Genomic DNA, 56,776 nt, shown 5'->3' on the forward strand with positions numbered 1-56,776 from the left:
CCCGGCCTGCCTCTGTTGTCCCCCCCCAATCCTCCGTCGGGCCGTCTACCCCACCCACTCTGGGAACGGACACACGGCCCTCAGACGTTGACGGGCGTGGTCACCGACTCATTCACCCGGTGACCACGCGGGTCAGGATCAGCGCACGCGAGCCGCCGCGCGGCGACGCCCGACCATGATCACGAGACCGGCGGCGAGCAGGCCGGCTCCCATGATTGCGAACGGCACGACGTCCGAACCGGTCGAGGCCAGCGCCGCGGAGTCGGTTCCCCGAGCGGCGTCGACCGCGGCCGTTCCGGGCTTGGCAGCTGCGTCAGAGCCGCCGGATGCACCCGATGCACCCGATGCGCCGGTCGAGCCGTCGGCGCTCGCCGAGGCCCCGGCCGAGGTCGCACCGTCGGCGGTGGCACCGGCGCCGGCTGCGCCTTCGCTGCCAGCTGTGCCCTCTGCAGCCGCTGACCCCTCGGCGCTCGCGCCGGGATCCACCGCTGCGGTCACCGTGAGCGGCGTCGACAGCTGTTGCCCATTGGCCAGGGTCACGACGATGCTGTGCTCCCCGGCCTCGGTGTCGGCGGGAATCTCGAGGGGCTTCGAGAAGGTTCCATCTGCTCCCACGGTTGCTTCGCCGAGCGCGACCGGATCGGAGTGCAGCTCCACCGCGAGTTGTGAGTCCGCACTGAAGCCGGTGCCCGAGAGTACGACCTGCGATCCCGCCTCGACCTGCGTTGCATCGAGCTGCAGCTCGGGGCCCGCGGGAATCTCGACGCCGGGCTCGGTCACCCACTTCTCTCCTGTGGCGTACTTCGTGATGGTGACCTCGTCGTACAGATCACCGACGGCCTTGTCAGTCGTCGCGCCCGCGGTCTTCTCCGCAAGATACGAGCGGTAGACCAGCTGATCTTTGCTCACGTCGACGACCTGATAGGTGGTGACTCCCTCGCCGCGCAGCACCTGGGTAGCGCCGTTGCGGGTCCACACGTTGTCTTGCGCGTCGGCAAGATCGTAGTGCTTTGCACCGGAGTTCGAGACGGCGTATACGGGGCCCGTGGTCATCCCCGTGGTTTCTGTCGCATCCGAGTTCTTGAACCCGCGCGCATAGGTGTGGTCGTGGCCCATCATGACGAGGTCGATGTTGTACTTTTCGAACACCGGCACCCACAGATCGCGCAGAATCGGTTCATCGCGCCCGGCGGAGGCCGAGTACACCGGCTGGTGGAACGTCACGACGTTCCACTTTGACGGGCTCTGCTGCAGGATGAAGTCGAGCCACGCGGCCTGATACTTCGTCCACAGCTCAGCGACCTTGCCCGATGGGCACTCCGTGCCGGTGCAGGCGGGCAGCCCGTTCGGCGTCAGAAATGTCGTGTCGCGAGTCGCGTTGAGCGTGATGAAGCGGACGCTCTGGTAGTCGGTGTAATAGACCGTTTCGGCAGCAAACTCTGACCAGTGGTCGAAGTACGCGGCGTACTGACGCGCCACCTCGGTATCGCCCTCGGCGAGTGCGGCGAGCTCCCCGATGGAGTCGCGTCGCGGATTGTTCAGCGGGTATTCGAAATTCGCCTTCCACGAGCTGAGCAGCTTGTCGCCCGAGTACTCGTGGTTGCCCGGCGCCGCCATCACATTGGTCGTCGCTGCGGAGCGCTCCATGCCCGTAAACCAGTTGACCCACTGGGTCTCATTGCTCGCCGAGTCGATGAGGTCGCCGGCGTGCACCGAACCAATGGAGTTCGTCGCGCGTTCTTCAGCCTGCCGCACGACCTCGGGCCAGGTCGTATCCAAGCCGATCTGTGCATCGCCGTAGTAGATGAACTGGAAGTCGGACTCCTGCGGGTCAGCTGTCTCAAACGTGAACCACTCACTCCAGCTGCCGGGAAGGCCGACGCGGTAGCGGTACTCGGTCGCCGGGGCGAGACCCCCGACGGTCGCCGAAAAGTGCTGTTTCGGGTTGCCGTTGACGACGCCAGCTGCATAGGCATCGACCACCTGGGCGCCGCCGCCCGCGACCGGCGCGATCTCAACCTGGCCGGTGCTGTGCGAGGGATCGCCAGCCTGCCACGAGAACGACTGCGACGTCTCCGGGGTCTCGGTCGGGGTGAGGATCACGCGGCTCGGCGGAGCGCCGACCACCTCACCGGGTTCGCCTGCGGCATTCAGCGTCAGCGATGACATGTCGAAGTACGCGTCTGAGGAGGTGTCACGATCCTGGTACAGCGCAACGGCGACCGTGTTTGTGCCGTCGTGCAGTAGATCTCCATTCGCCGAGAACGAGCTGGTGAGCGGATCACCGTTGCTTGATCCGGCGTATTCCAGATTGGTGGTCTCCGTAATGCGTGCGTCTTCGTAGCTCGCGACCTTCTGGCCGTTCACCCAGACGACGAGGGCGTCGTCGTAGCTGACGGTGCTTGAGAGCGACGCCACCTGTTCGGCGACCCCGGCTTCGAGGTCGAACGTCGTGCGGAAGAAGTACGTCGGAACGGTCGGCGCAGCCGTGTCATCGATGTAGTGGCGGAGCTTCGTCGCGGGAGTCAGCGGGCCTACGGGCGCAAGCTTGTTGCTCTTCACGCCGAAGCCGCTCGGCGCGGTCTGCCAGGTGGAATCGTCGTATTCCGGTGTCGTCCAGACTCGCAGCGCCGCGTCACCGCGCGCCGGATCGGTGTTGTCGTCGAGGTACTTCCACGTGGTGCCGGTGCTGATGAGCGGCGCCGCGGGAACCGCGGGCGCTTCCGGGGCGGCGGAAGCGGCGGTGGGAATGACCACCCCACCCCCGATGAGGGCTGCGAGAGCGAGCGCAAACGCGCCCCGCTTCGTGGGTCTTGCGAGCGTCGCTGATCTCGCTGGGTGTGACTCGGGCATGGCTGTCCTTCACATCGTTCGATACGCCCCTCCGATTGACGGGGCCGCACCCATCCCAACAGGCGCGAGTGGCCGCGCGAACGCGGGCGCGTAGCGAGGTCGTGACCGAGGCGTAGCCGTCAGGTGTCCGACAGGTGCGAGGCGTTGTCGGCGTTGCGCCGTTCGACGACAGGCTCTTCGTGGAGCGTGCTGCAACATAGCCTTTGGCTCCTCCCCGTAAATTCGGCAGGCGGCATAGACAAGCATCACCGGCTTCGCGTTTCTTCTAAGAAAGTTGGGGCAGTCTCCATCATTGGGTACTGTGGAATAGATCGCGAGAATGGGGGGGACATTGAAAGGAAAATCAGTGAATACTTGGTTCTGCTCTATTGTTTTCACGGATCGATCCAGCACATTGTGGGCGGAGATGGCATCGTGAGTAATGCCATCTCGTTCAGCTCGGCCTTGTCCACTCGCACGTCGCCACGCTGCATGGGGCGGCCGACTCGTCCAACAGTTCGTCGAGCATCTCCCCCAACTCGGGCCTCCCGGAGCTCTCGGGCATCGATGCTGCGTTCACGAGCGTGAGCTCGAGCCTCGGGCTGCTTGTGGCTGGATATCGCAGCTCTCTCGCTGCTTCTGCCGGCGGAATGACAGAGTCGCTAGCGACCCTCATCGAGGTCGAGCAAGACATTGTCGCGTCACTGTCGAAGATCATCGGAGCGCTGCGATGAGCGGGTTCTTCGAATCTCGGCTAGAGGCGATCGCGAACGCCCCCAGGTATGGCGACGACCTGGCACACGCATCCACGAAGGCAATGTTTGAGGATGCCGCAAACGCATGGACTAAAGCCGCGGCAGATCCCGGATTCACCGGCAAAACAGGTGACGCGGCCTCTGCGAGTTTCGCCCGCAGCGCGTCAGCGATCAAGGAACACATCGACCAGATCGCGCTCCTACCGTCGGTCATCAGTGATGCGAACGCGGCCTTAGACGAGGCGTGGAATATCCTCGACGCGCTCCCCGACACTGGGCCTGCCGAGAAGGCGCTAGCGACGGCGTTCTCGGATGCCGCGAACGGGGGTTCGATCACGACCGTCGCTCAGGTCGCGACTGCGTACTCTGGGGTGCAAGCCGCGCGGGCAGCACGCGAAGCCGCAGCCCTCACCGGATACACCCGCTTGATCGGCCAGCTCGGACACGTGGAGAGCACGCTTCAGAAAATCCTCGCGGCTCTCGGGTTCTCTGGCACTGACTTCGGTGGCGGAGCTGGCGGCACCAAGAAGCTCTCGCTCGACGAGATCCTGGTGAAGTATCAAATCAAGGATGACCCGAGAGATGGAGGAAAACTTCGCCTCTGGGACCCATACGGTATGCCGCATGTCTGGGCCAAATGGGTCTTTGAAAGGTTTGGCCTGAGCTTCAATACAAGGCTGACTGCCGAAGAGAAAGATCTTCTCGAGCACATGGCGATCTGGGAGCTGAAAGATGCGTACAACCTCCAAAAGACGGCTCAGGGAGTCGCAGAGGAACACTTCCCTGTCGGAACTGGCAGGCCCGGCAACTATGACCAAAATGACGCATTCCGGCACACTTATTGGTCGGCAATCATGACGAAGAAGTTTGGCGCTGAGTGGGCGGAACAATTCACGAGCGCGCACGAGGGGTACCGAAGCAACCCCGGGCCTCCAGAAGCGATGGATCTCTACAACAACGAGTTTGGGCGCAAGATCGCAACCGAGCATCCGTTCGCGAGCGATGAGGAGCTCGCCGTCCTGATCGAAGAAGCGGTCCGCAACGGGGACGTCATCACCATCGACGCCGACAGGAATCTGCAATGGAGCGACTACGAGGGGCCTCACCCCGGACCTGACGATTTTGACGAAGTCGGCGGGACCGACAGCCTTCCCGGACGTGATCGCTCGGACTTCGGCGTCGACGACCGGGCACACCACCCCATTCCAAAATCAGGCACGGGCACGGGATACTACTACTACTGGCGATGATGAAACCTAAAACCCGAGGGCACAATAACCGAGTAGTGGCGACAATCGCCGCCCTTCTCGTTACGCTTACTGCGGCCGGCTGCGCGGATGTTATCGAACACGACGTTGCCAACGGCCGCGCCGGAAAGTTTGACGCTGCACTCCGAGACGCGTGCGCGTCCGGCGAAATCGTGCCAGCCACCTCACTGATCCCAGAAAAGTGGGACCGCATGCTCGTCGTTATGGAGGGAACTTACGGGTACATGGTCAACGACACTCTTGGCTTTCACTACACGCACGATGACAGCTACTTTGGAGCAAGCTACACGGGAATCCTGCTCGACGGCGAGAAGAAAGTGGTGGAGATCGACTACTCATTCGGCACCAACAATCCGCCGGTGGAGATGCCAGCACCTGGACAAATTTTCGACGCGGACACCTTGAGGGTGACCCCTCGTTCTGAGACCCCCGAGTCGATGCAGAAGTGGCTCGAGCGACGTCATCAGGACTGCATACTGCTTTCCCCGGACGATGCAGAGGCCTTCAACTACTGATGGGCGACCAGTAGACCGATCAGGATGTTGTTCGGATATCGGGGGTGTAACGCCTGCCGACGGAGCGTGTCGGGTGTGGCAGCAGTTTTCGTCATGCTTTCCGCGAGCGCGTGTGCAGACATTTCGGCCGCATCCAGCCGGGCCGGTGAACTTGACGCCGCACTTCGTGATGCCTGCGCATCGGGTGAAATTGTGCCAGCCACCTCGCTCATCTCTGAGAAATCGGACCGCATGCTTGTCATGCCTGAGGGAAGCTACGGCTACATGGTCAACGGCGAGCAAAAAGTGGTGGAGTTCAACTACACCTTCAGCGATAACGCCCCACCGGCAGAAATGCCAGCTCACGGACACATTTTTGACACTGAATCGCTTAGTGTCATTCCTCGTTCGAAGACGCCTGAGTCGTTGGAACGCAAGCTTAAGCACCGGGGGCCTGGATTGCATTCTGCTCTCTCCGGATGACCCTGTTGCGTTCATCCACTGATGCAGCCGGAAGAGAGGCTCAAGTCCGCACGGATGTGATGCGTGTTTAGGTGACAGCTTGGTCGGGCAGCGGGTGCGACCTGTTTATTCATGATGGCTTATGGTCTTGCGACGTCGTGACCGAGGCGTAGCCGTCAGGTGTCCGACGGGTGCGAGGCGTTGTAGGCGTCGCTCCGCTCGACGACGTCGTATGTGGTGTGACCGCCGTACTCGTAGATTCGGCCCAGCAGCGGCGCGTCGATCGTCACATCGACGCGCTGGGTGGCGGAGTCGTCGTCGTATTGTTCGCGCAGCCGCACGACCGGCGCCAACCAGCGAGGCAACCCGATTCGCAGACGCCCGAGCCGCGCACCGACCGCACGGCTCGTCAGGATCAGCCCACCGTCGCGCACATCGAGATCGAAGGCGGCCGCGACCCTGCACTGCACCCCAGTTGAATGAGTTCCGCCAATTTCGTCAACGAGTCGGCCATCTCGATTGAGCGACACCGAGTCGCGCATCGTCCACGTGCCCGTTGGCAATTCGAAGCGGCGCATGCTCACCGCGCGACCGTTGACTGTCTGATTCTCGATGGTGAACGGCACGTTTTCGGCCCACCCCGCCCACACGATGCCGGCCCGCTGCAGTGTGCGGAGCACGGGAAACAGTAGCCGACGTACCCAGCGCCGGCTGGTCCCGACCCGCTCGAAGGTCCCGGAGCCCGCGCCGACGCCGCCCAACGGGATCGTCGCGAAGTAGCGCTGCAGCGTCGGGTGGAGGTCGGCTGCCGAGTCGGCGTGAGCCGCGAGTGCACGCGCATAGGGCGAACCGCTAGGGGCGCTGCGCTCGGGCGATTGACTCACGCGTCCACGCTAACAGCGAGGTCATCGGTCCCGTTCCGTAAAATACACACATGCACACTGAGGCTCCCGACTGGCAGCAACGCATCGACGCGGTCTGGAACGACGAGCGACTTTCACCCGAGCAGACGGTCGCGCGGATCGCCGCGCTCGCGGCTGAGCTGCCTGCGACGGATGCCCGCGGACCGTTCGAGCTGGGAGGCGCGTTCGATTCGGCCGGGCACGAGGCGGAGGCGGCCGAGCACTACGCGCGCGCCGTCGAGCTCGGCCTCGCGGGTCGTGCACGCGCCGAGCTCGACATTCAATACGCGTCGACGCTCCGCAATCTCGGCCGCTTCGACGAGGCCGTCGCGATGCTTCAGCACAGCACCGACGACCCCGATCTGGGCGCGTCGCGCAGCGTCTTTCTTGCGCTCGCGCTGCACTCGGCGGGTCGGCCCGGCGAGGCGCTCGCGACCGCGTTGGAGGCGCTCGCACCGACGCTGCCGCGGTATCAGCGCTCGGTGCGCGGGTATGCGGCCGAACTGCGCACAGCAGCGCTGCCCACGGAGCAGTCCGGCGATCCTGCGCTCCCCGCCTCGACCGAATCGGGGGTCTGAGCCCGTGATGCCCGGAGGAAACTCACGCGACGGTGCGCTCGCGCTCGCGCGATCCGGCGCGGCCTCAGTCAGCCGGCTGCTGGGCTGGCAGCGATTGCACGAGCGGGTGAACCGCCCCCTCATGGAGCTCGCCGAAATGCAGCCGGTGACCGCGAACTGGTGGCGTGAGCGCCGCAAGCAGAAGGGCGCGTTCAAGTACCTCGCGCTCGGCGACTCGACCGCGCAGGGCATCGGTGCATCAGTACCCGGTCGCAGCTATGTCGGGCAGCTCGTTGAACGCATTGAGGCGCGCACGGGTGGGCCCGTGAAGGTCGTGAATCTTGCCGTATCGGGAGCGACGACGTCGCTGTGCCTGCGCGATCAGCTGCCGAAGGCGGAGAAGGTGCTGACGCACTCCCCCGATCTGGTGACCATCGCGATCGGCGCGAACGACATCGCGGAGTGGAACCCCGTGCGCTTTCACTGGAACATGACGGAGATTCTGTCGGCCCTGCCGTCGCACACCATCGTCGGGGAGCTGCCGTGCTTCCACCTGCCGTGGAACGACCGCAAGGTGCAGGAGGCCAATCGTATGCTGAGGCTGATCGCCGTCGACCGGGGCCTGCAACTCGTGCCGCTGCACGAGGCGACGCACGCCCGCGGTGTACGGGGCGTGCTGACGGAGTTCGCCGCCGACGCGTTCCACCCGAACGACCGCGGCTACGAAATCTGGGCTGACACGTTCTGGCCCTACGTGGAGGCACGCATCACGGCCCTGGGCCGCTAGGGCCCGCCCGCGGTCGCGCCCAGGAGCGCAAACGTCGAGCCCCTCTTTCGTTGCCGAGTCCCTCCTGGAAAGCGCGTTTCGCGGGAGGGGCTCGGCGCTTATAGAGGGACTCGGCGTTTACAGAGGGGCTCGGCGTGCAGCGCCAGCGCGCATGCAGCGCCAACCAGCGTGCAGCGCCAGCCGGCGCGTTACGGGGTGTCGAGCAGGTCCGTGACGAGCGCGGCGATCTCGCTGCGCTCGGAGCGGGTCAGCGTGACGTGACCAAACAGGCGGTGCCCCTTCAGCTTTTCGATGACCGCCGCAATGCCGTCGTAGCGACCCACCCGCAGGTTGTCACGCTGGGCAACGTCGTGGGTGAGCACGACGCGCGAGTTCTGGCCGATGCGGCTGAGCATCGTGAGCAGCACCCCGCGCTCGAGCGACTGCGCCTCGTCAACGATCACGTAGGCGTCGTGCAGGGAGCGACCCCTGATGTGGGTCAGCGGCAGCACCTCGACGAGGTCGCGTGCAACCACCTCGTCGAGCACGTTCTGCGACACGACCGAACCAAGTGTGTCGAACACCGCTTGTGCCCAGGGGTTCATCTTTTCTTGGTGGTCGCCGGGCAGGTAGCCGAGGTCTTGGCCGCCGACCGCGTACAGCGGCCGGAACACCATCACCTTGCGATGCTGCCGCCGTTCAAGCACCGCTTCGAGCCCCGCAGCGAGCGCGAGCGCCGACTTACCGGTGCCGGCGCTCCCGCCGAGGGAAACGATCCCGATCTTCGGGTCGAGCAACAAATCGATCGCGAGCCGCTGCTCCGCGCTGCGCCCCGTCACGCCGAATACTTCGCGGTCACCGCGCACGACGTGCAGCGATCGATCCCCGTCGACGCGGCCGAGGGCAGATCCGCGCGGCGAGGTCAGCACGAGGCCGGTGCCGAAGGGGAGGCCCTCAGCGCCCTCGACGTCGTCGAGTCGCTCGTCCTCCCACAGCGCGCGCATCTGTTCTTCGTCGAGGTCAACGGTCGCGACTCCCGAGTAGGTGTCGTCGCGAGCGAGCTCGGCACGATACTCCTCGGAGCCGAGCCCGAGCGAGGCCGCCTTCAGCCGCATCGGCAGATCTTTCGAGATCACGGTGACGTCGAGCCCGTCCGAGGCGAGATTCTGCGCCACCGCAAGAATGCGGGTGTCGTTGTCACCGAGCCGCATACCGCTCGGCAGCGCATCCACGCTGCTGTGGTTGAGCTCGACGCGCACGGTTCCGCCTGAGTCGCCTACCGGCACGGGGAAGTCGAGTCGCAGATGCTTGTCGCGCAACTCGTCGAGAATGCGGAGCGCCCGACGGGCGAAGTAGCCGAGTTCGGGATCGTGTCGCTTCTTCTCGAGCTCCATCACCACGACGATGGGCAGCACGACCGAGTGCTCGGCAAATCTGAACAGCGCCGCCGGATCGCTCAGCAAAACAGAGGTATCGAGCACGTACGTGCGCTCGGTCTGAGCGACGGGCGAAGGATCGCTCGCCGACGAGGAAGCAACCGGTTCGGGTGCGACCGGAGAGGGTGTTGCGGAGTGGTAGATCTCAGCCACGATGGCTCCTCTGCACCGGGGCAGGGCCCCGACTCAGCGAGATGGCCAGTGGCTTCGAGGTGGTGACCAACCGGCCTCCTCGATCGGGCACCCTGCCCGATGCGTCACACGCTACGCCGCCAATGCCGGGGCCCGCTCCAAGACACGCGCCCCGGGCGTGAACGACTCGTTACATGTTCGAGAACGGGCCGCATCGCGACCCTGAATCACGCCCGTTTGTGGAACTTCACCAGGGGGCGAAATGTCGCGCGATCGTCAGGTATTCTGATGGCTGCGATACTGCCGCCCGCAACACAAAAGGAGCACCGCTTGCGCACGATCGATTGGGTCGACGGAGCCATCGAACTCATTGATCAGACGCTCCTCCCCCAGCGTGTTGAAGTTCGCCGAACTACCGAGCTTCCCGAGCTGATTGACGACATTCAGCGTCTCGCGGTGCGCGGCGCTCCCGCGCTCGGTGTTGCTGGCGCGTTTGGCGTTGCTCTCATCGCGGCAAGCGTGCAGACGGAACACGGCGATGACGAGCTCGACCGCGACGAAGTCCGCCGTCAGGCGGCGATCTTGCGTGAGGCCCGGCCGACCGCCGTCAACCTGTCGTGGGGTGTCGACCGTGCGCTGACGAAGCTCAACCAGGGCGCCGATGCTGTGCTCGCCGAAGCGCTGCTGATCCGCGATGAAGACATCGCGGCCTGCATCTCGATGGGCTTGCGCGGCGCCGATCTCACCCGCGAGCTCGCGGCAAAAGATCGCGTGAGCGTCATGACGATCTGTAACACCGGCAGCCTCGCCACGGTCGAACGCGGCACGGCGCTCGGCGTGATCCAGACCCTCCTCGAGCAGGGATCGCTTGTCGAGGCGCTGCCGCTCGAGACGCGGCCGCTGCTGCAGGGCGCACGCCTCACCGCGTGGGAACTCCAACGTATGCAAGCGCCGTTCCGGCTGCTCATCGACTCCGCCGGCCCCTTCCTGCTCTCGCGCGGCATCGCCGACGCGGTGTTTATTGGCGCGGACCGAATCGCGGCGAACGGCGACACGGCCAATAAGGTCGGCTCGTTCTCGCTCGCGCTTGCCGCGCAGCACGCCGGTGTTCCGTTTGTCGTCGTCGCCCCCGAATCCACTATCGATATGCGCACGCTGAGTGGTGCCGACATTGAAATCGAGGATCGCGGTGCGGGCGAAGTGGTCGGTTTCGGCGGGATGCGCACGGCACCCGAGGGCATTGACGCGGTCAACCCGGCCTTCGATGTCACGCCCCACGAACTCATCACGGCCATCGTCACCGAGCGCCGGGTGATCCTGCCCAGCCGCGGCGAAACGCTCGCGAGCGTGTCGCTGCAGCCGCTGCGCTCGTAAGCTCTACCCATCCCCTCCCGTTCGAAAGGAACACCCATGTTCTTCACCAAGCGTCGCGTTCGCGCGGCTCTCATTGCGGGTGCGGCCACCGCCGCCCTGCTGCTGACCTCCTGTTCAGGCGGCGGCGACACTGCAGACAAGGCGGCCAGCGACGGCCCCCAGTTCATCTACATCACCAGCGACCCGATCGGCCAGAACGAGTTTCTGAAGTCAGGCAAGGTCGGCATCGAGTCGGTCGCCGAGAGCTTCGACGGCACCTCGAAGACGTTCGAGTCGAAGGATGACGCGACCCGCCGCTCCAACCTTGAGGCAGCTATCGCCGAGGCCCCCGAGGTCGTCGTGATGCTCGGCTTCCAGTTTGGCGACGTCGCCAAGGAGCTCGCCGAGCAGAACCCGCAGCAGAAGTTCGTGCTCATCGACACCTTCGTCGATGGCGCACCAGACAACCTGTACCAGGCCACCTTCCGCGAGCAGGAGCCCTCGTACTTGCTCGGCATCGAGGCCGGCCTGCTGACCGAGGCAAACAAGGTCGGATCGGTTATCTCGGTCGACAACGATCTGCTCAAGAAGTACTCGGACGGCTTCGCCGAGGGTGCCAAGAGCGTGAACAAGGACGTCGACACCGTTGACCCGCAGGTCATCGGCGGCGACAACCCGTTCGCCGACCCGGCGCGCGGCAAGGAGCAGGCACTCGCCTTCGCTGCGAGCGGCGTCGACGAGGTCTTCGCCGTGGGCGCAGCCTCGAACGGCGGCATCATGGAGGCCGCGGCTGAAAAGGGCTTCTCGGCCTACGGCGTGGATGCGAACCAGTGCCCGCTGGCCCCCGGATCCGTCGTCGACGGCACCGTGAAGTCGGTCAATCGCGTGGTCGAGACCGTTGTCGGCGAGATCATGGACGGCAAGACCTCGAAGGACGCGACGAGCTCCTTCGGTCTCAAGGAAGAGGGCATGACGATCGTCAGCCTCACCGATGATGCCGCCGATTCGCAGTGCACTGTCATGGACAACAAGGACGTGCTCGACAAGGTGACCCAGGCCCGCGACGACATCGTCTCCGGCAAGATCAAGGTCACCGACCCGCTCGCGTAACCACCTCAACGCCGGTTGCGGCGAACGCAGCGGAGTCGATTCCCACGCAGTACTCTGGGTCTCGGCTCCCTGCGTTCGCCGGGCCGGCGAGTGTCATTCACCACAAACAGAAGGAATGCGGATGGTCGCCGAAGTCTCGATGCGCGGGATCACCAAGCGCTTCCCCGGCGTACTCGCCGACGATAACGTCGACTTCGAGGTCGAAGCCGGCGAGATCCACGCACTCATGGGCGAAAACGGCGCGGGCAAGTCGATTCTGATGTCGCAGCTCGCAGGCGTGTACCAACCCGACGAGGGCGAGATCTTCATCCGCGGCGAACGACGCACGTTCGCCTCCCCGCTCGACGCCATCGATGCCGGCATCGGCATGGTGTTCCAGTCGTTCAAACTTTTCCCCTCGCTCACGATCGCCGAAAACGTCGTGTTCCGCAGTGAGCCCACGAAGCGCGGTCTCATCGACCGCCAAGCGGCGAACCGCACCGTCGCGGAGATCGCCGAGAAGTACGGCCTGTCGCTTGATCCGACGGCCCGAGTCGATTCTGTGCCCGTCGGCGTGCTGCAGCGCGTCGAGATCGTGAAAGCGCTCTACCGCGAGGCGCGGGTGCTCATTCTTGATGAGCCGACTGCGGTGCTCACCCCGCAAGAGACCGAGCGCCTATTCGATGTGCTGCGAGCCCTCAAGGCCGACGGCCGTACCATCATTCTCATCACCCACAAGCTTGGCGAGGTGATGGCGATTTCGGATCGCGTGACCGTGCTGCGCGATGGACGTAACGTCGCCCAGCTCGTCACCGCGCAGAGCTCTCCCGCTGAAATCACGCGCCACATGACCGGTCGCGACGTCGACCTCACGACCCCCGCCCCCGCCAACGATCCGGGCGACGTCGTACTCGACGTGCGTGGTGTGAGCGTGCCCGGTTCTGGCGAGCGCGACGCGGTCGCCGACGCGAGCATCTTTGTGCGCGCGGGTGAGATTGTCGGGGTCGCCGGTGTCGCGGGCAACGGCCAGGTCGAATTCGCCGAGGCCGTCATTGGCATGCGCAAGACCAGCGCCGGCACGGTCGCGGTCGCGGGTCGGGATCTCAGCGGAGCGTCGATCGCTCAGCGTCGTGACGGCGGTATCGCGTACATCCCCGAGGATCGTCACGCGGTCGGCAGCGCCGGCAGTGCTGACGCGATCGATAATCTCGCGCTCGGCCACCACCGCAGTGCCCCGATTCTCCGCGGCGGGCTGCTCTCGCGCTCGGCAATGCTCGATCACGCGAAGCGACTGATCAACCGGTTCGGCGTGAAGATAGCGGGTCCGACGACGGCCGTTGGTACGCTGTCTGGCGGCAACCTGCAAAAAGTTGTCGTCGCGCGCGAGCTCGACTACGGCTCCCCGCTGCTCATCGCTGAGCAGCCAACGCGCGGTGTCGACATCGGCGCCATCGAGGCGATTCACCGCGAACTGTGCGAGTACCGCGATGGCGGCGGCGCGCTGCTGCTGATCTCCGCGGAACTCAGCGAGATCCTGTCACTGTCAGCTCGCATCGTCGTAATGTTCGAGGGACGTGTCGTTGCCGAGGTGCCGAAGTCGGAGGCAAACGAGGCGCTGCTCGGGCTGTACATGGCAGGGCACGAGCCCGAAGCGCGGCACCGCCCGGGCGCTTTCGACGCGCTGCGTGATGGCGCCAGTGGGAACACCGAGATGGGGGCTGCACGATGAACGCCGCACGCAAGGCCGGTCGCTGGCTCGCGGGGCCTATCCCGGTATCAGTGGTGCTCGCGCTGCTCATCGGCGCCTGCTTTATGCTCATCGCAGGCGTCGACCCCGTGAGCGGCTACGTCGCGATGCTCAACGGCTCGTTTGGCAGCGGCGCGGGGCTCGCGAACACGCTGCAGCGCGCCGTGCCGATCATCGGCATCGGCATCGCGATTGCCATCGCCTTCCGCGCCGGAGTGCTGAACCTGGGCACTGAGGGGCAGGCGGGCCTCGGTGCGCTGACGGGCGGCATCGTCGCTGTGTACGTTCCCGGCCCCGCGATCCTCGTCGTGCCGCTCGCGCTCATTGTCGCCGTTGCCACCGGAGCTGCCTGGGGCCTGATCTCGGCGCTGCTGCAGAATCTTCTCGGGGTGCCGATCCTCCTCTCGACGCTGCTGCTCAACTACCCAGCGCGCTACTTTTCGTCGTGGCTGATTCGTTTCCAGCTGAAGGATCCGAGTACCGATCTCGTGGCCACGAAGCAGCTGCGCCCCGATGTGCAGCTCGGCATGCTCGTGCCGAAAGACTCTGCCTTCGCCGATACCCTGCGGTCGACGTTCGGCCCGACGAGTCCCATTACTGCGGTGCTCACCGGGGTCAACTGGTCGCTCGTCGTGCTCATCATCGTTGTCGCTGGAGCGATCTTCGTGAATCGCCGTACCCGCTACGGCTTCGAGTCCGGGCTGAGTGGGCAGAACGCGGAATTCGTGCGCTACGGCGGCGTCAAGCCCGGCCCGCTGGTCACACGAACGATGGCTCTCTCGGGCGGCCTCGCCGGATTGTTCGGCGTCATGCTCATCATCGGCGCTCCGAGCACCCGGCTCATCGAGGGCTACTTCGTGCAGACGAACTACGCGTTCACCGCGCTGCTCGTGACGCTGCTCGCGCTCTATCGCCCGATTGGCACCGCAATCGCGGGCCTGTTCTTCGCCGCGATCATGGTCGGCAGCGATGCGATGGGCCGCGAGCTGGGGCTCTCGCCGCAGATTGCCGCCGTGATTCAGGCGCTCGTGATTGTGCTGCTCGCGTTCCGCGTCGCGCTGCCGCGGTTCCGCAAGCGCGGCAGCGGGCGGGGCGGGGCGCTGGGTGATGGACCGCCGCTAGACGGCCCGCCGCTCGCTGAGGCAGCGCTCGTGGCGCCGCACGCGCCGGTTCCCGTTGGGGCGACAGCGGCGGCCGAGCCGTCAGCGTCTGCTGCCCCGGCAGCATCTACTGACCCTCGCTCATCCGCGCCCGACACCGAGACGAAGGAGTCGGATCGATGAATATGCTCGATCTCTTCGACCAGGACCTCATCGGCTCCGTGCTGCGGTCGCTGATCCCGATCCTGCTCGCCGCTCTGGGTGGCATGCTCGCCGAGCGCGCCGGCATTTTCAATATCGGCCTTGAGGGCATGATCCTCGTGGGCGCCTTTGCCGGAGTTACCGCATCGTTTTTCACCCACAGCTGGTTGCTCGGCGTCATCGTCGCGATGGTCGCGGGCGCGCTGTTCTCGCTGATTTTGGGCTACGGGGCGGTGTATCGCAAGGGCGACCCGATCGTGCTCGCGGTCGCGATGAACATCCTGGCGGTCGGTATGACGAGCTTCCTGCTCGTCGCAATCTTCAATGTGCAGGGCGTGTTCCAAGACCCGGGCATCGTCGGCATTCCCGTGTGGCGCATCCCGGTGCTCGCGGATATTCCGTGGATCGGTGAGCTGTTCTCGCTCACACCGCTCGGCTACCTCGCGCTGCTGCTCGTGCCCGCGACGTGGATCGTGCTGTTCCGCACCCCGCTGGGCTTGCGCCTGCGCGGTGTCGGCGAACGGCCGCTCGCTGCCGCGACAATGGGCGTCGACCCGCAGCGCTACCAGCTCGGCGCGGTCATCGTGTCGGGCGCGCTCGCCGGTCTCGGCGGCGCCCAACTGGCACTCGGCAACGTCGTACAGTTCACCGAGAATATGTCGGCGGGACGCGGCTGGATCGCGGTGGTCGCCGTCATGCTGGCCCGCGCCCACCCTGTCGGAGTGCTCGGGGCGGCGCTGCTGTTCGGCTTCGCTGACGCCATCGGTTTCCGGCTGCAGTCGTTCGGTCTGCCTCAGCAGCTGACCGACGCCGGTCCGTACGTCGTGACGCTGATCGTGCTCGTGCTGCTCAGCAAGCGGTTCCGCAAGACTCGTGAAGCCGCACTCGCGTGAGCGAACTTACGACGCCGTTTCCTGCTGAAGCCGCGCGCTGGATCGAGCGCCTCAGCCTCGAACCGCTCGAGCACGAGGGCGGAATGTTCCGCCGGATGCACCTCGACGAACACTCGAGTGCCATTTACTACCTGCTTGCCAGCCCTGATTTCTCAGCGTTGCACGCGCTCGCCTCGGTCGAGGTGTATCACTGGTACGCGGGTGACCCGCTTCGGCTGCTGCTGTTGCACCCCGATGGCCGCTCCGAGGAGCTCATCGTCGGCCCCAACGCGGACGCCGGTCAGCTGCCGCAGGCGGTCGTGCCCGGGGGCGTAATGCAGGGGTCGTCGCCGCTCGGCAGCTGGAGTCTCGTCGGCACGACAATGTCACCACCGTTTGAGTGGAACGGATTCGAACTCGGCGAGCGCGGAGACCTGCAGGCCCGCTACCCCGAGGTCGCCGACCGCATAGCGGAACTCACGCGCCCCGTCGCCTGACTGTTGCTGCGAGCGGCAGTTGGCGTGCCGGAGCGAAATGCCCCGTCACCACGAGCAGCACGACAACGACGGCGACCGCGATCCAACCGCACGCGCCGAGCGGCATCGCGAGCGCGGGATCGAGCGGTGCCCCCGCGGCGGCGAGCACCGCGATCATCGCCGCCGAAGCATTCAAGGCACCATGCCCGAAGACGGCTGGCCACACTGACCCGGTGCGGAGTCTCGCCCAGCCGAGTAGTGTGCCCCACGCGATACACCCAATAGTCATCAGGGCGACGCCGCGCCAATCGGTGAGGCCGAAGTTATAGCCGAGCAAGATGATGGGCGAATGCCAGAGCCCCCAGATCGCGCCCGTAATGAGGAGCGCTGGCCACGTGCCGAGCGGCCGCAGCGCCGGCAGCAGCCAACCCCGCCAGCCGATTTCCTCACCGAACGCGAGCACGCTGTTTACCACGGCACCAATGGGCACCATCGCAAATTGCAGCGCGACAAGCACGCCGATCGGCGGCATGCTGGCGCGGGCAATGTCTGCCGTCTCTCCGCCGAGCGCAGCGAGCTGTGCGTCAAGCATCTCTTGGAACCCCGAGAATGTGACGAGATCGAGCCGCGCCCATCCGAAGAGCACCGCAACGCCGATCGACACGATCACGATGACCAGGGGCGCAAAGATCGCCGCGATGATCGACCAGACCACCCGCTTTGCGGGGCGCAACGGCCACATGCCAAGGAACTGCAGGCGTGCGGTCTTCGGTGTCTTCGCGAGGAACAGCGCGGCCAGCGTCGCCACGGCGGGCGTAAACATCATGATTGCGGCGAACAGACCGATCATGCCTGGGAATTCGGGCGCGTTCGTATCCATGCGCCACAGTGGCAACACCGCGACCCACGCGAGCCCGAACGCAATCACGACGAAGATCGCGACGGCGCCCCACGGCACGCGGGAGAGAGTTTGCGGGAGCACCGGGGCGAGAGGGGTGTCCTCGGTCGGAGGCAGCCCAGGCACGGCGGTTTCTCGGTCGCCGATGCCCGTCTGCGACTGGGGTCGCTGTTCGATGGTCATGGCGTCTCCGAAGCACTCTGGTCGGTGCGAGCGTGGTTCGTCTCGCCTGTGGATTGATCTGCCGGGACTTCAGTGGGCGACTGATGGGATGCCGCGGCGAGCACTGCCGCGCCGGTCTCCGCGTCGTCCACTGTCACGGCGAAGACGCGGCCGTCGCGCCGCTGAATCACAATGCCGTCACCCGAGCGCAATACGACACCGAAACGGTCGGGCATCCATCTCAACCCCCAACCGCCGAACTCCCCGAGTGGTGAAATTTGCGCGGCCGTAACGGATTTGATGTCACTTGCTGGCACCGCAAACACTGGCCACCCGAGTTTCGACCGCACCTCAATGCCGGTCGCGTCTGCGCGCACCCGGAAGATGCCGAGCATCAGCATCGCTGCGCTGAGCAGCAGACCAATGCCCACGTTGAGCCACCACAGCGGAACGTTGAGCACCAACATCCAGATTCCGCCTCCGGCTGTGAGCAGTGCGGCGGCGCTCACCACGCCGATGAACACACCAGACGCCCGTACGGTGTGCACCCACACGGCGCGTTCGGAGTGTGCAAGTTCGAGCGGCGCCGCACTATCGATCTCGCCTCGAGCGATGCGCACCCGAGGCTGCGCGAACCACGCCGCGACCGTGACGATGGCCCACGTGGCAAATCCGATGGCGACGAACACGTCGATCCCTGGCACGTCGCGCGCGTCTGAAACGTCGAGCTGCACCGCCATTGACACGAGAAGCAGGCCCTGCAGAAATATCGTCGTACCCAGGCTGAACGCCGCCATGAAGCGCTGCGACCCTGACCAGACGGGCATGGCGCCGCCCGCACCGCCGAAGCGAGCAAACGCCCACATCACGAGGGGAATTCCGATGCCGAGACTTGCAGCGATCACCGGGAACGTCCAGGCAGCACCGAATCCGTCTGGGCCGTCACCGCCCGACCAGTGCGTCGCCGCGGGGTCAGGCATACGCGGAAGCAGCAAGACCATGCTCACCACTGTCGCGCTCGTAACGATCAACGGTACGACCAGCCCAACCCAGAGCGCCGCTCGTCGCGCTTCGCGCAATTTGGCCTGGTCCGCTGACGCGGCCGCTGCGGCTGCGGCTGCGGCTGCGTCAGCGTAGGCGCCTGCGCCTGCGCCTGCGGAGCTGCTGCCAGTGTCGGAGCCCACGGCTCGCAGGTGGCGATCGTCTTGGGAGCTGATCATGCGGCGTCCTCCGCTACCGTAAAGTCTTGAGGCTCGGCGGTTACTAAGGGAACCTCGGTGCGAGAGATAAGGGCCGCGAGCGTGTCTGTCGAGACACCCGCCCGCGCGGCACGAGCGACGAGCGCAGCGACGTCATCCTTCAATTCAGTGATCGCTGCAGCGGCGCCCGTGACGACGGCTCCGCGCCGACGTCGCAGGTCGATCAGCCCCTCGTCGCGAAGCAACTGATAGGCGCGAAGCACGGTGTGTACGTTGATGCCGAGCCCGATGGCAAGGCTGCGGGCTGGCGGAAGCGTGTCACCTGCGTGTAGGTGCCCCGCAATCACCTCCGCCCGAACGCCGTCGGCAATCTGGGCATAGATCGGTCGCTCACTCGCTTCGTTGACTGTGATCAGCATCTCGACACCCTCCCTAATGGTCATTAACCCTACATCAACTAGAACTATAGACACATATCGCCCGTTCTCCGCACGGATACCGGCCACCGAAACCGACCCCAGGGACGGCACCCCCTCGCACTTGCACGCGTCACACCCCTAATGCGTGGGCCACGCGCTCGGCGATCTGTCGATGTCCCCGCAGCACCTCGCCCGCATGGAATCGCATCACGAGGTACCCCTCCGCGCGAGCGCGGTCGAGTCGCCGCAGGTCTCTCAGGTATTGGCGCTGGTCGGTGCGGTGCTGCTCACCGTCATACTCGACGATGAGCTTGAGCTCCTCACACACGAGATCGAACCGCCCGATGAAACCCTCTTCGTCGTAGATCTCGCACTGAAGTTGAAAGTACTTCGCAAGCCCGTAGGCCTCGAGTATCAACCGCAGGAGCGTCTCCATGCGCGATTCAGCGCCGGTGCGCGCGAGCGCGAGCGCTCTGCGCGCTGTGCCAATGCCAACGAGACCGCGGCCTCCGAGGTGCTGCCAGGCCTCGCTAAACGAGTCAGGCGTGCAACCGACAAGACCCCTCCGCGGGAGCACGAGATGATCGATCGCGACGACGAGTTCCCGCAGCGGCAACCGTTCTGCGGCTTGAATGAGCGCGAAGTGGGGAGGCGCAACTGGCAGCCCTCGGCTGTCTGCGATCGGCTCCCACGCGTATCGTGTCGCGTGCCCGACCACGCCGGCTGCTCGACGTGCTCGTCGCGGCCATCGAGTCGTGACGTGCACGGGAAACCGCCCCGACTCGTGGCGGATGGGGCACCCCATCAGCACCAGCGCAGTCTCATGACTAAAGGCTTCGCCGTCGCGCAACAACAGAGCGAACGCCCTCGCCTCGCGCACCGGCTGAGAGTCAGGTGAATCGTGCAGCGCCCAAGATTGCGGTGCCCCAGCCCGCCTGCGAACCCCGTGGAATGGCCGGTCGAAGCGCGAGTGCCTGACGACGTTGGCGCCCATCCCAAGATGTTCGGCTCCGGCCGTGCGAAAGGGCCGGTCGCCCCAATTCGGTGGCAGGGGGTTTCGGGGAGTGGGCATACCTCCAGCTTGCCGATGTCACTCCGGCCGCGCCGAGAGGCGGCCCAAGTTGTGCACAACTAGTTCGAAAAACCCAAGATCCTCACCTGTGAGCGTCCTCACCACTCTCCCCGCCCACGAGCTCCCCATTCTGTCGTCGCAAATGATCCGATCGTGAAGCTGAAGGGATCATTTGCGACGACAGAACGAGGGGCAGCGCGGCGCGGGTGAGCAGGGGCAGGAAGGGGCGAGGGCAGGGGCAGGGAAGTAGAGCCAGACCCCTAGAAGGCCGCGATGCCCGTGAGTTCGCGGCCGATCACGAGCTGGTGCACCTCGTCAGTGCCCTCATAAGTGCGCACGGACTCGAGGTTGGCCATGTGGCGCATCACCGGGAAGTCGGAGGTGATGCCGTCGCCACCGAGAATGGAGCGCGCGGTGCCCGCGATCTTGATGGCTTCGCGCACGTTGTTGAGCTTGCCGACAGAAATCTGGCCGTGAGTGAGATTGCCCGCATCCTTGAGACGCCCGAGGTGCAGCGCGAGCAGCAGCCCCTTTTCGTACTCGAGGAACATATCGGCGAGCTTCGCCTGGATGATCTGCTTGCCACCGATCGGGGCGCCAAACACCTCGCGGGTCTGCGACCGTTCGACGGCGACCTCGAGGCACGAGCGCGCCGCGCCCATGACGCCCCACGCGATACCGAACCGGGCCTCATTGAGGCACTTGAACGGCGACGACAGGCCCTTCGATCCGGGCAGGATCGCGTCGGCGGGAAGGCGCACGTCTTCAAGCACGATCTCCGTCTGCAGCGACGCGCGCATCGAGAGCTTGTTCTCGATTGCGGTGGCCTGGAATCCGGGGGTGTCGGTCGGCACGATGAAGCCGCGCACGATGCCCTCTTCATCCTTCGCCCAGATGACGCCGAGCTGGGCGACGGTGGCGAGGCCGATCCAGCGCTTCTTACCGTTCAGCACCCACTCGTCACCCTCGCGGCGCGCGTGGGTGAGCATCGTGTTGGGGTCGGATCCGCCCTGCGGTTCGGTCAGACCGAAGAACCCGATTGCCTCACCGCGGCCCATCGGCGGCAGCCAGCGCTGCTTCTGCTCTTCCGAGCCGAACTTGTAGATCGCGCCCATCGCGAGCGAACCCTGCACCGAAAGCGCGGTGCGGAAGCCGGAATCGACAGCCTCAAACTCCATCGCGACAAGACCATAGGCGACCGACGATGCGCCGCGCAGGCCGTAGCCGTTCAGGTACATGCCGAAGGCGCCGAACTCGCCCACCTCGGGCAGCAGCTCGACGGGCAGGCGGCGATCTTCAAATGCCTGGTCGATGATCGGCCGAATGCGCGTCTGCGCGAATTCGCGCGCCTTGAGCTGCCACTCGCGCTCCTCCTCGGTCACAAAGTCGGCGACGTCAAACAGCTGGTCGATGGTGGTGGTCATGAGGCTCCTCGAGTGAGACGGGGGTCGTAGGGGGTGAAGTAACCGGGTGAAGTAACCGGGTGAAGTAGCAGGGTGAAGTAGCAGGGTGAAGTTGCGGGATGAAGAAGTAGGAAAAGCGTGAAGCCCTACCGGGGCAGCCAATCGGCCTCCTGGTGCTCGCCGATACCGGGCGGCGGAACCTCGTAGTATGCGGGCGTCGCCGAGAACGAGATCGGTGTCGCCACGGAGCGCACGACCTGCGCGCTGCCGTCGGGGGCCGTAGCGGTCGTGGCCGCGACCGGTGCGAGCCCGAGTGAGTCCGCGAGTTCGAGCGCCTGCGCGATCGAGTTCACGCGGCCGGCGGGAATATTCGCCGCGGTGAAGGCGTCGATCCATTCAGCGGCGGATCGCGTGCGCAACACCCGCTCAAGCGCCGCCCGCAGCTCGACGCGATGCGCCACTCGCTGCGGGTTCGTGGCGAAGCGTTCGTCGGTGACGAGCTCGGAGATTTCGAGCACGTCGCACAGGCGCGAGAACTGGCCGTCGGTGCCGACCGCGAGCGCGATGGCCTGGTCGGCGGCGGCAAACGTCTCGTAGGGCGCGATCGACGGGTGGGCGTTGCCCATGCGACCGGGAGACACTCCGGTTTCGAGGGTGGACGACGCCTGGTTGGCGAGCGCCGACAGCAGCGAACCGAGCAAAGTCACCTTGACGTGCTGACCCCGCCCGGCGACGGGTGATCCTGCGGTATCGCGCGCCCGCAGAGCCGCCTGAATGCCGATGACGGAGTTGAGCCCCGTGAGAATGTCAACGAGTGCGACGCCCACCTTGGTGGGTTCTCCCCCGGCCTCATCCGCCTGGCCTGTGATACTCATCAGCCCGCCGACGGCCTGCACCAGCAGGTCGTAGCCGGGGAGGTCGCGGCCCTCGGTGTCGCCGAACCCTGAAATCGAACAGAAGACGACGCCCGGGTTCTCAGCGGCGACGGCGTCGTAGCCGAGCCCAAACTTCTCCATGGTGCCGGGCTTGAAGTTCTCGATCACGACGTCGGCACTCAGCGCCAGCTCGCGTGCGCGGGCGACGCCTGCGGGGTCGCGCAGGTCGCAAACGACCGAGCGCTTACCGCGGTTCACTCCCGCGAAATACGTGCTCTGTCCGGCTGCATTCACCGGCGGGCTCCACTGCCGCGTGCCGTCGCCCTCTGGGCTCTCGATCTTGATGACGTCGGCGCCGAGGTCCGCCAAGATCATCGTGGCGTGCGGCCCCGCGAGCACGCGGGAAAAATCGGCGACCCGGATCCCGTGCAGCGCCCCGAACGGGGCGCTTCTAGTCTCGCCTGTGTGCTGCGGCTGCGTGTGCTGCGGCTGCCCGGTGCCCGTCATTGGCGCGCTCCTCGTCATTGATCGTGTGTGGCCTGGGAGCGTCACATCTGCTCCGCGACCGCATTGCCAGTACCGCCAGTGTAGGCGGATTCGTGGAGCCGCCTGCTGCACGGCTTGCATATCTGCGACCGGCTCACCTGTGCAAGAATCACTGCATGGTCGCCTTCTCCCAGCTCCTTGCAATTCAGCATTTGCAGCTACGTCTCGTGCAATCCGGTGCGGGCGATCCTGATATCACGTGGGTGTCGAACACCGAGCTGCTCGACCTAGGTGCCTACTTGGAGGGCGGCGAGATCATTCTGACCACGGGCCTCGCGCTCGCACCGGACGATCACCGCTGGCGCGACTTCGTCGCCGGCCTGAATCGCGCACGGGTCGCCGCAATCGGCTTCGGGGTCGGCGTCGTGCACGAGCGCATCCCGCCCCTGCTGGTGCAGGCGGCCAGCACGTACCGGGTCGCTCTGTTTGAGGTGCCGCTGCCCGTGCCGTTTATCGCCGTGAGCAAGGCCGTAGCTGAGTTGCTGCGGGCCGACGAGCTCGGCGCGGCACGCGGCGCACTGCAGGCGCAGCAGCGCCTGCTCGAGGGAGCCCGCGGCGAACAGCAACCGGCGGAGGTGCTCTCGAGTCTCGCCCAGATGACGGGCAAGCATCTCGCGCTGCTCGGATCCGATGGCACGTCGCTCGCGGCAACCGCTGGCTTCGCCGCTGCCGATGCGGCGGCGGCGACTGAACTCATCGATCTCGATTCCGGCGGACGCTACCGGCTGGCCGTAGCGGGCGGGCCGCCGCTCACGCCCGAGGGTCGCTCCATCGTCGCCGCGGGCGCGATGGTCCTCGGCCTCGCCCTCGGCGGCAACCGCGCAGCTGACGGCCGCGAGCGGGAACGCTGGGAACGTCTCACCGCGGCGCTGCTGGCGGGCGCGCCGGCCGCACACGGCATCGGGATCCTCGCCCCCGGTGTGATCATCTCCGAGCGGATGCGCGTGCTCGCGCTGCAGGGCGCGGCCGAAAACCTGGCGGCGTGGCGGCGCGAACCGCGTTCAGGTCTCGACCGGCTCGTCGCGCCGAGCACAGACCCCGGCCCGGTGCCCGGCGTCGAGCGCGCGTGGCAGATCGTTGACGATGCGGCGGCCTGCATCGACGCGGCGCTCGCTGCCGCGTCTGCACACAATCTCGACGTCGTCGTCGGGCGCCCGGCCGCGCGCGATGAGGTGGAACTCAGCCGCCGCTCCGCCGCCGCACGCCTCAGGTCCCTGTCGCCGACGGCGCCTCTCTATGCCGCTCCGCGGGTCCCCGCAGTCGTATGGGCCGACCGCGATACGCCGGTGCTCGAGGCACTACTCGAGGCGGAATCTGATGTGCTCGGCACAACTGGCTGGAACCCCGGGCTCTTATCCCGCCGCGTGCTCGGACCACTCGCGGAATCGTACTCGAGTTCGTACGCCGGAGCCGATGGCAACCCGGCCACAGTTAGCGCCGACGACCGTGCGATGCTTCGTGAAACACTGCGCACGCTGTTCGCGGCCGACGGGCAGCGCGGGCCCACCGCGACTGAGCTCGGCATTCATCGCAATACACTGCGCGATCGGGTGACGCGGATTGAGCGGCTCACCGGCAGATCGCTCGCGGACCCTGACGATCGCGCTGAGTTGTGGATCGCGCTGCGCCTGGAGGAGTCCGGCGGGTAGCGCGGCTCAGCTCGCGGCTGGTGCGTCAGGCGCCGCGAGTTTCTCGACGTGCGGCTCATGCAGCGCGCGCAGGGCGCCGTTCATGTCGCCGTGGAGCACATCGTCGATGAGCTCATCGAGGGCCACAGCTTCGTTCGTGCCCTGGTTCAGCTCGACACGAAGCCCGTTGCTGGGGACATGGTTTTTCGTCATGCCGTCAGAGTACTCCCGCGAAGCTTAGAGCGAGACCACAATTGGGCATCACTTTGCCCACAGTTACGCCCACGCCCACGCCCGGAGGTGTCTGGGGCTAGCGCACAACGCACTCACGCCCGCTCAATTGCCTTCCGGCAACATAGTCTGCCAGCGCCCATCAGCATTGGGGCCAACTGAATCATCCTCGGCAAGCGAGACTTCCACTGGATAGGAGAGCAATGTTTCGATCGGCTCCCACGAAGCAAGACGAGCCTCCACAAGGTCGTCTAAGCCCTCGATTTGAGCCCCACCGATTTCTCCCAGCGTGTCGATGCTCAGAGGAGGTGGCCACGGCGCGCCATCAACATAGAGCGCGACGCGGCAGAAGATTGCGTCATTGATTACGGCGTAGCTCATGCCGAGATCATCACGCACATCTTCTACCGAGAGTCGAGCAACGTTCTCTACATCAACAGTGTGAGAACGACGCATTGTCGGGAGCTGTAGCTTGACGTCCCGGACCCCTGCCGGAATGGTCGCGTAAAAGATGACCATTCTGGTGGGCACAGGCGCGCGCATGTCGCCCGGCCACGCTGACCACCCTTTCGAGATCCGTTCAAGGGCATCACCTGACGGGCCGACCGAAAGCGGGTTCATTTCTTGTCCCGTCTCCATCACCTCCGCGAGAAGGTGTTCGTCACCGGGATGGCAGGTGAGCACCACGACGAACTCAACCTCTCCTGAGCGTCGAGTCTGCAGGAGAATCTCGTGCGCTACCGGCACCTCAATTTCGAGCCGCTGCTGGTAGTAGCGGGTGGGTGCCAGATCTCCAAGCGTGAGGCGCATGCGATCTTCACACCACCATCCGCTAGTACAGCAGGAACTGAGCGGTGCCCGTGCCCTGCACGCCAGCCGCGGTCGTGCGCAGGTGATAGGAGGCGCCGCCCGCCGCAACCGCGTCGCGAGTGATGTCGCAGGTCTCGGGGCTCGAGCGCGTGCGGTCCCACGTGATGGCATCGGTCTTGAGCGGCTTTTTCGGCTCCAAAATGACAGCCAGGTGCTCCGCATTCTTTTGGCAGTCGCCCGACCGCCACACTTCGTCATCACCACTCGCGACGACAAAAGTGAGGTTTGCACTGCCGAGATCTGCCGAGCACGCCTCGTCGCCCGTGTTTTCGACACTGAGCGAGAGCTTCGGGTTCTCCCCCGCCGCGTAATCGCCTTTGTCGGTTGCGGGCGTGACGGTGAACTGGCCCGCTGAACACTCCGGTACGTCACTGCCGTCGTCAGTTTCTTCACTGTCGGTAGTCGCGGTCGATCCCGCAATGTCCTTCGGAACCTCGACTGTGTCGGGGTTCGCCATATTGCTGTGCGACCCCGGGCGCAGAATGATCAGCACGATGGCCACGATCACCGCGAGCAGGCACAGCAGTACGATCAGCCGGCGCCGCACATACACGCTGCGATCTTTCGGTCCGACGGGATCCTTCAGGGTCGACATGGCGTCAGCGTATCCGCGTTCTCTGACTACAGGTGCTTCAGCATGCGCGTGTTGCCGAGCGTGTTCGGTTTCACGCGCGCCAGATCCAGGAACTCCGCAACGCCCTCGTCACTCGAGCGCAGCAGCTCGGCGTACACCTCGGCGGCGATCAGCTCGGTATCTTCGCTCATCTGCTCGAAGCCGTGCTTACCGAAGAACTCGGTTTCGAAGGTCAGGCAGAACAGTTGCTGCAGACCGAGCGCGCGCGCCCGGTCTTCAAGCGCGGTGAGTAGTTGATGCCCAACACCCCGGCCCAGCAATCGATCTGAGACGCCGAGCGTGCGCACCTCGCCGAGCTGCTCCCACATCACGTGCACGGCGCCGTACCCGACGACAGCATCCGTCGCATCGACCGCGACGAGAAACTCGGGCACGGCTGCGTACAGGTCGACGAGGTCTTTGCCGAGCAGAATGCGTCTCGCAACGAGGGGCTCCATCAGTGCAACCATCTGCGGCACATCTCCGGTGCGCGCGCTGCGAATACTGATCTCGGGGCCGGCGTTCATCAGCCCAGTCTAGGCCCCGCCGCGCATACAGAACGGGCCCGCTGCCGAAGCAGCGAGCCCGTTTACTGTTGCCGAGGGGCGGAGGTTACTCCGCGGTGCCCGGGGTGGCCGCCGTCGAGGCGACCGCGGCAGCGGCAGACGCCGAAGACGCGCTCGGATCGCGATCAGCGCGACGCTCGGTCTCGAACGTGAACTCGCCGTCCACGAAGTCGACCTTCACCAGATCGCCGGCCAGCAGTTCGGCGCTCAGGATGCGCTCGGACAGGCGATCCTCGATCTCTCGCTGCATCGCGCGGCGCAGCGGGCGAGCACCGAGTGTCGGATCGTACCCGACCTCGGAAAGACGCTCGCGCGCCGGCGCCGAGATCTCGATGTGCATGTCGCGATCGAGCAGGCGGTCTTTCAGCTGCTTGACGAACAGGTCGACGATCTGCAGCAGCTCCGGCTTGGTCAGCTGCGGGAAGACGATCGTGTCGTCGACGCGGTTCAGGAACTCGGGCTTGAAGTGCTTCTTGAGCTCCTCGTTGACCTTGCCCTTCATCATGTCGTAGCCAACCGAGGAGTCGCCCTCGAGCTGGAAGCCAACGGGGCCACCGGCGATCGCGGTCGAACCAAGGTTCGTCGTCATGATGATGACCGTGTTCTTGAAGTCGATCACTCGGCCCTGGCCGTCGGTGAGGCGACCCTCCTCGAGAATCTGCAACAGCGAGTTGAAGATGTCGGGGTGTGCCTTCTCGATCTCGTCGAAGAGCACGACGGAGAACGGCTTGCGGCGCACCTTCTCGGTGAGCTGGCCACCCTCTTCGAACCCGACGAACCCGGGAGGAGCGCCGAAGAGACGCGACACAGTGTGCTTCTCGCCGTACTCAGACATGTCGAGCGAGATCAGCGCGTTCTCGTCGTCGAACAGGAACTCGGCGAGTGCCTTTGCGAGCTCGGTCTTGCCGACGCCCGTGGGGCCGGCGAAGATGAACGAGCCAGAGGGGCGCTTCGGGTCTTTCAGGCCCGCGCGCTGACGGCGGATAGTCTTCGCGAGTGCCGAAATGGCCTCGTTCTGACCGATGACGCGCTGGTGCAGCGCCTCCTCCATGAAGCGAAGACGCGAGGTCTCCTCTTCGGTCAGCTTGAAGACCGGAATACCGGTCGCCTGTGCAAGCACCTCAGCGATCAGGCCCTCATCGACCTCTGCCTTGGTCGCAACGTCGCCCGCGCGCCACTGCTTCTCAAGGCGGAGTCGCTCAGCGATCAGCTTCTTCTCTTCGTCGCGCTTGTTCGCCGCCGCCTCGAAGTCTTGACCCTCGATCGCCTGCTCCTTCTCGGCGCGCACGATCGCGATCTTCTCATCGAATTCACGCAGCTCGGGCGGGCTCGACAGGATCGACAGCCGCAGGCGTGCGCCTGCTTCGTCAATGAGGTCGATTGCCTTGTCTGGCAGGAAGCGGTCTTGCACGTAGCGATCGGCCAGATTCACCGCGGCGACAATCGCGCCGTCGGTGATCGAAACCTTGTGGTGCGCCTCGTAGCGGTCGCGCAGGCCCTTCAAGATGTTGATCGAGTGCGGCAGCGATGGCTCCGCGACCTGGATCGACTGGAACCGACGCTCAAGCGCGGCGTCTTTCTCGAAGTGCTTGCGGTACTCATCGAGCGTGGTGGCACCGATGGTCTGCAGCTCACCGCGAGCAAGCATGGGCTTCAGGATGTTGGCCGCGTCGATCGCACCCTCGGCAGCACCCGCGCCGACGAGCGTGTGGATCTCGTCGATGAAGATGATGATGTCGCCGCGATTGCGAATCTCTTTGGTGACCTTCTTCAGGCGCTCCTCGAAATCACCGCGGTAACGGCTACCGGCGATCATCGAACCGAGGTCAAGCACGTAGACCTGCTTGTCCTTCAGCGTCTCGGGCACCTCGCCCTTGATGATTGCCTGCGCGAGCCCCTCGACGACGGCAGTCTTGCCGACGCCGGGCTCGCCGATCAGTACCGGGTTGTTCTTGGTGCGGCGCGAGAGGATCTGCATGACCCGCTCGACTTCCTTTTCACGACCGATGACCGGGTCGAGCTTGCCCTCGCGCGCGGCCTGCGTCAGGTTGCGGCCAAACTGGTCGAGCACCTGCGAGCCCTTCGACTCGCCGCCCGTCTCGGGCGCGCCCACCGTCGCACTCTCTTTGCCGGCCTGGTAGCCGGAGAGCAGCTGGATGACAGTCTGGCGCACACGGTTGAGGTCGGCGCCGAGCTTGACGAGCACCTGCGCCGCAACGCCCTCACCCTCGCGGATGAGGCCGAGCAGAATGTGCTCGGTGCCGATGTAGTTATGACCGAGCTGCAGCGCTTCGCGCAGACTCAGCTCGAGCACCTTCTTGGCACGGGGCGTGAACGGGATATGCCCCGCTGGCGGCTGCTGCCCGGTACCGATGATGTCGGTAACCTGCGCACGCACCGCGTCGAGCGAGATCTCGAGCTGCTCAAGCGCCTTCGCTGCAACGCCCTCGCCCTCGTGAATCAGGCCGAGCAGAATGTGCTCAGTACCGATGTAATTGTGGTTGAGCATCTTCGCCTCTTCTTGGGCGAGCACGACAACGCGGCGAGCACGATCAGTGAATCTCTCGAACATCTCCTACCTCCTTGCGACGCCTGGAGCACGGGAAAGGCGCCGCCGATGGACCCAGGTTACGTGGTGATTCGGGATCGCGGTGCCGTGTTCGCCGCAGGCGTGACAGGCGGTTCACACCGCGCGGCTACGGTGGAGGCATGAGTTCTTCCGGGATCCCCGCCGCCTCCCTGCTGATCGTGCGTCATGGAGAGACTGACTGGAACATCGGTCGTCGCATTCAGGGTCGCACCGACATTCCCTTAAATGAGACCGGCATCGCGCAGGCTGGCGAGGTCGCCGAGCTGCTCGGACGTGCTGGCGACTGGCAGCGCGTCGTGGTCTCGCCGCTTGACCGCGCGGCGACCACCGGCCGCATCATCGCTGAGCGACTCGGGCTCGCCGGGCCTGAGATCGCAGAAGACATCATCGAGCGCGACTTCGGATCGGCCGAGGGTGAACTGGTGCGCGACGCCGAGGCACAGTGGCCCGGCCTCGATGTGCCCGACGCCGAGCCGCCGGGCACTCTGGCTGAGCGCGGAGCTGCAGCATTCGAGCGCCTACTCCGGGAAGCGCCCGGGTCCGTTGTTGTGGCTCACGGCGCGCTCATTCGGGCCGCGCTGACGACGCTGAGCGGGGAGGAGGCACCGCGAATTCTCAACGGCGAGGCCTGGCTGCTGTCAGCACAGGAAGCGCCAAGCGCGACCGGGACTGCAGCCCCGGCGCCAACCCCGTCTGCCACCCCGGGCCGTATTACCGTCCGCCGCCTCGGCACCCCCGCACGCCAACACGCACTCTGACGCGAGAGCGCGGTCGCGCGAGCTAGCTCTGGGCCTGGGCCGGGTTCGCCGGAGTCTGGGGAGCGAGCGGCTCGATCACGACGGCTGTGCCGTAGGCGCAAAACTCCGTGAAGTTGCCAATCGATCCCGAATCGAAGCGCATGGCCACGACCGCGTTGGCGCCGCGTGACTGCGCCTCTGCCCACATGCGATTCATGACTTCCCAGCGTGACTCGTAAATCACCTTTGTGTACTCGGGCATCTCGCCGCCGCCGAGAGCGCGGAAGCCCGCGGTGAAGTTCTGGCCGAAGTTTGCCGACCGCACCGTCAGGCCCATCACTTCCCCGAGCACCTGCGTGATGCGGTAGCCGGGAACATCGTTGGTGGTAACTGCGAACATGTGTTGATCCTCTGTGTGTGACTGGTGCGACTAAGACACGGTGCGCTCGGCCGTCGCCTCCGAGAGCAGCATCATGAACCTACAGCTCGCCCTGGTGCAGCGCCAGCGAAGCGGTGTCGAATGCGCGCAGCGTCCAGAACAGCTTCTCCGCGTCTTGGGGCGTTGGCCAGCTCGACACCTTCACGCCGACGACGCCGGTGATCCGGTTCATATAGATCATCTGACCGTGGATTCCGAGGGCCAGCATCACGTCTCCGCTCTCGCCCGGGAACCAGAAACCGTTGCGGTACATCCCTCCCGGCATCAGCGTCGGCTCGCTCGCGTTTGCGAAAGCCTCGCGCGAATCCAGGCCGCCAGCGTAGGTGTCGTCGACCCACCAGGCCGGCACGACCGCGGCAGCATCGAGCGCGGCCCCACCGTTGACAAACAGGTGACCGAAGCGAGCGAGGTCGCGCAGTGCTGCCGAGACTCCCCCATCGAACATGCCGGCGCCGACCGAATCAACGCCAACGTGCGCCGAGAACTCGGCGCCCATCGGCTGCCAGAGCCGCTCCGACATGACATCTGCTGGGTGGCGGCCCGTGGCGCCCTGGATCACGAAACCGAGCGCGTCGGTCTCGCACGACTTGTAATCGAATGCGCCCCCGTGTGGACCATCTTGGCCGAGCGTCGCGAGGAAACCGAGCAGGGTGTTCGGCACCTCGGGGTGCTTCTTCGTCGCCCATCCGATCGCTTCCTCGAGCAGGCGCACCTCCGCGTCCTCGTTCAGGTACTCCTCTGAGAAGTGCACCCCGGTGCGCATGTCGACGAGGTGCCGCACGAGGGCACCGGCGTAGCCGGATCCCGCGAGCTCGGGCACGTAGTCCGTAACCGGTCGGTCGAGATCCAGCTCGCCGCTTCCCGCGAGTAGGCCAGCCGTTGTCGCCGTCAGCGACTTCGACACCGACATCAGCAGGTGCATCGTGCCGGGCGCCATCGTGCCGAGATACTGCTCGCCAACGATCGTGCCGCGGTGTGCCACGAGCCACCCATCGGTGTGGGTCGACTGCATCACCTCACCGAATGACGCCACGCGATCTTCCCAAGGGTGCGGAATGATCAGCGACTCGAGGTCCACCGGCCGACGCGCGAACTCTGTAATTCGCGCGCCGCTGGCAATCTGGTGAACTGGCAAGAAACTCTCGATATTCTGCATCGACCACTGCAGGTAGGGGGCGATTTGCCACTGGTCTAGTGTCGGCGCCCCGATTCCCGCGGTCGAACTCGTCCCGTAAATGGTCTCGGCACACATCCGCTCAGTATCCCACGAAACCTATTTGCCCTTGGCGGGGGCGGGCTTCAGCACGGGCGCTTCACCGTCGACGGACGACACCGAGTACATGCCACGGATCGCGTCGATCAGGTATTTCGCGTGCAACGTCAAGCCGCCGTGACTTGTCTCGAGCTGCGCCTTCGTGACGAGGATCCCGAGATCCGCGCCCTTCCAGCGGTAGTCGCCTTCGCGGTAGATTCGCATGAAGTACGCCTCCCCCTCGTTCGAGAGGAGATGCCAGTCGAGATCGCCGTGGCTGTAATTGAGATTGCCGAAGTGGTCGATCACGTAGCGTCCCGTGAGCGGGGCGGCGTCGATGTGCTCCACCGTGTCGGCGGTGTGCTTGATGACCATGTGGCTCCACTCATCTTCCGAGGCGAGCTCCTCCCAGCGACGGTTGATCTCGTCGATGTCGACTTCGAAATCGATACCCGAGTATTCCAGCAGGTGGAAGGCAAACAGCGGCACGTCGGCGTAGGCACCGGCGGTCACATTGGTGATCGCCGAGGCGCCACTCACGCGCGGGTTGAGTTCGCCGAGGTAGACGTCGCCGGTGTCGGTGTCGAGCAGTACGTCGACCTCGAAGAAGCCGCGATACCCCTCTTTGCCGAGCCGGTCACCGAGCTTGCGCACGAGTTGAACGGCAGCGTGGCGACTCTCGTCGTCGAGCACGGTGGGAAACATCTCGTTGCCCGCCCATCCGCCGCGGTACGGCGTGAGATCGGTGTGCCCGGTGAGCTCAGTCATGCACGGACCCACGATGGTGCCGTGCCGAGTCTGCACCGCCTCGATCGCGATCGGGCGATTGTTGATGCGCTTCATAACCTTGATCTCTTCACCGACCACCTCGTCGGCGACGGCCGCAAACTCGGCCTCGCTGGTCACGAAGTAGGTGGTCTTGCCAGAGTCGCCGTAGGCGGTCTGGATCACCAGATCTTGCCCCAGCTTCTCCTTATTGGTGACCTTCACCAGCTCATCCCAGTCGGCCACCCTCGTGAGCACGTTCGGCACACTGGGCACGCCGACCGAATCGGCAATCTGCGTCGTGACAATCTTTGAGTCCAGGCGCTCGCGGAGTGCGTTGCTGGGCATGATCAGGTCGTAGTCAAGCTCGTCACAGATTCGCTCGGTCTCTTCATTGAAGAACACCATCACGATCTGGGGGCGCTGGCCCTGGGGCGTGCGGCGCTCGATGTACGCGCGCACCTCGTGGTTGCGCAGCAGCCAGTTGTTGATGTCTTCGCCGCTCTCGAACTCGACGTATGGGCGCTCGGTCGGGCTAAACACGCGCGGGTGCGTGCCGTCCCAGCTGTCGTAGTACGAGATGTACGAGAAACCGCGCACCCAGCGGTCGAGGCCGAGCAGGTTGAACGCTGTCGCGCCGACGAAGAAGACCGGGGTGTCACTCGTGCGTAGGTAGTGCCGAATCTCCGACATGTTCTTGAGCTTCGTGAAGCCGCTGCGGCCGATCGTCACTGGGCCGGTGCTGGGCGCTTTGCGGGGGCGCTTGCCACGGAGCAGCGACTTGCGCGGGGCCGCGGGGGCGACTGCCGCCTGGGGCGACGCGGCGGCCGAAGTGGCCGCAGTCGCGGCCGACTTCGGTGCGGCTGCTGGTTTCGGCTTGGTCGCGGCTGTCGCAGTCGCCGACTTCGCGGACGTCGTCGACTTCACGGCGCTCGGCTTCGCGACCGGCTTCGCCACTGGCTTCTTGGCCGCCGCCCGTTTGGTGGCTGGCTTGCGCGAGACCGGCTGCTTGGCCGCGGCCGTCGGCGTCGGCGTCGGCGTCGCGGGAGCCGCCGCCGCAACGGTCTCCGACGCTACGGCAGCTGCCGAGGTCGCAGGAGTGGGGGCCTCCGAGACGGCGGTAGCCGGGGCATCGCTTTCGAGGTGACCGTGTGCTGAACCGGTGGAAGTCTGTGAATACTGTCGACGCGCCATTGCGTTTCCTTCCGAACGAATTTGGTAAGGGAATAGTGGCACGTTCCGCGCCGTATTCCAAAACCGCCGCTCGCACAGGCGCGGGCAGGCATCGCGCTGAGCGCAGGCGCCAAAATTGCGCCCCTCGTTTTCCTCAGATTGCGTGCCGAAGACCGACGATATCGCCACTGCGTGACGTCGTCTTCACACGAATACGTGTTACTGCAGCGCCGAGGTCAAACGGGCGATTCCATCGAGCAATTGGGCGGGCAGCGACTGCTTTTCCCACTCCTCGATCGTCAGTTCGCGTGAGTTCTCACGGTAGTAATCAGTGATCTCATCGAGGTCTTGCACGAAGCTCTCGCCGTGCACGACCATCGAGATTTCCATATTCAGACCGAACGATCGCTGGTCCATATTCGACGATCCGACCACAGCAACCTTGTCGTCGACGGTGAAGTGCTTGGAGTGCAAAATGTAGGGCGGCCTGAACATCCAGATACGCACGCCAGCGCGCAGCAGCTCCTCGTAGTACGAACGCTGCGCGTGGTACACGACCGCCTGATCGCCGGTTTCGGAGACGAACAGCTCGACTTCGACTCCGCGCGCCGTCGCCGCGCGGAGCGCGTTCATGATCGATCCGTCGGGAACGAAGTAGGGGCTTGTGATGCTGATGCGGCGCTGCGCGGCGTAGAGGAGCGCAACGAAGACCTGCAGGTTGTTCTCGCCCGCGTAGCCCGGGCCGCTCGGCACGATCTGGCAGTCGAGTTCGCCGGGCTGCTCAACCTCAAACGTGTCTTCGGTGAGGTTCGTCAGGTATTCGCCTGTTTCCAAGTACCAGTCGCCCTGGAACACCGCTTCGAGCCCGAGCACGATCGGCCCCTCGACCCGCACCATGAGGTCTTTCCAGTGCAACCCGCGCCGACGATTCGAACGCTTGTTATAGCTCGAATCGACCAGGTTCTGCGAGCCCATGAACCCGATCTCGCCGTCGATGACGATGAGCTTGCGGTGATTGCGCAGATCGGGGCGCTGGTACTCCCCGCGCCACGGGCGCACCGGCAGCATGTATGACCACTCCGCGCCGAGATCGGTCAAGCTCTGCCTCGTGCGCTTGGCGCCCGGATTGCGCACGGCAGAAATGTGGTCAAGCAGCACGCGCACCTTGACCCCGCGCGCGGCGACCTCCCGCATCGCAGCAAAGACGTCGTTCGTTGTCTCGTCGTGCACCAGGATGTAGAACTCCACGTGCACGTAATCTTTCGCGGTGCGGATGGCCGCAGCCATCCGTGCAAACGAATCGGTGTAGTCGATGCAGAGCGACGCAGTGTTCCCCTGCAACATCGGCTGCGCACCCAACTGCCTGCCGAGCCGGACAACGCTATTGAGGGCGGGGAAAAGTCGCTCGGACGGCGTCGTCAGGTCCGCTTCTTCTTCATCAGCGATCTGAGCAACGAACTGATTGATGGCTTCCTGTTTCTCCTCGCGAGAGCGCGGCAGCCGCTTGCTGCCGATCACGAGAAACAGGAGGAGCCCGGGCACAGGGAGCGCGAAAATCGCCATCAGCCAGGCCATACCAGAGGTCGGGCGGCGATTGCGTGGCACGACGAACACAGCCACGATCCGGATGACGTTGTCGACGACCAGTACAATCCAGGTCCAGACGAGCGGCCAGTTGACGCCGAGCCAATCGAAGGTCATCGAAGCCCCTCCCAGTTACTCAGCGTCGTGAGCACTCGCCCACGCCCACCTCAACTGTAGCGGGGATCAGGAAGCTCTCAGGATTCCTCGCGCGACGGCAGCCCGGCCTTCGCTCGCTCCTCGGCTTCGATCTGCTGATAGACACGGCGTTCCGTGCGATCGGCCCGCAGGATGAGCCGCAGCACCATCCAGAAAAAGAGCCCGATCAGCACGGTCGGAGTCAGCGACCAGAGCGCGTTCCACCACCAATTGTCCATAGTGCCCCCAGTGTATCGGCCGCGCCCCCAGCGAAGCTGAGCGGCCGGGCGTAGTTACTTGACGAGCGGGAAGAGAATCGTCTCGCGAATGCCGAGACCGGTGAGAGCCATCAGCAGGCGATCCATACCCATGCCCATGCCACCCGACGGCGGCATGCCGTGCTCGAGCGCGCGCAGGAAGTCCTCGTCGATCGGCATGGCCTCATCGTCGCCGCGGGCCGCCTCAGCCGCCTGCTGCGTGAAACGCTCACGCTGCACCACGGGGTCGACGAGCTCCGAGTACCCGGTCGCGAGCTCGAAGCCACGCACGTAGAGATCCCATTTCTCAACGACACCGGGGATCGTCCGGTGGTGCCGCGTGAGCGGACTCGTCTCGAGTGGGAAGTCCATGACGAAGGTCGGGCGCGTGAGCCCCTGCTTCACGAAGTGCTCCCACAGCTCTTCAACGAGCTTGCCGTGGTTGGGCAGGTGCACCTCGACGCCAGCAGCGTCGGCGAGCGCCTGCAGGTCGGCGACGCTCGTCTCGGGCGTGATCTCGCGGCCGACGGCCTCGGAGAGCGTGCCGTACATCGAGATCCGATCCCAGTCACCGCCGAGGTCGAAGAGCGTGCCATCTGCCCACTTGACGGTGTGCGTGCCCGCTCGCTCGGTGCCCGCGTTCGCCGCGAGCGCCGCATTCTGAATGAGCTGCTGGGTGAGGTCGGCGATTCCGTTGTAGTCGGAGTAGGCCTCATAGGCCTCGAGCATCGCGAACTCTGGGCTGTGGGTCGAGTCAGCGCCCTCGTTACGGAAGTTGCGGTTGATCTCGAACACGCGCTCGAGACCGCCAACTGCGGCGCGCTTCAGGTACAGCTCTGGCGCGATGCGCAGAAACAGCTCGGTATCGAACGCGTTCGAGAACGTCACGAACGGTCGCGCCGAAGCGCCGCCGTGCATCGTCTGCAGCATCGGGGTCTCAACCTCGATGAAGTCACGCTCTGCGAACGTCTGTCGCAGGCTCGCCATCGTGCGAGCGCGCGTGACGACGTTGACGCGGGCCTGTTCCCGCTGAATCAGGTCGAGATAGCGCTGACGAATCCGGGTCTCTTCGTTCAGCTCCGCGTACATATTCGGCAGTGGCGCGATGGCCTTCGCGGCAACCGCCCACTCGCGCACCATGATCGAGAGCTCTCCGCGACGGCTCGAGATGACCTCGCCACTCACGAACAGGTGATCGCCGAGATCAGTGAGTTCTTTGTACCGCGCAAGCGACTCCTCGCCGACCTCGGCAAGACTGACCATCGCTTGAATGCGCGTGCCGTCTCCCGACTGCAGCGATGCGAAGCAGAGCTTGCCGGTGTTGCGCTGAAAAACGATGCGGCCGGCAATGCCCACGACATCACCCGATGCAGTGTCGGGCGTGGCCTCAAGGTGTCCGTACTTCTCGCGGACCGCAGGAATCGTTGTGGTCACCGGGACCGCGACGGGGTAGGCGCCACCGGCGAGATCGGCGTCGGCGTTGAGCCGGTCGCGCTTCTCGAGGCGCACCCGCTTCTGCTCGAAGATCTCTTCGGCGGTCGCCTCGGGGGCGCTCTCGGCGGGTGCTGCGGTCTGCTCACTCATGGCGGCGGGATCCTCCGGATCGTATTGGCGTACCGATCCATCCTAGCTTCCGGCGGGCTGGCCTCCCCGACCGTCGCGCGCCGGGCCAACTACCCCTCCGAATCGAGGTCTCCGGCGATCAGCTCCTCTTCGATTGCCGCGCGCACGATGCCGCCGATCACCCGATCGGGACGTTCGATGCCGAGTCCGCTCAGCGCCGCAATGCCCTGCCGCACAATAGCGCGCGAGAACTCGCTCGCGGCGCCGACGGCTTCGGCGTACGCGGCACGATCTTGCTCGGCGACAATCACCGGCTCCGCGCCCATCTCGACCGCGAGCGCCTGCCCGATGGGCAGCACGGGTGCGGGGGCCGTGACCGCGACGGTCGCCTCGGCGAGCCGTGTCAGGTCGAGACTGGTTCCGGTGAACACCATCGCCGGGTGCAGCGCGAGCGGGATCACGCCGGCAGCGAGCGCGGGGGCGAAGACACCGATGCCGTGCTCGGGCGCGGTGTGAATCGCAAGCTGCCCGGGCTGCCACGCGCCGGTGGCCGCGAGCCCGGCAACGAGGCCGGGCAGTTCGCTCCCGGGAACGGCAAAGAGCACGAGTTCGGATCGCCTCACCACCTCGGCGACGTCGAGCACCGGCACACCGGGCAGCATTGTTTCGGCCCGTTCGCGGCTGTCTTCGCTGAGCGCCGTGATGCCGATGATCGCGTGCCCGGCCCCCGCGAGTGCGCGCGCGAGCACTGGGCCGACGCGGCCAGCCCCGACGATGCCGATTCCGAGGCGCGAAGCCTGTGCTGACGCGTTCACGCTTCGGCGCCCGTTGTATCGGCGCTGCCGTGACGCGGGATCCGGGGCTCTGGCGCGGCAGCCGGAGGCGTGACAGCGGGAGGCGTGACAGCGGGAGGCGTGACAGCGGGAGCCGATGGGGCGGCTGAGGCCGCCGGAGCTCCCCACGCGCCCTGGCGTCCCTCAGCAATGCGCAAAGCCTCGGCTCCTTGAACTCGCAGCACGAGTGCCGCGAGCGCATCAAAAATCTCGCGGGCCGTCCCGAGTTCAAGGCCGCGCATCTCCATCCGCACGGGTCCGAGCACGGTGTGCGCTTGCACCGACGCGAGCCCGAGCATGCGGTGCACGAGCGGGCGTCGCAGCTGCACCGACTGCGCACGCAACACGGGCATGATCGAGAGTGACCGGGTGAGCACACCGCGGCGCACGCGCAAGGTGGCGTCGTCTCCCCCGGTATCGACGAGGTGCAGACCAGCGCGGCGACGACCCCAGAGCAGCACGGCTCCGGCCCGTTTGCCCGGCCGAATGTAGTGAACAGCGTCCCCCGACAGCCCCTCACGAAGCGACTCGATCTCGTCTGCGTGACCGCCGACTCCGGGCAGCAGCGTGTCAATCACGCGCAGTACGTCGGCCTCGCGTCCCACGGGCAGCACCACGTTTTGAATCGTGTTCTGGCCTCCCTGGCCAACGGAGTGCCCGGCGGTCGTGACACGCACCCGCCACCAGCCCAGCGGCCGCCAGAGTAGCGGTTGTCTCGCCTCGACCGCGTGAATGCGGCCGAACGGAATGGTCTCGGTGATGGTCGACGTGAGGCCCGATCCGATGCGCGCAGCGTCGGGGGTTCGCGAGAGCGTGAAATTGAAACCCTTGTTGAACTGCCCGAACATCACGCTCGCCATCACGATGAGCAGCGGCACGATGCCGAAAATCAGGAAGGCTTCGAGCAGTGCGCCGCCCACGATGATGCCGACGACGAGCAGCACCAAGATGACGGACTCCCACCCGAGTGCGATGCTCGCGATCAGTCGCCCCACCGGCACCTTCACCAGTGTCTGAGCCTCGAGCGCCTGCGGGTCGATATCGGCGTCGATAAAATCGTGCGCCCGAGCGGTCAGCGCATCACTCGACTCGGTGTAGACGTAACCGTCGAGCCCGACCGGAGCGGGCGCAGCAACGTCCGCGACCGCCCGGGGCTCGGCCGCGCCGCGGCGGCGCGATCCGGACACCTGCAGGATTTGCTCGCGCACCGTCTTCGCGTCGCGGTGGCCCAGGTACGAGAGCTCAACCTTGCCGCCCTGGCCGGCCGTGACGACCTCGATCTTGGTGAGGCCGAGCGCGCGGGCGAGCATCGAACGCTGCAGATTCACGCTCTGAATGCGTTCGAGCGGCGCGCGGCGATGCGAGCGGAACAGCACTCCGCTGCGCACCTCGACCGCGGACTCCGTGATTCGGTACGACGAGAAGCGCCATGCCAACCACGAGAACAGCACGATCAACAGGATCACGAGGAGTATGCCGCCGAGCACGATCAGCAACAGCCCCTGTTCGACGAGATACTCGTAGAGATCAACGAGGTCTTTGTCATCGGCAACCTCGTTTGATGAGCCGCTCGTAAAGAAGAACTCAACGAGGTGATCGCGGAAGTTTGCGATGATGATGCCCGCGATCACGAGTAGCGCCAGACCCCCACGCAACAGCGGCGAGAGCGGGTGCATGCGCCGCCAGCCGTCGGCGTCCGACGAACCGGGCAGCTGCGCGTCAACGGCGAGATCGACGGGTCCGGTCACAGACCCGACCTCCGCGCCTCGGCGAGCGTCACCAGTCGATCACGCAGCGCCTCGGCGTCTTCGTGACGCAGTCCGGGCAGATTCACGCCCGTCGCTGCCGACGCGGTGACGAACTTGAGTGTCGCGAGTCCGAGCGCACGCAGCAGCGGCCCGCGGGTGACGTCAACAAGCTGCAGGCGACCGTACGGCACCGCGATCACACGCTCGAACATAATGCCGCGTCGGAAGAGCAGGTCGTCCTCACGCAGCACGTAGCCGATGGCACGGACGCGCCGGAAGGCAAGAATCGAATTCACGAGGAACAAGAAAATCACGATGGGAAGCCCGATGCGCACTAAAAGCGGGGCCTCTGACTCGGTCACGACGAGAATCACGACGTAGACAATAACCAGCACGACGTCAAACAGCACGTTCATCGTGAGATCGGCCCACGCGTATTTCGGCGAGACCCGATTCCATTCAACCTGCTCGGTCGGCCAGTTGGCTGCGCGCTGCGTCGTCTCGACGCGATCCGTAGTCATGCGACCAGCATAGGGCTAGCGACTCAGGCTGTCGGGGGCGATCGCGTTCGTGCCCGCGCTGAGCGTCGGTCGTGTGCCCGCTAGCGATCGCGGTAGACAGCCGAGTCGGCCGGTCCCTGCTGGGGGTCAGTATCAGTTTCGGCATCGCCGTCGTTGCCCGGAGGCACCTGACACCAGTGCTCGACAACCGCGGCGCACACGATGAGCGCTGCGCCCGCGACAACGGTGAGTGCCATCGGCAGCCACGTCGATGCCGTCGCGGGAACGCTGCGCCCCGCGAGCGAGAGCAGCAGGCCGCCCCCGAAGCCGCCGAACAGCGCGCCGACGAGTTGGCCGGCGCGCGCCGTGACGAGCAGGCGCACCGCCTGGAACGGGTTGATGGCGCCCGGCTGCTTCTGGATTTGGCGGCGTAACCGGATGCCAAATACGAGCAGCACGCCGGCGACCAGCACGAGCGACGCGGCGAGCGACAGCGGTGGCACGAGCGGCGGGGCGCCGCGACTCGACAGCGCGAACTGCACCACGAGGCCAACGGCCGCGCCCATCGCGGCCACGGCGAGGGTCACGAGCGGATTGCTGCGTTCAATCTTGCGCATCGCGGCCCCCGGGGTCGGTCGGAGCGGCACTGGCGTCGAGCAGCGGCGCGGTCGTGTCGCCGATCCGGCGCAGCAGCTCTGCGACCCGACCGTGACCCATCAGCACCGCATTGGGGTCGAGGTCAAGCCACGGCGCGAGCACGAAGTCGCGCTCGTGTGCCCGCGGGTGCGGCACCTGCAACCGTTCGTCACTGATAACGCGCCCACCGAAGAGCACGAGATCGATGTCGAGCGTGCGGTCGCCCCAGCGGGCATCGCGCACGCGGCCGTGCGACCTCTCGATGGCCTGCATCGCGTCAAGCAGGTCGTGGGGGCTGAGCGTCGTGAATGCCGTGGCGACGCCGTTGAGGTACCGGGGGGCTTCGGGATCGGGGCCCGACGTCGTGAGTGCGATCGTCTCACGCAGCGGCGAGGCTTCAAATCGGTCGATGCCGGGAGTCTGCGCGAGTTCGCCCTGCGCCGCTCGGATCGTTTCACCGCGGTCCCCCAGATTCGCGCCGAACGCAAAGAGCACCGGCACGAGCTGCGCGATCACAGTGCGGCCCCCCGATTCGCAACGCGTTCGACCGTCACTGAAACATCGGCGAACTGCAGGTCGATGGGCGCGTCGGGCTTGTGCACCGTGATGCGCGCGGAATGCACCCCGGCGAAGCCGAGGGCTACGGCAGCGACGCGTTCGGCGACAGTCTCGATGAGATCGACGGGGTCGCGCCCGACCGCGGCGGCGATGGCCTCAGCCAGCTCGCCGTAGTGAACGGTTCGCGCAAGCGCGTCTCCAGCTGCGGCCGGCGCGAGATCAACGGCAACTTCGGCGTCGATCACAAACCGCTGCCCCCGCTCACGCTCGAAGTCGAACACTCCGTGGTGCGCGTACACCTCAAGCCCGGTCAGGGTGATGCGATCCTGCGAGGTGTCGGCCGACGACGCGCGCGCTGCACGCCGCCCCGAGCTCCACGCGTGCTGCACGGCGAGCGCCTGGCGCGTGGCGGCGACGTCGTGCACGCGCACGCCCCACGCGCCGCGCTCAGCAACGAGCGCGCTCACCACCGCAGTCGCCAGATCGCGCTCGTGCACCTCTGTGACCAGCCCCTGCAGCGCCTCCCCCAGCATTCGCTTGCGTGAGGCGCCGACGAGCACCGGGTACCCGAGCGCACGCAGCTCATCGAGGCCCGCGAGCAGTTGCCAGCACTGGGCGCCGGTCTTGTCGAATCCGAGGCCCGGGTCGAGCACGATGTGGGCGGGGTCGACCCCGGCCGCGACCGCGGCGTTCGCGCGATCGTCAAGGGCCGCCACGACTTCGCGTACGACGTCGTCATAGTCGGAGCGCAGGTGCGCTGGGTCGGGAATGCCCCGCCAGTGCCCGATGATGAACCGGGTCGCACGGGTGCGGCTCGCATTGGCCGCGACTTCGAGCATGCCCGCATCGTGCAGCCCGCCCGACACGTCGTTGATGTAGCGCGCACCGGCCGCGACCGTCGCGGCCGCGGTGGCCGCGTGCAGCGTGTCAACGGAAACCGCTATGCCCTGCTCCGCGAGGGCCGTGACGACCGGTAGCACGCGCTGCAGCTCGTCGTCGCCCGGAACCGGCGTCGCTCCCGGTCGCGTCGATTCACCGCCGATGTCAACGATGTCGGCGCCACTCGCGACCAGTTCGAGGCCGCGCGCTATCGCCGCATCGTGCGACGCATAGTGGCCGCCGTCGCTGAAGGAGTCTGGGGTGACGTTGAGCACCCCCATGACGAGAGGGCTCGCACCGGGCGAGGTCACGCCGCGCCGCTCTCGGAGCGGCCGATGAGCGCGAAGATCGCCGCCTGTTCAGCGGCGTCAGCAAGCGTGCCGCGCGAGGCGACGGTGACCGTGGTCGATTCGCTCTGGCGGACGCCCCGGTCGGCGACGCAACCGTGGCTGGCCTCGAGCACGACGAGCACTCCGTGCGGGTTGAGGCCGTCATCGAGCGTCTGAGCAATCTGTTCGCCGAGCCGCTCCTGCATCTGCGGGCGGGCGGCGAGCACGTCGACCACGCGCGGAATCGCGCTCAGGCCAACGACTCGTGCGTTGGGGCGGTAGGCGATGTGCGCCCGGCCACGGAACGGCAGCAGGTGATGCTCACACATTGAACGCAGCGTGATGTCGCGCACCAGCACGAGCTCACCGGTGTCGTCGCCGACCGGCACCGAATCGGAGAGCAGCACGCTCGGGTCTTGCCCGACACCCGCGAAGAACTCGGCGTACGAGTCGGCGACGCGAAACGGGGTGCTCGCGAGCTCAGGGCTGTCGGGGTTCTCCCCGATCGCGCTGATGAGCTCGCGCACCGCCGAAGCGATTCGCTCCCGATCCACCGTGTCAGCCATCCCGTTACTTCGAGTCGTCGCTATCGTCGTCGCGCACCCCGAGGTTGCGCGGGGGCTGGCTCGACTCGCCCGGCGCGAGCGGCTCAGGGGTCGTCGGCGTGTGATCGATCGGGGCGATGCGATCGATCGGCGCGGCGGGATCAACTGGCGCAGTCGGCTCAGCGGGTGCAGTCGGCGCAGCGGGTGTACCGGGCTCAGTTGGCACTGGCGGGTCGCTCGGTGCTGCGGCGTCGTTCTCACCCGCGGGCGCGGGATCGCCGACCGCGCGATTGTCCGTGCGCACAGCAGCGGGCACCTCGATCGGCGGGCGCGTCGAGACCGGGCGGTCGTCGTGCGACAGCCAGGTCTCGCGCGGCGGAAGCTTCTGCACGTCGCGGAAGATCTCGGCGATCTGCAGGTGGTCGAGCGTCTCTTTCTCGAGCAGCTCGCGGGCGAGCGAATCGAGGATGTCGCGGTTCTTGACGAGCATCTCGTACGCCTCGTTGTGCGCCTGCTCAAGCAGCTGACGCACCTCGGAGTCGATCGTCGTGGCGACGCCCTCCGAGTAGTCGCGGTTCTGACCGAACTCGCCCATGAACGCGCCGGGCTGCCCCTGACCGAGCTTCACGGGGCCGACGGTCGCCGACATACCGTACTCGGTGACCATCTTGCGGGCCGTGCTCGTGGCCTTCTCGATGTCGTTGCCCGCGCCCGTCGTCGGGTCGTGGAACACGAGTTCTTCGGCGACGCGGCCGCCGAGCGCGTACGCGAGCTGATCTTGCAACTCGTTGCGCGTGATGGAGTACTTGTCTTCGAGGGGAATCACCATCGTGTACCCGAGCGCGCGGCCGCGGGGCAAGATCGTGATCTTCGTCACCGGGTCGGTGTGGTTCATGCTCGCGGCCACGAGCGCGTGCCCACCCTCGTGGTACGCCGTGATGAGCTTCTCGTGGTCGCGCATGAGGCGCGTGCGGCGCTGCGGGCCGGCAATCGAGCGATCGATCGCCTCGTCGAGGGCCCGATTGTCGATGAGCTGCGCGTTCGAGCGGGCCGTGAGCAGCGCGGCCTCATTGAGCACGTTTGCGAGATCGGCGCCCGAGAACCCGGGGGTCTTACGCGCAACGATTTCGAGGTCGACGTTCTTCGAGAGCGGCTTCCCCTTCGCGTGCACCTGCAAGATCTTGAGGCGACCGGGCATGTCGGGTGCGTCGACGCCGACCTGTCGGTCAAAGCGCCCCGGGCGCAGCAGCGCCGGATCGAGCATGTCGGGGCGGTTCGTCGCCGCGATCATGATGACGTTCGTCTTCGGGTCGAAGCCGTCCATCTCAACCAGCAGCTGGTTCAGGGTCTGCTCTCGCTCGTCATGACCGCCGCCCATTCCCTGGCCGCGACGCTGGCCGACCGCGTCGATCTCGTCGACGAAGATGATGGCCGGGGCATTCGCCTTCGCTTCCTTGAAGAGGTCGCGCACGCGGCTTGCGCCGACGCCGACGAACATCTCGACGAAGTCAGAACCCGAGATCGAGTAGAACGGAACGCCAGCCTCACCGGCGACCGCGCGAGCGAGCAGCGTCTTGCCCGTTCCGGGCGGGCCGTAGAGCAGTACGCCCTTCGGAATGCGCGCGCCGACGGCCTGGAACCGCGTCGCGTCTTGCAGGAAGTCCTTGATCTCGTGCAGCTCTTCGACGGCCTCGTCCGCACCGGCGACATCATCGAACGTGACCTGCGGGGTCTCTTTCGACACCAGTTTGGCCTTCGACTTGCCGAACTGCATGACGCCGCGGCCGCCACCCTGCATCGAAGACAGCATCCACCAGATCAGCAGGCCGATCAGCAGCAGCGGCAGCATGAAGCTGAGCAGCGACCAGATCGGGTTCGGCTGCGGCACCTGATCGGAGTAGCCGTCCTTCAGGTCTGCCTTGTCGACGGCCTCGACGATGTCGGTGCCGCGCGGGGTGACGTAGTAGAAGTAGACCTCTTGCGAGCCGGTCTTTGAGTCGGCCTTCGCGAGCTTCAGATTGACGCGCTGATCGCCATCGACGATCTCAGCGTGCTGCGCTTTACCCGCCGACAACAGTTCGAGCCCGCGGTCGGTGGAGACCTCGCGGGTGCTTCCACCCGAGAGCAGGGACCAACCGAGCAGCACGATGATCGGCGCAAGGATCAAATAGAGCAGCGGCCCGCGCAGGAGCCGACGGCTCTTCGAGGGGCTCTTCGTCGAATTCTCTGCCAAGACCGGACCTTTCAACAGGGACGTGCCGGAAGATCCAGCATCGGTAAGCGTAGCCAATGCCACTGGCATCGGTCTGAGCCGGGGGCGCTTGTCCGCTCACGGCGCACTCGCGCCGTGAGCGTGCGTCGCGGGTTACTCGCCGCCGTAGACGTGAGGTGCAAGCACTGCGACATCGCGCAGGTTGCGGTAATTCTCTGCGTAGTCGAGCCCGTAGCCGACCATGAACTCAACCGGAATATCGAAGCCGACGTAGGCGACATCGACCTCGACCTTGAGCGCTTCTGGCTTTCGCAGCATCGTGCAGATGCGCACGGACTTCGCGCCGCGGCTTTCGAGGTTCTCCTTCAGCCACGACAGCGTGAGGCCCGAATCGATGATGTCTTCAACGATCAGCACATCGCGATCGGTGATGTCGGCGTCGAGATCCTTAAGAATCTTCACGACGCCACTCGACTTCGTGCCGGCGCCGTAAGACGACACCGCCATCCAATCCATCTGGGCGTGGAACCGCAGTTCGCGGGCGAGGTCGGCCATCACCATGACGGCACCCTTCAACACACCGACGAGCAGCGGGGGCTCCTCGGTGTAGTCAGCCTCGATCTCGCGGGCGAGTTCGGCGAGCCGCTGGTGCAGCTCCGCTTCGGTGTGCAGTACGACAGAGAGCTGGTCACCCAGATGTTTCGCATCCATGCGTCTATTCTTCCACTGCCGGCGGGGTCGCTGCGACACCGTCAGCAGTTGCGGGCTGCCCGGAGCGCGGCGATCCGAGCCTGCGGGTGAACGCAATGCGGGATCCGGCGCGCGAGACAGTGATTCCGGGCACCTCAATCGGGCCCTGCCCGCGCCAGTGGGTCACGAGGGACGCGATCGCAAGAGTGTGCTCTCGGCTCAGTTCGCTGCCGAACTCCGCCTCTGCGACCCGGCGAATAATGCGGTGGCGCAGCGCGGCCGGGTTTGCGGCGAGGGCGCCCACCGAGACCGCGATTCCCGCCTCAGCGTGTTCGACGATCTCTTCGATCTGCTCCTCGATAATTTCGTCGAACGCCTCGGCGTCCTCCCGGGCGAGGTCGGCGGTGCGGGCCAGCGCAGCCACGACACCGGGGCCGAGCTCACGTTCCAGGGTGGGCAGCACGGTCTCCCGCACGCGCACGCGGGCGTACGCGTGGTCGGCATTGTGCGGATCCTGCCACGGCTCGAGCCTCGCCTCCCCGCACGCGGCGACCGTGATCTCGCGGGTGATCGACGGATCGGGGCGCACGAACGGGCGCAGCACCACGAGGCCGTCGCCGAGCTCTCTGCGCGGCGGAATCCCGGCGATGCTGCGCGCGCCGGAACCACGGGCGATACCGAGCAACACCTGCTCCGCCTGATCGTCGCGGGTGTGGGCGGTCAGGATCGCGCGGGCGCCGAGCTGCCGCGCGACGTCCGCGAGCGCGGCGTAGCGCGCGTCCCGCGCGGCCGCCTCGGGGCCATCAGCTCGCTCCCCCGCGGCTGCGACGGCGACCCGGCGAATGACCACCGGTTCGAGGCCGAGCCCACGGGCCTGGTCAGCCGCCCGATCCGCCACCGCCGCCGATCCCAGTTGCAGCCCGTGATCCACGATCACGGCCCCCGCCGTGAACCCCTCGCGCGAAGCAACGAAGGCGACCGCCGCAGCGAGCGCGAGCGAATCGGCGCCGCCAGAGAGCGCGACGAGCACGCGGGGTTTTTCTATGCCGCCGGGCGCACCACCCGAGTCAGCCTTGCCTCCGAGCTCCGCCCGCAGGGCGTCGCGAACAGCGTGGCGAGTGGCGAGAAGCGCAGTCTGCAGCATGCTCCAACGCTACTGCCAAGTGGCTCGCACGCTCGCCGCAACCGGGGTCGGGTAGCCTGGGACCCGCATATGCTCACACGGCCGAATCGGCCGCACACAGGAAGCACGGAGGAGCGCGCATGGCCGCAGCATTCGACGCTGTTATCGAGATCCCCAAGGGGAGCCGCAACAAGTACGAGGTCGACCACGAGACCGGTCGGGTCTACCTCGACCGCGTGCTCTACACCGGGTTCGTCTACCCCACTGACTACGGGTTCTTCGAGGAGACCCTCGGCGAAGACGGCGATCCGCTCGACGTGCTCGTGCTGCTCGACTTCCCGGTCTTCCCGGGCGTCGGCATCAAGGTGCGCCCCGTCGGCGTGCTGAAGATGAGCGACGAGGCTGGCGGCGACGACAAGGTCATCGCCGTGCAGCACAAGGATCCGCGCTGGTCGCACATTCAGGATGTTGCAGACATTCCCGAGTACACCCGCAAGGAGATCGAGCACTTCTTCGAGCACTACAAGGATCTTGAGCCGAACAAGTGGGTCAAGGTCGACGCGTGGGGGTCGGCGGCTGACGCCGAGCAGCTCATCGTCGAAGCGCAGGAGCGCCTCAAGACCGAGGGTCACTGAGCCGAGGGCGCACACGCGCCAGACAACGAGCGAGGGGCTCGGGATCGCGATGATCCCGAGCCCCTCGCTCTGTCTGGGCGGTGCCCGGTTGGTGCGCTGGCCTAGTAGAAGGCGATCTGGCCCGCCGGGTCGACGAAGTCGTACCAGCCGTCATCTTGGTTGGGGCGCATCTCGAAGTGCAGGTGGCAGCCCGAGCTGGCACCGGTCGAACCAACGTAGCCGAGCACCTGTCCTGGCCCAACTGGCTGACCTGGTGCCACAACCGCCCACTCGATCATGTGGGCGTAACGCGTTTGCCAGCCGTTCGGGTGGTTTACGGTCACCATGTTGCCACCACCGCCGCCATCCCAGTAGGTCAGAGCGACCGTTCCGCCCATCGCCGCGACGATCGGGGTACCGCAGCCGGCAGCGAGGTCGATGCCGGTGTGGTCCGGGCGCCCCGGGGGCCGGAAGCCCTCGGAAACGTAGCTATACGCCGTCGGATACACCCAGCCGTTCGACGAGCCGGTGTTGCCACCGCCACCCGGCGGAAGGCCGCCGCCGGTGTCGCCGCCACCGCCCGGGGGCACTCCGCCGCCTCCGCCGCCGCCCTGATTCTGCTGCGCTTGCTGCTCGGCCCAGCGCCGCGCGGCCTCTTCAGCTTCCTTACGACGGCGCTCTTCTTCGGCCCGACGCTGCTCCTCTTCGATTCGGAGTCGCTCCTCATAACCGGCAACCGTCTTCGTCGTCTTGTCTTTCAGGGCCGCGAGCTGGGTCTTCAGCGTCTTCTGCTGTGCCTCCTGCTTCTGCACTTTCTCGCCCTGACCGGCAACGGCGACCGCGGCGGCCTGTTCCTTCTCCTGCTGCTTCTCCCGGAGCACCTCGCGCTCCGCCGCTGCCGCTTCGGCCTGCTTGCCGAGCGTATCCGCCGTGTTCGCTGCCTGCTCAGCCTCACCCGAGAGTGTCGTATTGCGCTCGGTCGCCTTCGACATCGAAGCCATCCGGTCGAGCAGCGCGTCAGCGGTGCTGCCATCGGAGTCGAGGAACAGTTCGACGCTGCGATCGACGCCGCCAGAACGGTACATCTGTGCGACGAGCACGCCGGCGCGATCGGCTGCCTCGTCGGCTTCCTTGCGGCTCGCCTCGGCCTGCGTCTCAAGATTCGCGGCCTTCTCAGAAGCAGCAGCGAGCGCGGCCTCTGCCTCGTGCAGATCGTCGATGGTGGTCGCGTGCAGGTTCCGCAGGCGGTCGAGTTCTTTCTCGCCGTCGGCGATCAGCTTCTCAATCTCGGCGACCTTGTCGTTCGCCGTCGACTGGTTCTGCTTCGCGGCCTGCACATCGTCCCAGGTCGGCAGGTCGAGGGCTTGCGCCGGAGTCGAACCGAGCTGGCTTCCCACCAGCATTCCGGCGCCGATTGCACACGCGGCAAGCGCTCCGAGCACACGTTTCATCGTGCTCTTCGTTCGTTTCCGCATCCTGCCCCCACATCGTGCTTATGACACTGGTCCACGAATACGGTAGCACTACGTCGAAAACGGCCACTCAGGCGGGCCGCGACCCGCGCTATTCGGCCGACATCCGAATCTGGGGCGACGCGGGCGAGCCTGTTAGTCGGTTTCGAGCGAGCGCTGGCTCGCCTCAATGAGTTGCACCATCGCACGGTGCAGGGCGCCGAGCTCCTCCGGCGTCATGCCGAGTCGCTTCGCCATCTCAACGGGAACCTGCTCGGCCTGCGTTCGCAGCGCTTCCCCCGCGGGGGTGAGCGTGATTTCGAGGCGGCGCTCGTCGGCTGAGCTGCGCACGCGGCTCGCGAGTCCCTGTGCTTCGAGCCGCTTGATCAGCGGCGAGAGCGTCGATGCCTCCTGGTGCAGCAGTTCGGCAAGCGTGCGGAGGTCGAGCGTGCGATGCTCCCAGAGCGCGAGCAACACCAGATACTGCGGGTGAGTAATTCCCATCGGGTCGAGCACGGGCTTGTACGCGGCGACAATGCCGCGTGACGCAACCGTGAGTGCGAAGCAGACCTGGCGCTCAAGCACCAGCGGATCATTCGAGGTCATGCCACCATGTTCGCAGATGCGAGCGGCCAACGCCCCACTACGCCTGATCGAGCAGCGCCGCCGCGAACATCGGGCGGGAGGCGTCGGTGCTCGGCGGGTGGAAGAGCCCTGCCGTGGCGTCACGGAACAGCCGGCTGGCCTCGCTCCCGTTATCGAACCCGGCTCCGCCGGTGCACGCGAGGGCGGTTTCGGCCGACCGTCTGGCGGCCTCTCCCGCTGCGATCCTCGCCGCCACCAGGCGCACGGGCCAACCGGCGCCGTGGTCCACAAGTTCGTCGAAGTCGCGTGCGTACGCGTCGATCTGCGCCGGAACGGCAAGGTATTTGCGGTGCGCATCGGCGAGCCGGGTGCGCCACTCAGGAACCTCGGCGAGCGAAGCGTCGCGCGATGCCGACCGGCGACGGTGCAGCGCGGCTGCGGCGACGTCGAGCGCGCGGCGCGCCACCCCGGCGTAAACGGACGCCACGAGCAGCTGAAAATTGCTCGTGATTGCGAACGTCAGCAGGTCGGGGGTGCGCCCCGGAGCAATGAGGCGCGCAACGCGGTCAGCGCGCATCACGGCGCCGTCGAGCCTCGTTGCACGGCTCTGTGAAGCGCGCATGCCGAGCACATCCCAGTGGTCAGAGACCGTGATGCCGGGCGAGCTGCGCTCGACGAACCCGAACACCAGCTCTGGGCCGCCCTCGGCATCGGCGTCGAGGCCGTGGGTGATGAGCCGCGTCCAGACGGGCGAGAGCGACGTGAAAATCTTGGTTCCAGTGAGCGCGTAGCTGCCGTCTAATTGCCTGACGGCGACGGTGTTCGACCCCTGCAGCACCCAATCATTCGCTGGCTCGCTGATGCCGAACGCAAAGATCTCGCCGGCGGCAGCCTCCTCGAAGACGTGCGCGAGCGAGCGGTCGCCGCGCGCAAACATCGCGGCCACGACGCCCGTGCACATCAGATGCATATTGACGCCGAGCGCGGTGCCGGGGGCTGCGCCCGCGAGCCGCTGCTGCAGGCGCGAGACCTCGTGCAGCGACAGCTCGGGCCCGCCGAACTCTGCCGGCACGAAGAGTTCCAGATAGCCGCGCTCGCGCAGCTCGACGAGATCTTCATCGAAAAAGCGATTCTCGCGGTCGACCACCGCTGCGCGCTCCCGAAAACGCTCGATCAACTCATCGGGCAGATACTGCTTCGCCAGTTCGGCGTGCCGCGTCTCGCGATCGGTCATGGGTGCTCCTTCGCTCACAGGTGTGGTTTCTTGGCCGCTCCAGGCAGCCCGCGCAGCACGATCGCGCCGTTGTGTCCGCCGAAACCGAACGACGTCGACAGCACGGTGCGCAGCGTCGCCGTCCGCGCGACCTCGGCCACCAGGTCGTATTCGGGAAACTCGGGATCGGCCAGATTCAGCGTGGGCGGCACCAGCTGCTCGCGCAGCGTCTGCACCGCGAGCACCGCTTCGACCACGCCCGACGCCCCGAGGAGGTGCCCGGTGCTCGATTTCGTCGCGGTCAGCGGGATCTCGCGGGCGCGTTCGCCGAGTGCCGCGTCGAGAGCCGCGATTTCTGCCGTGTCGCCGGCGGGCGTGCCCGTGCCGTGCAGGTTCACGTGGTCGATGTCGGCTGCCGAGACGCCCGCGTCTGCGAGGCTCTGCACGACCGCTCGGGCGGCGCCCCGCCCTTCGGGGTGCGGGGCGGTTGCGTGGTGCGCGTCGCTCGATGCCCCGAAACCGGCGAGTTCGGCGAGCGGTAGGGCGCCGCGGGCTGACGCGTGCGCCGCCGACTCCAGCAAGATCGCGGCCGCTCCCTGCGCCATCACGAACCCGGACCGCGCTCGGTCGAACGGGCGGCACGCCGCCCCGGGGTCGTTCTCGACACCGGCGGCGAGCGCGCGCAGATTCGCGTTCGAGGCGAGGTTCACCGCGCCGAGGCAGTCTTCCATGCCGACGACGAGTACCGCGTCGGCGTAGCCGTGACGAATGCGCCGGAGGGCCTCCCCCAGCGCGATCGCGCCGCTCGCGCACGTCGCCGAGACGCCCTGCGCCGGGCCGGTTACGCCGTATCGCTGTGACAGCAGTGCTGCAGCGGCATCGGGCGCGCCGTAGACGGCGAGTGAGAGCGGCACCGCGCGTGGGCCACGCGCGTCGAGTGCGCGGGTGGCAGCCTGCATCGCGTCGACTGGCCCAGATCCGGTCGCGGCGATAATGGCCACGCGATCCGGATCGCCGCCCGTCGCCCCAAATGCGCCCGGTTCGGCCGCCATGCCCGCGTGCCTCAGCGCCTCGTCGGCGGCTGCGATCGCCCACAGCTGCACCGGGCTGAGGCGCCGCGCGAGGCCGGTCGGAACGAGGCCGTCTGGGTCAAAACCGGTCACCTGGCCACCGATACGAACGGCGAGATCATCGAATTCAGGGCCCTCAAGGCGCCGGATCGCGCTGCGTCCATGCACCGCCGCGTCCCACAGCGCAGGGGCGCCGATGCCGCTCGGCGTCACGGCGCCCATGCCGGTGATGACAACGGTGTTCTCGGCGGCGGCGTGGCCGGGCAGGTCGCGGCCGTCCCGTCCGCCACTCACAGCCGCACCGCCGCTGGGCTCAGCGCCAGTTCAGCGGTCTCGCCGCGGCGCAGCTTGCCGCCGACGGTGCGGGGCAAGCGTTCCACCCGATACCAGCGGCGGGGCACGAACTGGGGTGCGAGGCGGGCGGCGGCCCAGGCGGCGAGCGCGGCGCGATCCGGGGTCTGCGGGTCTTGCGCGGTCTGCGGGTCTTGCGGGGTCTGCGGGTCTTGCGCATCGAGCGGCCCAGCCTCGATCACCAGCGCAACGACACTGCCGAGCGTCGCGTGCGGCAGCGCGACGGCGCACGCCGCTGCGACGCCGGGCATATCGACGAATGCGCGCTCCACCTCAGGGAGCGATACCTTGTGTCCGCCCGTGATCGCGATGTCGCCGGCGCGGCCGAGCAATTGGAGGCGGCCACCGACGATGCGTGCCTGGTCGTGGACGGTCGCCCAACCGTCGGCCCCGCGCAGCACCTCGTCGGTGGTGCCAGCGACGTAACCCGTCGAGCAGGCCTCCGCGCGGATGTAGAGGGTGCCAGGTTCCCCGGCGGGGACCGGCGATCCAGCGGCGTCGCGCACGCTGGCCTCGACGCCCGGATACACCGAGATGCCCGTACCGTCACCGTCCCGGCTGTCGCCAATGAAACCGATCTCGGCCGCGCCGTAATAACTGATGAGGCGCGCATCGGGCAGCACCCTCGCGAGCCCCTCCCGGATCGCAGCGGGGAGATTCGCCCCGCCCGTCACCACGAGCTCGATGCCGGCGCAGGCCGCGGGGTCTCTGCGGGCCGCGTCCGTCAGCGTTTGCACGACCGCGGGCACGGCGACGATGCGTGTGATGGCCTCGTCACGGATGCGCGCCGCTACCCCGAACGGATCGAACGCATCGGCCACGTGCACACTGCCGCCGGTTGCGAGACACTCGATCACGGCGTAGAGGGTGAGGCTGTACGACACAGGGCCGGGGGCGAAGGTCGCGACGCCCGGGAGCGGCTCCAGGTGTGCACTCGACACGGCCACGTTCGCCCGGTACTGGGCGCGCGTCTTCAGGAACGCCTTCGGACTACTCGTTGTACCCGACGAAAACAGCAATAGGAAGGCTTCGTCGCTCTCGGTCGCGCTGTCGCGCACCGCGGGCGGAGGCGCGGGGTGCACGGCGCGCTCGCGCTCCTCGAACTCGGCGAGAGACACGATGGTGCCGCCCCAGCCGCGCGCCGCGAGGGCGGATCCGAGGTCTGAATTTGTGGCTGGGTATGTGGCTGTGGCTGGGTCTGTGTCAGCGTCCGCGGCTGCGTCCGTGATGATGACACCGATGCCCGTCGCCAGCACGACGTGGACGCGGTGTTCGAGCGGCCAGCGCGGGTCAATCGTCGCAGAGACCGCGCGATATCCGGCGAGTGCAGCGACGAACCGTGCGGCGGCGAACGCCGATTCGACGCTGATCGCGCTGATCGGGATGCCGCCGGTCTCGGGGGCCGGTCGCGGCGGATTCGCCTGCGCTCCGTGCAGCTCGTCGATGACCGCGAAGGTGCGCCGCGAGCGTTCAACGAGCTCGCCGTAGGTCAGCCGCGACCGGTCTCCCACGATTGCGAGCTGCTCGGGATCGCGCTCCGCGACTTCCAAAATCGCCGAAGTGATGGGCATGCCGCCAGTCTACGTTCTCGACTGCGCTCGGCTGCCGCCCCCTCCCTCGACGACCCCCCGAGCGGGGTAACTCTTGAGGGGTGTTGCTCGTACGACACGCACCAGAAGTTACCCCGCTCGCGTCAGGCGTGGGAGGTGGGGCGGCCGGCGTCAGTCTGCGCGGAGCAGGCCCGTCACTCGGTACGGGATCACCTCGCGCAGGAAGAGGCTCGTCGACGTGCGGGTGATGCCCGGGCAGAGGCGAATCTCCTCGCTGACGCGGTACAGGTCGTCGGGGTTCCGCGCCACGACGCGCAGCAGCAGGTCGGTGCTGCCGGCAGGTGCGAAACACTCCAGCACCTCCGGGATGTCCGCGAGCGCCGCGACAGCGGCACCGATCTGGTGCTGGTCGAGTTCGACCTGCACACTCGCTCCCACCGGACGACCGAGCGCCGCGGGCGTCGCCCGGGAACTGTGGAGACGAAGCGATCCAGATTCGCGTAACTTCTCGAGCCGCGCCTGCACCGTGCCGCGCGCGAGACCGAGCGTGAGGGCGATCATCGCGGTCGGCATACGCGCATCTTGATCAAGCAGCAGCAAGATCCGTCGGTCTGTCGCGTCCAGTTCACTCATAATGCCCACTTTCTGCTCGCTTGATACGGTACCCATTGATCATATCGATCAATTTTAAGTTCGTCGCTTGCGCAGATCGGCGCGGTACGATGAACTCATTCACGTGCCGGTGGACACCCCCACCGCACACGGATCATCGCTCGCACACCCCGCGAGTACACCAACGGACGCGCCACCCCTGCGCCCGAAGAAGGAGCCCGTCATGCGCGCCACAGCGTCTGCGACTGCAATCGCATCAGCATCGCCCTCAGCGTCCACACCTGAAACGCCCCAGCTCGACACCCTGAGCGACACGATCCGAACCCCGCTACACCGCCCGCGAGCCCGAGTCGCACTCACTTCGCTCGCACTGTTCACGCTGCTGGTGAGCGCGAACCTCAGCACCCCGCTATTCCCACTGCTTGAGACTCAACTCGGTATTGGATCGCTGGGCATCTCCATCGCGTTCTCGAGCTATGTGCTCTCGCTGATCGTCGGGCTGTTGCTCTTCCGTCGCGTGGCCGATGTCGTGAACCGTCGATCGGTGCTCATCGCAGCGCTCGCGGCAGCCGCGCTCGCCACCGCGGCCCTCGCCTTCGCGCCGACGCTCGGCTGGTTCTGCGTCGCGCGCGCCGTGCAGGGCATCGCGGTGGCGTGCGCGACGGGAACCGGGGCCGGTGCGCTTCGCGCGCTGCTACCCGGGCGCCCGATGCTCGTCGGGCGCCTCACCCTGCTCGCGACGTCGGGTGGCGTCGCGGCCGGGCCCGTCGCGGGCGGACTCCTGTCATTCGTGGGCGCACCACTGCAGACCCCGTACCTCGCCGTCGCCCTCGCCCTCGCCGTGCTCGTGCCGGTGATCGTGGCCGTCGCGCCACACGATGAGTGCGCGCCCAGCTTCGGCGGGATCGCGCTCGCGGATGCACCCGACCCCAGGCCCGATGGGGTGGAGGCCCCCGATGCTCACGATGCCTCTCACGTCCCGAGCCGCGCGGGATCAAGGGACGCGTCAGCCGTTCGGGCGTTCCGCCTCGCCGCGGCGACGGGTTTCTTGAGTTTCATGGTTTTCGGATTCTGCCTGTCGCTTGCACCTTCGCACTTCGCGGCAATCGCTGGCACCGACTCTCGCGTGGTCATTGGCGCGCTCGCCGCAGTGACGCTCGCCGCGTCGGCACTCGTGCAGTTGGTGCCGCTATCGGGAACTTGGCGGCTGCCCGTCGGGCTCACGCTGCTCGCAATCGCGCTCGTTGGCATCGCCGCGTCGGGAGCGGTGGGAACGGTGTGGTTCCTCGTCGGCGCGAGCGCTCTGGCGGGCGTGGGTCAGGGCATCGCGTTCCAGGCGGCGTTCACGGCTGCGACGGCGGCGGTGCATCCGCTGCACCACGCATCGACGGTCAGCGCGGTGTACACGGTGACGTACCTCGGCAGCGCGGTGCCCGTGCTCGGACTCGGCGCTCTGGCCGCGAGCATCGGCCTGCCCGCCGCGGTAACGGCGTTCGCGCTGACCGCGGCGGCGCTCGCAGTAGTGCTCGCGTGCGTCGGCGTGCGGCGCTCGCGCACGGCGAGCCCCGCCCGCCCCGCCCCCGCCGCCCGCCCCGCCCCCGTTACGACCCGCTGACCACGAGCGTTTCGGTCGAGCGCGAGGGGTTTCTCCCCGCAAATTCCCTCGTGTTCGGCGTGAACCCTCGTGTTCGGCGGGCCGCGCGGCGCGCGCGGGGCCGCGCGGCGCGCGCGGTCGCCGCGCGGCGGGCGCTACTCCGCTAGGGCCTCTAGGGCGCGGCGGTCGAGGTCGGTTTCGACGAGCAGGCCGAAGCGGTCGGCGACCGCACGGCGCGCGATCCGGCTCGCGAGGGCGTCATCG

54 protein-coding genes (1 of these 54 running past the window's edge) are annotated in these 56,776 nt (G+C 66.4%); 17 read left to right on the forward strand and 37 right to left on the reverse strand.

Features of this window, described 5'->3' with window-relative positions; genetic code table 11:
• Positions 1–138: 138 nt before the first annotated feature.
• Positions 139–2,853 carry a fibronectin type III domain-containing protein gene (locus tag ACFWHR_RS09605; protein ID WP_382448080.1) on the reverse strand — a complete coding sequence of 905 codons (2,715 nt, stop codon included), beginning with the start codon at positions 2,851–2,853 and terminating at the stop codon, positions 139–141.
• A gap of 563 nt (positions 2,854–3,416) precedes the next feature.
• Between ACFWHR_RS09605 and ACFWHR_RS09610 the strand changes: the two genes are divergently transcribed.
• The 4 genes from ACFWHR_RS09610 (at position 3,417) to ACFWHR_RS09625 (ending at position 5,832) form a co-directional block, all read left to right on the forward strand.
• Positions 3,417–3,566, forward strand: a complete 150-nt coding sequence (locus ACFWHR_RS09610) for a hypothetical protein (RefSeq protein WP_382448081.1) — start codon at positions 3,417–3,419, stop codon at positions 3,564–3,566.
• Complete coding sequence (locus ACFWHR_RS09615) at positions 3,563–4,837, forward strand: DUF6973 domain-containing protein (protein WP_382448082.1); 1,275 nt, start codon at positions 3,563–3,565, stop codon at positions 4,835–4,837. Before ACFWHR_RS09610 ends, ACFWHR_RS09615 begins: the two co-directional genes overlap by 4 nt.
• A 35-nt stretch (positions 4,838–4,872) precedes the next feature.
• Positions 4,873–5,370, forward strand: a complete 498-nt coding sequence (locus ACFWHR_RS09620) for a hypothetical protein (RefSeq protein ID WP_382448083.1) — start codon at positions 4,873–4,875, stop codon at positions 5,368–5,370.
• Positions 5,371–5,445: 75 nt separating this feature from the next.
• Complete coding sequence (locus ACFWHR_RS09625) at positions 5,446–5,832, forward strand: hypothetical protein (RefSeq protein WP_382448084.1); 387 nt, start codon at positions 5,446–5,448, stop codon at positions 5,830–5,832.
• Between the two features lie 155 nt (positions 5,833–5,987).
• On the opposite strand, the gene ACFWHR_RS09630 is transcribed toward ACFWHR_RS09625, so the two are convergent.
• Positions 5,988–6,695, reverse strand: a complete 708-nt coding sequence (locus tag ACFWHR_RS09630; RefSeq protein WP_382448085.1) for a DUF4166 domain-containing protein — start codon at positions 6,693–6,695, stop codon at positions 5,988–5,990.
• A 50-nt stretch (positions 6,696–6,745) separates the two neighbouring features.
• Between ACFWHR_RS09630 and ACFWHR_RS09635 the strand changes: the two genes are divergently transcribed.
• Positions 6,746–7,291, forward strand: a complete 546-nt coding sequence (locus tag ACFWHR_RS09635; protein ID WP_382448086.1) for a tetratricopeptide repeat protein — start codon at positions 6,746–6,748, stop codon at positions 7,289–7,291.
• A 7-nt stretch (positions 7,292–7,298) separates the two neighbouring features.
• A complete protein-coding gene (locus ACFWHR_RS09640; RefSeq protein WP_382448087.1) occupies positions 7,299–8,057 on the forward strand; it encodes an SGNH/GDSL hydrolase family protein in 759 nt (252 codons plus the stop codon).
• Between the two features lie 188 nt (positions 8,058–8,245).
• On the opposite strand, the gene ACFWHR_RS09645 is transcribed toward ACFWHR_RS09640, so the two are convergent.
• Positions 8,246–9,625, reverse strand: coding sequence for a PhoH family protein (locus ACFWHR_RS09645; protein ID WP_382448088.1), 1,380 nt, complete (start codon positions 9,623–9,625; stop codon positions 8,246–8,248).
• 309 nt (positions 9,626–9,934) lie between these two features.
• Here ACFWHR_RS09645 and mtnA point away from each other — a divergent pair, with 309 nt between their 5' ends.
• From mtnA to ACFWHR_RS09675, 6 genes are all read left to right on the forward strand, one after another.
• Positions 9,935–10,978, forward strand: coding sequence for an S-methyl-5-thioribose-1-phosphate isomerase (mtnA, locus tag ACFWHR_RS09650; RefSeq protein ID WP_382448089.1), 1,044 nt, complete (start codon positions 9,935–9,937; stop codon positions 10,976–10,978).
• 36 nt (positions 10,979–11,014) lie between these two features.
• The gene (locus tag ACFWHR_RS09655) at positions 11,015–12,067 is read left to right on the forward strand and encodes a BMP family ABC transporter substrate-binding protein (protein WP_382448090.1); all 1,053 of its coding nucleotides are present in this window, start codon (positions 11,015–11,017) and stop codon (positions 12,065–12,067) included.
• A 121-nt stretch (positions 12,068–12,188) separates the two neighbouring features.
• Positions 12,189–13,775, forward strand: coding sequence for an ABC transporter ATP-binding protein (locus ACFWHR_RS09660; protein WP_382448091.1), 1,587 nt, complete (start codon positions 12,189–12,191; stop codon positions 13,773–13,775).
• Entirely contained in the window at positions 13,772–15,076 is a 1,305-nt protein-coding gene (locus tag ACFWHR_RS09665) for an ABC transporter permease (protein ID WP_382448092.1), read from the forward strand. The genes ACFWHR_RS09660 and ACFWHR_RS09665 overlap by 4 nt, the downstream gene beginning before the upstream one ends.
• Entirely contained in the window at positions 15,073–15,987 is a 915-nt protein-coding gene (locus ACFWHR_RS09670; RefSeq protein ID WP_382448093.1) for an ABC transporter permease, read from the forward strand. The genes ACFWHR_RS09665 and ACFWHR_RS09670 overlap by 4 nt, the downstream gene beginning before the upstream one ends.
• The gene (locus tag ACFWHR_RS09675; RefSeq protein ID WP_382448094.1) at positions 15,984–16,463 is read left to right on the forward strand and encodes a cupin domain-containing protein; all 480 of its coding nucleotides are present in this window, start codon (positions 15,984–15,986) and stop codon (positions 16,461–16,463) included. Before ACFWHR_RS09670 ends, ACFWHR_RS09675 begins: the two co-directional genes overlap by 4 nt.
• Here the strand turns inward: ACFWHR_RS09675 and ACFWHR_RS09680 are convergent.
• The 6 genes from ACFWHR_RS09680 to ACFWHR_RS09705 form a co-directional block, all read right to left on the reverse strand.
• On the reverse strand, positions 16,444–17,523 hold the full coding sequence (locus ACFWHR_RS09680) for a CPBP family intramembrane glutamic endopeptidase (protein WP_382448095.1): 1,080 nt from the start codon (positions 17,521–17,523) through the stop codon (positions 16,444–16,446). The two genes, ACFWHR_RS09675 and ACFWHR_RS09680, sit on opposite strands and share 20 nt — an antisense overlap.
• Positions 17,520–18,722 (reverse strand): hypothetical protein, encoded by a 1,203-nt coding sequence (locus ACFWHR_RS09685; protein ID WP_382448096.1) that lies wholly within the window; start codon positions 18,720–18,722, stop codon positions 17,520–17,522. The genes ACFWHR_RS09680 and ACFWHR_RS09685 overlap by 4 nt, the downstream gene beginning before the upstream one ends.
• On the reverse strand, positions 18,719–19,120 hold the full coding sequence (locus ACFWHR_RS09690) for a GntR family transcriptional regulator (RefSeq protein ID WP_382448097.1): 402 nt from the start codon (positions 19,118–19,120) through the stop codon (positions 18,719–18,721). The genes ACFWHR_RS09685 and ACFWHR_RS09690 overlap by 4 nt, the downstream gene beginning before the upstream one ends.
• A 130-nt stretch (positions 19,121–19,250) precedes the next feature.
• On the reverse strand, positions 19,251–19,838 hold the full coding sequence (locus ACFWHR_RS09695) for a DUF559 domain-containing protein (RefSeq protein ID WP_382448098.1): 588 nt from the start codon (positions 19,836–19,838) through the stop codon (positions 19,251–19,253).
• Between the two features lie 614 nt (positions 19,839–20,452).
• The gene (locus tag ACFWHR_RS09700) at positions 20,453–21,616 is read right to left on the reverse strand and encodes an acyl-CoA dehydrogenase family protein (protein ID WP_382448099.1); all 1,164 of its coding nucleotides are present in this window, start codon (positions 21,614–21,616) and stop codon (positions 20,453–20,455) included.
• Positions 21,617–21,741: 125 nt separating this feature from the next.
• Positions 21,742–22,977: a CaiB/BaiF CoA transferase family protein gene (locus ACFWHR_RS09705; RefSeq protein ID WP_382448100.1), complete on the reverse strand. Its 1,236-nt coding sequence runs from the start codon at positions 22,975–22,977 to the stop codon at positions 21,742–21,744.
• Between the two features lie 155 nt (positions 22,978–23,132).
• Between ACFWHR_RS09705 and ACFWHR_RS09710 the strand changes: the two genes are divergently transcribed.
• A complete protein-coding gene (locus tag ACFWHR_RS09710) occupies positions 23,133–24,665 on the forward strand; it encodes a PucR family transcriptional regulator (RefSeq protein WP_382448101.1) in 1,533 nt (510 codons plus the stop codon).
• 6 nt (positions 24,666–24,671) lie between these two features.
• On the opposite strand, the gene ACFWHR_RS09715 is transcribed toward ACFWHR_RS09710, so the two are convergent.
• The 5 genes from ACFWHR_RS09715 to ACFWHR_RS09735 all read right to left on the reverse strand — a co-directional run bounded on the left by ACFWHR_RS09715 (position 24,672) and on the right by ACFWHR_RS09735 (position 29,496).
• Positions 24,672–24,857: a hypothetical protein gene (locus tag ACFWHR_RS09715; protein WP_382448102.1), complete on the reverse strand. Its 186-nt coding sequence runs from the start codon at positions 24,855–24,857 to the stop codon at positions 24,672–24,674.
• 123 nt (positions 24,858–24,980) lie between these two features.
• Positions 24,981–25,685 (reverse strand): hypothetical protein, encoded by a 705-nt coding sequence (locus ACFWHR_RS09720; protein ID WP_382448103.1) that lies wholly within the window; start codon positions 25,683–25,685, stop codon positions 24,981–24,983.
• A 22-nt stretch (positions 25,686–25,707) separates the two neighbouring features.
• Positions 25,708–26,340 (reverse strand): hypothetical protein, encoded by a 633-nt coding sequence (locus tag ACFWHR_RS09725; protein ID WP_382448104.1) that lies wholly within the window; start codon positions 26,338–26,340, stop codon positions 25,708–25,710.
• 26 nt (positions 26,341–26,366) lie between these two features.
• Entirely contained in the window at positions 26,367–26,885 is a 519-nt protein-coding gene (locus ACFWHR_RS09730) for an amino-acid N-acetyltransferase (RefSeq protein ID WP_382448105.1), read from the reverse strand.
• An 85-nt stretch (positions 26,886–26,970) separates the two neighbouring features.
• Positions 26,971–29,496 carry an ATP-dependent Clp protease ATP-binding subunit gene (locus ACFWHR_RS09735; RefSeq protein ID WP_382448106.1) on the reverse strand — a complete coding sequence of 842 codons (2,526 nt, stop codon included), beginning with the start codon at positions 29,494–29,496 and terminating at the stop codon, positions 26,971–26,973.
• Between the two features lie 137 nt (positions 29,497–29,633).
• On the opposite strand from ACFWHR_RS09735, the gene ACFWHR_RS09740 reads away from it, so the two are divergent.
• Positions 29,634–30,272, forward strand: coding sequence for a histidine phosphatase family protein (locus ACFWHR_RS09740; protein ID WP_382448107.1), 639 nt, complete (start codon positions 29,634–29,636; stop codon positions 30,270–30,272).
• 22 nt (positions 30,273–30,294) lie between these two features.
• On the opposite strand, the gene ACFWHR_RS09745 is transcribed toward ACFWHR_RS09740, so the two are convergent.
• The 3 genes from ACFWHR_RS09745 to ACFWHR_RS09755 form a co-directional block, all read right to left on the reverse strand.
• Positions 30,295–30,651: a YbjQ family protein gene (locus ACFWHR_RS09745; RefSeq protein ID WP_382448108.1), complete on the reverse strand. Its 357-nt coding sequence runs from the start codon at positions 30,649–30,651 to the stop codon at positions 30,295–30,297.
• A gap of 79 nt (positions 30,652–30,730) precedes the next feature.
• The gene (locus ACFWHR_RS09750) at positions 30,731–31,942 is read right to left on the reverse strand and encodes a serine hydrolase domain-containing protein (RefSeq protein ID WP_382448109.1); all 1,212 of its coding nucleotides are present in this window, start codon (positions 31,940–31,942) and stop codon (positions 30,731–30,733) included.
• Positions 31,943–31,963: 21 nt separating this feature from the next.
• The gene (locus tag ACFWHR_RS09755; protein WP_382448110.1) at positions 31,964–33,439 is read right to left on the reverse strand and encodes a biotin carboxylase; all 1,476 of its coding nucleotides are present in this window, start codon (positions 33,437–33,439) and stop codon (positions 31,964–31,966) included.
• Between the two features lie 49 nt (positions 33,440–33,488).
• Here ACFWHR_RS09755 and ACFWHR_RS09760 point away from each other — a divergent pair, with 49 nt between their 5' ends.
• Complete coding sequence (locus ACFWHR_RS09760) at positions 33,489–33,854, forward strand: hypothetical protein (protein WP_382448111.1); 366 nt, start codon at positions 33,489–33,491, stop codon at positions 33,852–33,854.
• Between the two features lie 245 nt (positions 33,855–34,099).
• Here the strand turns inward: ACFWHR_RS09760 and cls are convergent, their stop codons facing one another.
• The 13 genes from cls to tilS all read right to left on the reverse strand — a co-directional run bounded on the left by cls (position 34,100) and on the right by tilS (position 47,493).
• Positions 34,100–35,581 (reverse strand): cardiolipin synthase, encoded by a 1,482-nt coding sequence (gene cls / locus ACFWHR_RS09765; protein ID WP_382448112.1) that lies wholly within the window; start codon positions 35,579–35,581, stop codon positions 34,100–34,102.
• Between the two features lie 77 nt (positions 35,582–35,658).
• Positions 35,659–35,838, reverse strand: coding sequence for a hypothetical protein (locus ACFWHR_RS09770; RefSeq protein WP_382448113.1), 180 nt, complete (start codon positions 35,836–35,838; stop codon positions 35,659–35,661).
• Positions 35,839–35,892: 54 nt separating this feature from the next.
• Entirely contained in the window at positions 35,893–37,440 is a 1,548-nt protein-coding gene (gene lysS, locus ACFWHR_RS09775; protein WP_382448114.1) for a lysine--tRNA ligase, read from the reverse strand.
• Between the two features lie 89 nt (positions 37,441–37,529).
• Positions 37,530–38,234 (reverse strand): Rossmann-like and DUF2520 domain-containing protein, encoded by a 705-nt coding sequence (locus ACFWHR_RS09780; RefSeq protein ID WP_382448115.1) that lies wholly within the window; start codon positions 38,232–38,234, stop codon positions 37,530–37,532.
• Positions 38,231–40,000: a PH domain-containing protein gene (locus ACFWHR_RS09785; RefSeq protein WP_382448116.1), complete on the reverse strand. Its 1,770-nt coding sequence runs from the start codon at positions 39,998–40,000 to the stop codon at positions 38,231–38,233. The genes ACFWHR_RS09780 and ACFWHR_RS09785 overlap by 4 nt, the downstream gene beginning before the upstream one ends.
• A complete protein-coding gene (locus ACFWHR_RS09790) occupies positions 39,997–40,521 on the reverse strand; it encodes a PH domain-containing protein (protein ID WP_382448117.1) in 525 nt (174 codons plus the stop codon). Before ACFWHR_RS09790 ends, ACFWHR_RS09785 begins: the two co-directional genes overlap by 4 nt.
• An 80-nt stretch (positions 40,522–40,601) precedes the next feature.
• A complete protein-coding gene (locus ACFWHR_RS09795; protein WP_382448118.1) occupies positions 40,602–41,117 on the reverse strand; it encodes a DUF3180 family protein in 516 nt (171 codons plus the stop codon).
• Positions 41,104–41,652 (reverse strand): 2-amino-4-hydroxy-6-hydroxymethyldihydropteridine diphosphokinase, encoded by a 549-nt coding sequence (folK, locus tag ACFWHR_RS09800; protein ID WP_382448119.1) that lies wholly within the window; start codon positions 41,650–41,652, stop codon positions 41,104–41,106. The genes ACFWHR_RS09795 and folK overlap by 14 nt, the downstream gene beginning before the upstream one ends.
• Complete coding sequence (folP, locus tag ACFWHR_RS09805) at positions 41,649–42,884, reverse strand: dihydropteroate synthase (RefSeq protein WP_382448120.1); 1,236 nt, start codon at positions 42,882–42,884, stop codon at positions 41,649–41,651. The genes folK and folP overlap by 4 nt, the downstream gene beginning before the upstream one ends.
• Positions 42,881–43,468, reverse strand: a complete 588-nt coding sequence (gene folE, locus ACFWHR_RS09810) for a GTP cyclohydrolase I (protein ID WP_382448121.1) — start codon at positions 43,466–43,468, stop codon at positions 42,881–42,883. The genes folP and folE overlap by 4 nt, the downstream gene beginning before the upstream one ends.
• A gap of 4 nt (positions 43,469–43,472) precedes the next feature.
• Complete coding sequence (gene ftsH, locus ACFWHR_RS09815; protein WP_382448122.1) at positions 43,473–45,680, reverse strand: ATP-dependent zinc metalloprotease FtsH; 2,208 nt, start codon at positions 45,678–45,680, stop codon at positions 43,473–43,475.
• A 132-nt stretch (positions 45,681–45,812) separates the two neighbouring features.
• On the reverse strand, positions 45,813–46,370 hold the full coding sequence (gene hpt, locus ACFWHR_RS09820; RefSeq protein WP_382448123.1) for a hypoxanthine phosphoribosyltransferase: 558 nt from the start codon (positions 46,368–46,370) through the stop codon (positions 45,813–45,815).
• Between the two features lie 4 nt (positions 46,371–46,374).
• Positions 46,375–47,493 carry a tRNA lysidine(34) synthetase TilS gene (tilS, locus tag ACFWHR_RS09825; protein ID WP_382448124.1) on the reverse strand — a complete coding sequence of 373 codons (1,119 nt, stop codon included), beginning with the start codon at positions 47,491–47,493 and terminating at the stop codon, positions 46,375–46,377.
• Positions 47,494–47,612: 119 nt separating this feature from the next.
• Between tilS and ppa the strand changes: the two genes are divergently transcribed.
• A complete protein-coding gene (gene ppa, locus ACFWHR_RS09830; protein ID WP_382448125.1) occupies positions 47,613–48,107 on the forward strand; it encodes an inorganic diphosphatase in 495 nt (164 codons plus the stop codon).
• Positions 48,108–48,208: 101 nt separating this feature from the next.
• On the opposite strand, the gene ACFWHR_RS09835 is transcribed toward ppa, so the two are convergent.
• The 6 genes from ACFWHR_RS09835 to ACFWHR_RS09860 all read right to left on the reverse strand — a co-directional run bounded on the left by ACFWHR_RS09835 (position 48,209) and on the right by ACFWHR_RS09860 (position 54,939).
• Positions 48,209–49,537, reverse strand: a complete 1,329-nt coding sequence (locus ACFWHR_RS09835; protein WP_382448126.1) for a M23 family metallopeptidase — start codon at positions 49,535–49,537, stop codon at positions 48,209–48,211.
• A 156-nt stretch (positions 49,538–49,693) separates the two neighbouring features.
• Positions 49,694–50,143, reverse strand: coding sequence for a MarR family winged helix-turn-helix transcriptional regulator (locus ACFWHR_RS09840; protein WP_382448127.1), 450 nt, complete (start codon positions 50,141–50,143; stop codon positions 49,694–49,696).
• Between the two features lie 37 nt (positions 50,144–50,180).
• Complete coding sequence (locus ACFWHR_RS09845) at positions 50,181–51,356, reverse strand: acyl-CoA dehydrogenase family protein (RefSeq protein WP_382448128.1); 1,176 nt, start codon at positions 51,354–51,356, stop codon at positions 50,181–50,183.
• Between the two features lie 14 nt (positions 51,357–51,370).
• The gene (locus tag ACFWHR_RS09850; protein WP_382448129.1) at positions 51,371–52,699 is read right to left on the reverse strand and encodes a beta-ketoacyl-[acyl-carrier-protein] synthase family protein; all 1,329 of its coding nucleotides are present in this window, start codon (positions 52,697–52,699) and stop codon (positions 51,371–51,373) included.
• On the reverse strand, positions 52,696–54,327 hold the full coding sequence (locus tag ACFWHR_RS09855; protein WP_382448130.1) for a class I adenylate-forming enzyme family protein: 1,632 nt from the start codon (positions 54,325–54,327) through the stop codon (positions 52,696–52,698). The genes ACFWHR_RS09850 and ACFWHR_RS09855 overlap by 4 nt, the downstream gene beginning before the upstream one ends.
• A 150-nt stretch (positions 54,328–54,477) precedes the next feature.
• Complete coding sequence (locus ACFWHR_RS09860; protein WP_382448131.1) at positions 54,478–54,939, reverse strand: Lrp/AsnC family transcriptional regulator; 462 nt, start codon at positions 54,937–54,939, stop codon at positions 54,478–54,480.
• 202 nt (positions 54,940–55,141) lie between these two features.
• Between ACFWHR_RS09860 and ACFWHR_RS09865 the strand changes: the two genes are divergently transcribed.
• Entirely contained in the window at positions 55,142–56,533 is a 1,392-nt protein-coding gene (locus ACFWHR_RS09865) for an MFS transporter (RefSeq protein ID WP_382448132.1), read from the forward strand.
• A gap of 134 nt (positions 56,534–56,667) precedes the next feature.
• Here the strand turns inward: ACFWHR_RS09865 and ACFWHR_RS09870 are convergent, their stop codons facing one another.
• On the reverse strand, positions 56,668–56,776 hold the end of the coding sequence (locus tag ACFWHR_RS09870; protein WP_382448133.1) for a FadR/GntR family transcriptional regulator. The gene runs 650 nt beyond the window's last position; 109 of the gene's 759 nt are visible here — the last part of the coding sequence; its start codon lies off the right edge, out of view; the stop codon is at positions 56,668–56,670.

The organism is Leucobacter sp. NPDC058333, from assembly GCF_042726155.1.
Taxonomy (GTDB): Bacteria; Actinomycetota; Actinomycetes; order Actinomycetales; family Microbacteriaceae; genus Leucobacter.

Excerpts from the sequence above, each read along its gene's own strand:
- ACFWHR_RS09605 (WP_382448080.1), bottom strand. The coding sequence starts at position 2,853 with ATGCCCGAGTCACACCCAGCGAGATCAGCGACGCTCGCAAGACCCACG.
- ACFWHR_RS09615 (WP_382448082.1), top strand. The coding sequence starts at position 3,563 with ATGAGCGGGTTCTTCGAATCTCGGCTAGAGGCGATCGCGAACGCCCCC.
- ACFWHR_RS09635 (WP_382448086.1), top strand. The coding sequence starts at position 6,746 with ATGCACACTGAGGCTCCCGACTGGCAGCAACGCATCGACGCGGTCTGG.
- ACFWHR_RS09640 (WP_382448087.1), top strand. The coding sequence starts at position 7,299 with ATGCCCGGAGGAAACTCACGCGACGGTGCGCTCGCGCTCGCGCGATCC.
- ACFWHR_RS09655 (WP_382448090.1), top strand. The coding sequence starts at position 11,015 with ATGTTCTTCACCAAGCGTCGCGTTCGCGCGGCTCTCATTGCGGGTGCG.
- ACFWHR_RS09660 (WP_382448091.1), top strand. The coding sequence starts at position 12,189 with ATGGTCGCCGAAGTCTCGATGCGCGGGATCACCAAGCGCTTCCCCGGC.
- ACFWHR_RS09665 (WP_382448092.1), top strand. The coding sequence starts at position 13,772 with ATGAACGCCGCACGCAAGGCCGGTCGCTGGCTCGCGGGGCCTATCCCG.
- ACFWHR_RS09670 (WP_382448093.1), top strand. The coding sequence starts at position 15,073 with ATGAATATGCTCGATCTCTTCGACCAGGACCTCATCGGCTCCGTGCTG.
- ACFWHR_RS09680 (WP_382448095.1), bottom strand. The coding sequence starts at position 17,523 with ATGACCATCGAACAGCGACCCCAGTCGCAGACGGGCATCGGCGACCGA.
- ACFWHR_RS09685 (WP_382448096.1), bottom strand. The coding sequence starts at position 18,722 with ATGATCAGCTCCCAAGACGATCGCCACCTGCGAGCCGTGGGCTCCGAC.
- ACFWHR_RS09690 (WP_382448097.1), bottom strand. The coding sequence starts at position 19,120 with ATGCTGATCACAGTCAACGAAGCGAGTGAGCGACCGATCTATGCCCAG.
- ACFWHR_RS09700 (WP_382448099.1), bottom strand. The coding sequence starts at position 21,616 with ATGACCACCACCATCGACCAGCTGTTTGACGTCGCCGACTTTGTGACC.
- ACFWHR_RS09705 (WP_382448100.1), bottom strand. The coding sequence starts at position 22,977 with ATGACGGGCACCGGGCAGCCGCAGCACACGCAGCCGCAGCACACAGGC.
- ACFWHR_RS09710 (WP_382448101.1), top strand. The coding sequence starts at position 23,133 with ATGGTCGCCTTCTCCCAGCTCCTTGCAATTCAGCATTTGCAGCTACGT.
- ACFWHR_RS09715 (WP_382448102.1), bottom strand. The coding sequence starts at position 24,857 with ATGACGAAAAACCATGTCCCCAGCAACGGGCTTCGTGTCGAGCTGAAC.
- ACFWHR_RS09720 (WP_382448103.1), bottom strand. The coding sequence starts at position 25,685 with ATGCGCCTCACGCTTGGAGATCTGGCACCCACCCGCTACTACCAGCAG.
- ACFWHR_RS09725 (WP_382448104.1), bottom strand. The coding sequence starts at position 26,340 with ATGTCGACCCTGAAGGATCCCGTCGGACCGAAAGATCGCAGCGTGTAT.
- ACFWHR_RS09730 (WP_382448105.1), bottom strand. The coding sequence starts at position 26,885 with ATGAACGCCGGCCCCGAGATCAGTATTCGCAGCGCGCGCACCGGAGAT.
- ACFWHR_RS09735 (WP_382448106.1), bottom strand. The coding sequence starts at position 29,496 with ATGTTCGAGAGATTCACTGATCGTGCTCGCCGCGTTGTCGTGCTCGCC.
- ACFWHR_RS09740 (WP_382448107.1), top strand. The coding sequence starts at position 29,634 with ATGAGTTCTTCCGGGATCCCCGCCGCCTCCCTGCTGATCGTGCGTCAT.
- ACFWHR_RS09745 (WP_382448108.1), bottom strand. The coding sequence starts at position 30,651 with ATGTTCGCAGTTACCACCAACGATGTTCCCGGCTACCGCATCACGCAG.
- ACFWHR_RS09750 (WP_382448109.1), bottom strand. The coding sequence starts at position 31,942 with ATGTGTGCCGAGACCATTTACGGGACGAGTTCGACCGCGGGAATCGGG.
- cls (WP_382448112.1), bottom strand. The coding sequence starts at position 35,581 with ATGACCTTCGATTGGCTCGGCGTCAACTGGCCGCTCGTCTGGACCTGG.
- ACFWHR_RS09770 (WP_382448113.1), bottom strand. The coding sequence starts at position 35,838 with ATGGACAATTGGTGGTGGAACGCGCTCTGGTCGCTGACTCCGACCGTG.
- lysS (WP_382448114.1), bottom strand. The coding sequence starts at position 37,440 with ATGAGTGAGCAGACCGCAGCACCCGCCGAGAGCGCCCCCGAGGCGACC.
- ACFWHR_RS09790 (WP_382448117.1), bottom strand. The coding sequence starts at position 40,521 with ATGACTACGGATCGCGTCGAGACGACGCAGCGCGCAGCCAACTGGCCG.
- ACFWHR_RS09795 (WP_382448118.1), bottom strand. The coding sequence starts at position 41,117 with ATGCGCAAGATTGAACGCAGCAATCCGCTCGTGACCCTCGCCGTGGCC.
- folE (WP_382448121.1), bottom strand. The coding sequence starts at position 43,468 with ATGGCTGACACGGTGGATCGGGAGCGAATCGCTTCGGCGGTGCGCGAG.
- hpt (WP_382448123.1), bottom strand. The coding sequence starts at position 46,370 with ATGGATGCGAAACATCTGGGTGACCAGCTCTCTGTCGTACTGCACACC.
- tilS (WP_382448124.1), bottom strand. The coding sequence starts at position 47,493 with ATGCTGCAGACTGCGCTTCTCGCCACTCGCCACGCTGTTCGCGACGCC.
- ppa (WP_382448125.1), top strand. The coding sequence starts at position 47,613 with ATGGCCGCAGCATTCGACGCTGTTATCGAGATCCCCAAGGGGAGCCGC.
- ACFWHR_RS09835 (WP_382448126.1), bottom strand. The coding sequence starts at position 49,537 with ATGAAACGTGTGCTCGGAGCGCTTGCCGCGTGTGCAATCGGCGCCGGA.
- ACFWHR_RS09840 (WP_382448127.1), bottom strand. The coding sequence starts at position 50,143 with ATGACCTCGAATGATCCGCTGGTGCTTGAGCGCCAGGTCTGCTTCGCA.
- ACFWHR_RS09845 (WP_382448128.1), bottom strand. The coding sequence starts at position 51,356 with ATGACCGATCGCGAGACGCGGCACGCCGAACTGGCGAAGCAGTATCTG.
- ACFWHR_RS09855 (WP_382448130.1), bottom strand. The coding sequence starts at position 54,327 with ATGCCCATCACTTCGGCGATTTTGGAAGTCGCGGAGCGCGATCCCGAG.
- ACFWHR_RS09860 (WP_382448131.1), bottom strand. The coding sequence starts at position 54,939 with ATGAGTGAACTGGACGCGACAGACCGACGGATCTTGCTGCTGCTTGAT.
- ACFWHR_RS09865 (WP_382448132.1), top strand. The coding sequence starts at position 55,142 with ATGCGCGCCACAGCGTCTGCGACTGCAATCGCATCAGCATCGCCCTCA.